Below are 57,671 nucleotides of genomic sequence, written 5' to 3'. Positions count from 1 at the left end.
CCGCGTCGCACCGTCAAGGCACTGCTGTCCGGCGACGTCGCGAAGGCGGCGCGCTCGGTGCGCCTGTTCGGGAAGGCTGCGCCGCCGATGATGTATGCCGGATCGAAGATCGCGGTCACCCGCTGGGTTCGCCGGCATGCGACGACGCCGGGGTGGGCCGGCGCGGGGATCCGGCTCAACGTCCTCGCCCCGGGCGCGATCATGACGCCACTGCTCGAGAAGCAGTTGTCGACACCGTCGGAGGCCAAGGTGGTCCGACGTTTCCCGGTGCCGGTCGGCGGTTTCGGTGACGCCGGTCAGCTCGGCGACTGGGTGGTGTTCATGCTGTCCGACGCGGCGAGTTTCCTGTGCGGGAGCGTCGTCTACGTCGACGGCGGCTCGGACGCGTACTTCCGCCCCGATGCCTGGCCGCGGCCCGTTCCGGTGTCCCGGCTCGTCCCCTATGCCTGGAAGTTCCTGCGGTACAGCGGAAACCGCTGATCTCGAACGGGCCTCGGCGACCGGCGGGCGAGGTCATCGTCTGCTGTTCGGGGAGGCAGGCGGTGGCGGACCCCCGCGTAGGACGCCGGTGCGGTCGGAGGCGTCGAAGGGGACGATGATCGCGACGGCGTGGGGGACATCGCTGATGGCTCTGGCGATGCGGTCGGCGGTGCGGTCGTGGAGAACTCGGCCGAGCACCGAACCGTAGATGCGGCGTGGCAGGAGGACGCTGATCTCGGTGCGGGGTGCGGCGCCGCGGGTGATCATCTGGAGGACGCCGTGGTTGAGGCGTCGATCGGGGCATTCGATGAGCTCGAGCGGCACCGTGAGGTCGCTGTTCTCCCATTCTCGGGCCAGGTGCGCGGCGTGCGTGCTGTCGAGGACGAAGTGCACGGCGCGCAGTTCGCTGGGCCGGAGGCTGCGCCCGTAGCGCAGCGCCTCGACGGTGGCGAGGTCGAGGGCGTCGACCAGCACGATGACGATGTGGTGCGAGTACACCGCTTCCGTGTCGGCCTCGGCGTCGCCGAGTTCGCGGAGTTCGGCGGCCTCGTTGCGGTATTCGCGGTTGAGTCGGATCAGCAGCAGCACCAGGATCGGGAACACGATCACCACGACCCACGCGCCCTCGGTGAACTTCGCGATCGCGAAGATCGCGACGACGATCGCCGAGGTGATTCCCGCGGTGAGGTTGATCGCGAACCCGAGCCGCCAGCGTCGGCCGCGGGCGTTCTGGTGGTGCCGGGCCATGCCGAGGCCGGCCATCGTGAATCCGGTGAACACGCCGATCGCGTAGAACGGGACGAGCGCGTTGACCTTGGCGTCGGTCGCGACCAGCAGGACGACTGCGATGGCGGTGAGCAAGATGATCGCGTTGGAGAAGACGAGACGGTGCCCGCGGCGGCGTAGCTGTCGCGGCAGGAAGGCGTCGTCGGCGACGAAGCTGGCCAGGAACGGGAAGCCGTTGAAGCTGGTGTTCGCGCCGGTGAACAGGATCAGTGCGGTCGCGGTCTGCACGACGACGAACAGGATGTCGCCGAGGGTGCCCGAGCCGAAGACGATCCGCGCCTCCTGGCTGATCACCGACGGATACCCGGCGGCGTACGGGGTGGCGTGCGTGAGATACGCGAGCAGTGACACGCCGGCGACGAGGAACGCCAGGACGGACGCCATGATCACCAGTGCGCGGCGGGCGTTGGGGCCCTCCGGTTGCTGGAAGGCGCTGACCCCGTTGCTGATCGCCTCCAGCCCGGTCAGCGAGGTGCCGCCGTTGGCGAAGGCCCGCAGGATCACCAGCACGGTCGCCCCCATCACCAGTCCGTCGCCGTGCGCGATGTCGACGGTGCCGTCGAGCGTGGTGGGGTCGATTCTGTCCAGGTTCCCGGTGAGGGCCTGGATCAGCCCGACGACGATGACGACGCCGATCGACACCGCGAAGAAGTACATCGGGAACGCGAACGCGCGCCCGGCCTCCTTGAGTCCGCGCAGGTTGCCGTACGCGAGCAGCAGCACCGCGGCGACGGTGATCTCGAGGCTGTACGGGCCCAGCGCCGGCACCGCCGACACCACCGCGACGGTGCCCGCCGCCGACTGCACCGCCACCGTCACCACGTAGTCGATGAGCAGCGCGACCGCGGCGATCTGCGCAGTCTTCGGCCCGAAGTTGTCCCGGGCGACGACGTACGAGCCGCCGGCGTGCGTGTAGAGCATCACCACCTGCCGATACGACAGCGTCAGCAGGATCAGGATGACGAGGACGACGCCGGTGATCGGCAGCAGCAGCGTGAACGCGGCGAGCGCCGCATACGGCAGCAGTTCGATGAGGACCTGCTCCGGGCCGTACGCGGACGACGAGATGCAGTCGGGGGAGAGCACACCCAGCGCGGTCGTCTTGGACAGTCGTTCCTGGTGCAGGCGTGCGCTCGTCAGCGGCGGCCCCAGAAGTCGGCACTTGATCCGGTAGCCGAGCCTCTCGGGCAGGACCGGTTCGGACGTTCCGCTCGCCCCGGCGTCCCGAGCGGCCGCACTGTCGGGAGGGTCCATGGGTTCTCCAGGTCCGTATCGGCCACGCTCCCCACCAGTTGTACTCGCGCCCCGGCAGCGGCGGCACCCGATTCACGTCGTCAGGCTCGGCTCCTCCGACGTCGAGAGGGTGAGTACGGCTTTCCGGACGGCCGGTGTCTCGGCCGTGAGCCGGTTCTCGAGGTCGCGCAGGGTGTGTGCGACGCGGGACTCTGCGTAGTCGCCGACCAGATCGACGCTCGCCACCAGGTACATCTGGTGCGGGCCGAGGAACTCCATGCGCAGGTAGGTCACCCGCTCGACCTCGTCGTAGGTGAGCAGTTTCGTGATTGCCTGCGTGCGCAGTTCGGGGGTGCCGGGTTCGCCGACGAGGAATCGGCGGTTGCGGTCGAGCAGGACGATCGCGATGACCCCGAGGAGGATGCCGACCGCGATGGACCCGATCGCGTCGGGGATCGGCGACCCGGTGATCTGGTGGGCGAGGACGCCGGCGAAGGCGATGACCAGGCCGATGAGGGCGGCCGCGTCCTCGGCGAACACCGCGCGCACTGTCGGATCGGACGTCAGCAGGGCATGTTCGAGCACCTCACGGTGCGCGTCGTGCGCTTCGCCGCGCAACTGTCTGAATGCCTGCCGGAACGAGATCGCCTCGAGTACGAACGCGATTCCCAGCACCGCGTAGGCGACCCCGAAGTCCGATGCGGGCGCGGGATGGACGAGTTCCTGGATGCCGTGGGTGATCGAAACCCCGGCACCGACCGCGAACAGACCGAGCGCGGCGAACAGCGACCAGATGTACGCCTCGCGGCCGAAGCCCAGCGGATGCGCGCGGTCGGGGTTCTTGCGGGCGCGACGGTCGGCGACCAGCAGCAGAATCTCGTTGCCGGTGTCGGCCCACGAGTGCGTCGCCTCGGCGACCATCGACGCCGAACCGGTGAGCACTGCTGCCACCGATTTGGCCACCGCGATCAGCGCATTCGCGACGAACGCCACGACAACGGTGAGAGTGCTCTCGCCGCCTGATGCCTCGGGGGACGTCGCCATCGCCTCAGGCTAGGCGCGGGAGGGGTGGCCTGCCCGACGAACGCGTCAGGCGCGGACCCGAGATGATCGGGTCCGCGCCTGACGGAGCAGCGACGCCTATCCGGTGTAGCCGGGGGGCATCAGGACGGACTTGAGCTCGCAGTACGCCTCGAGGCCTTCCGGTCCGCTCTCGCGGCCGATGCCCGAGTTCTTGTAGCCGCCGAACGGCGATCCGGGATCGAACGCGTACCAGTTGATGGCGTAGGTGCCGGTGCGGATCTGCTTGGCGATCTCGATGCCCTTGTCGATGTCGGTGGTGTACACCGAACCGGCCAGGCCGTAGTCCGAGTCGTTGGCGATCTTGATGGCCTCGTCGACGGTGTCGTAGGGGATCACCGCCAGGACGGGGCCGAAGATCTCCTCGCGGGCGATCGTCATCGAGTTGTCGACGTCGGCGAAGATGGTCGGCTCGACGAACCAGCCCTTGTCCAGGCCGGCCGGCTTGCCGCCGCCGAGGACGACGCGGGCGCCTTCCGCCTTGCCCTTCTCGATGTAGCCGAGGACCTTGTCGCGCTGCTTCTCGGTGATGATCGGGCCGAGCTGCGCGGCAGGGTCGTCGGGCATGCCGACGGGCATGAATCCGGCGAACTGCACCATGGCCTCGATGATCTCGTCGTAGCGCGAGCGCGGCGCGAGGATGCGGGTCTGCCCGACGCACGCCTGGCCGGTGTTCATCAGGCCCGACATCACCAGCATCGGCATGGTGGCCGCGACGTCCATGTCCTCGAGCAGGATCGCGGCCGACTTGCCGCCGAGTTCGAGCGAGCAGCGCTTGAGCTGCTCGGCTGCGATGGCGCCGATCTTGCGTCCGACGGCGGTGCTGCCGGTGAAGGTGACCTTGTCGACGTCGGGGTGCGTGACGAGGTACTCGCCGGTCTCGGCGCCGCCCGGCACGATCGACAGCACGCCCTCGGGCAGGCCGGCCTCGGTGAAGATGTCGGCGAGCATGTTCGCGTTGAGCGGGGTTTCCGGCGCCGGCTTGAGCACGACGGTGCAGCCTGCGAGCAGGGCCGGGGCCAGCTTGTTCACGGCGAGGAACAGCGGAACGTTCCACGCGATGACGGCGCCGACGACGCCGACCGGCTCGCGGTAGACCTTGGTCTGGCCGAACATGCCGGTGCGGGTCTCTTCCCACGCGAAGTCGTTCGCGAGGCCCGCGTAGTAGTTGAGGGTGGCCAGCGACATGATCTTCTGCATCGTCTCGACGCCGGACGCGGGGGCGCCCATCTCGCCGGAGATGGTGGAGACCAGCTCGGCGCTGCGCTCCTCGATGAGCTTGGCGACCTTGGCGAGGATCTCGCCGCGCTGTGCGGGGGTGGTCTCGGCCCACGCGCCGGACTCGAGGGCGGCCCGGGCGGCAGCGACGGCGGCGTCGATGTCGGCCGGTGCGGCGACGGGAACACTGCCGACGCGCTCCTCGGTCGCGGGGGAGAACACCTCCAACCGCTGGTCGGTCGCCGGCGCGACCCATCGTCCGCCGATGAAGAGTTTGTCGTAGTCGGTCATCTGTTCATCCTCGCTCTTGTGGAGTGCCCTGGGTCACACTAGAACACGTTACAGCGAGTTGGAACAGCGAGGCCCCGATCAGGCAGGTCGCAGGCCGTCGATCGCGAGCAATCCGGCGCCGGTGAGGGTGCCGAGGACGCCGAGGCCGGCGGGCACCGGTCGGAGGTCGCGAACGAACGACAACCGTGCGTGACGCGCGGCAGCCGCGATCATGGGATCCCACAGCGCGGGGCCCGCCTGCGCGAAACCGCCGCCGACGACGACGAGGCCGACGTCGAGCAGCGCCGCCGCCGACGCGAACGCCTGACCCAGCGCGGTGCCGGCGCGTTCGAGGGCGTCCGCCGCGGTCGGCTCCCCCAGTGCGGCGTCGACGGCCAGGTCGGCGCCCGTCGCGCCGACCCACCCGTTGGCCCGCGCCCACCGCAGCGCGGCCGGCCCGCTCGCGACCGTCTCGAGGCAGCCGACGGATCCGCACCCACATCGTTCGGTGCCGCCGGGCACCGCCATGTGTCCGATGTGGCCGGCATTGCCGGTCCGCCCACCCTCGATCCGCCCGCCGCGGATCACCCCGCCGCCCACGCCGGTCGAGACGACGACGCCCAGCAGGTCTGCGGTGCCGCGGCCCGCGCCCAGTCGGTGCTCGGCCAGTGCGGCGGCGGATCCGTCCAGGGCGAGGTACACGGCCGTCGACGGGAACAGGGCCCGGACGGCGTCGACGATCGGGAAACCGTCGCGCCACTCGGGCATGTTGACCGGCGCGACGGTGCCCGCTGTGGTGTCGACGGGGCCGGCGGACGCGATCCCGACCGATTTCACCGTCGTGCCGTGGGTGACCTTGCGGAGCAGCGCCGCACACGCGTCCCACACCCCGGACTCGGGTGTCGGGACGGTCGCCGCGTCGCGGGGCCGTCCGTCGGGGCCGACGAGCGCCGCGGCCATCTTGGTGCCGCCGACGTCGAGCGCGAGTGCGGTCATGGCTCCGAGATTAGTGGCCCACCCGCCGCTGTTCTCCCGCGTTTTGCGCACTTGTCGCGCGTCGGTGGCCCGGAAATCAGCGACAAGTGCGCAAAACGCGGGGGAGGGGAGTTCAGCGTTTGCGGACCACGAGGACGAGGTTGCTGACCAGGACCTCTCGCAGCACCGGGATCTTCACCATCCACCACGCCCAGCGCGGGTGGTAGCGCGGGAAGGCTGCCAGGACGTCGCCACCGGTCTGGGTGCGGGCCCAGCGCAGGCCGTCCTTCGCGCCGATGTCGAACAGGGAGACGCCGAACCGGTTCTTCGGTTCCTTGCCCTGCTTGCGCTGGTAGCGCCGTGCCGCATATTCGCCGCCGAGGTAGTGCCACGGTCCGGTCTCGTGGCCGCCGAACGGGCCCCACCACAGCGTGTACGACAGCACCATCAGTCCGCCCGGCCTGGTCACCCGCAGCATCTCCTCGGCCATCACCCACGGCTGCGCGACGTGCTCGGCGACGTTCGACGAGAAGCACACATCGACGGAATCGGTTCGGATCGGCAACGCCAGTCCCGACCCTCGGATCGAGTCGCCGACCGTGAGGCCGGCGGCGTGCATCTCGGACGGATCGGGCTCGACCGGGATGTAGCGGGCGCCGGCCCGACCGAACGCGTCGGCGAAGTAGCCGGGGCCGCCGCCGACGTCGAGCACCGTGATGCCGGTCAGGTCCGTCTCGGTGAGGCCGCGATGGAGGTCGCCGATCAGTTCGACGGAGTCGCGGGCGAGGGCGCCGTAGAACAGGTCCGGATCGGTCTGTTCGTAGCGGAAGTCGCTGAGCAGTCCGACCGAGCGTTTCAGCGTCGCGCGGCGGGCGAAGTGGCGGGTCACGCGCGGTGCGCGGTCGGAGATCACGGGAGGAACCTTAGCGATCGGACATACCGCGCTCCGGTTCGCCGGTTTCCGCTACTTGACGATAGGGCGAGCGGACTCGAGCCGATAAGGTGTGTCGCAGGCAACGGTCCGAGCCGATGAGGGGGCACGCACGTGCGAGAGGTTCTCCTGCTGTGCTGGCGCGACACGGGACATCCCCAGGGTGGTGGCAGTGAGCGGTACCTCGAGGAGGTCGGGGCCGGGCTCGCACGGCGCGGCATCAAGGTCACGTTGCGGACCGCGGGTTATCCGGGTGCGCCGCGGGAGGAACTCGTCGACGGTGTCCGGATCAGCCGTGGTGGCGGGCGGCTGACGGTGTATCCGCGGGCGCTCGGCGCGATCGTCGCCGGACGTCTCGGTTTCGGGCCCCTCGCGGGCCTGCGCCCCGACGCGGTGCTCGACACCCAGAACGGCATCCCCTTCTTCTCGACGACGGTGTCCGGTGCGCCGGTGACGGTGCTGGTGCACCACTGCCACCGTGAGCAGTGGCCGGTCGCGGGCCGGCTGATGGGCCGGGTCGGCTGGTGGATCGAGTCGAGGCTGTCGCCGCGGGTGCACCGGGACAGTCAGTACCTGACGGTGTCGCTGCCGTCGGCCGACGAACTCACCGACCTCGGCGTCGCACGGGATCGAATTGCCGTGGTACGCAACGGTGCCGATGCGATCCCGGCGGGCATCGCGCCCGGCGCCGACGACACTCGCACCGCGCACCCGAGTGTCTGCGTGCTGTCGCGGCTGGTGCCGCACAAGCAGATCGAGGACGCCCTCGCCGCCGTCGCGACCCTGCGCCGAACCATCCCTACGCTGCACCTCGACGTCATCGGCGGCGGCTGGTGGGAGCGCAACCTGCGCGAGCGCGCCCACGAACTCGGCATCGCCGACGCCGTCACCTTCCACGGGCACGTCCCCGAGGACCGCAAGCACGAACTGCTCGCCCGGTCCTGGGTGCACGTGATGCCGTCCCGCAAGGAGGGCTGGGGGCTCGCGGTGATCGAGGCCGCGCAGCACGGCGTCCCCACCGTCGGCTACCGCAGCTCCAAGGGACTCACCGACTCGATCATCGACGGGGTCACCGGACTGCTCGTCGGCAGCGACTCCGACGACGCCGCCGCGGATCGGGTGGCTGCGGTGCCGGCGCTGGCGTCGGCCGTCGAATCGCTGCTGCTCGACGCCGAACTCCGCGCCGACCTCGGTCGCAAGGCGCGGCTGCGGGCCAACGAATTCTCGTGGGAACAGACCGCGGCGGGCGTGCACGCGGTGCTGGCGGCGTCAGCCTCGGGACGGCACGTGTCGGGGCTCATCGCCGGCGTCGAAACCGTGACGGCCGCGTCGGTGGGCCTGCAGGACGCCTAGCCCGCCGGTCACCAGCAGCGCCGCCCAGAGCAGGTGCGCGGCCAGTGCCTCGCCCCGACCTTCCCTGAGGTCCGGGGGGATGCTGCCCGGCACCCGGTAGAGCGCGAGGTCGTCGTCCGCGAACACCGGCTCGAGCTGATCGAGGGTGCGCTGCGAATCCCCGAGCGGACCGGGCGTGGTGCGTTCGACGAGCACCCACCGGACGTTCTCGTCGACGAGCGCCTGCGGCCCGGCGCCGGCGAGCAGCAGGTTCTCGACGCGTGTGGCCCGCGCGCCCTCCCCGTCGACGGCCGACGCCTGGCCCACCAGCAGCTGTCCGGTCTGCAGCACGTCCGCGGGCAGCATCCGCGGCGCCGGGTCGAGGACGGGCGCGTCACCGCTGTACGGGAACTTGCGGAACATCCCGGCGGGCAGCACGGCCACGTCCCCGGCATCCTCCGCGGCCTCCAGATGTCGGACGACCTGCTGCCACGACGCCGGATACTGCACCGGCTTCAGCGCACCGCCGACACCCCACACCAGGTCGGGCAGGGCCAGGACGACGGCGGCAATCGCGGCGACCGGGACCGCGCCCGGCAGCGGCACCCGTGACGACAGTGCGCGCACCCCCGCGGCCGCGGCCAGCGCGTACAACGGTGCGGCGAGGGCCACCCACTTCTGGGTGTCGCGCAGCAGACCGGCGCCCGGCACCTGCACGACGGCCCACTCGCCGACCGCCAGACCCCACCCGGTCGCACCCAGCGCGGGCAGCAGCACCGCGAACCCGGCGACGACCGCGAGCGCGACGATCACCGGGTGGCGGCGCCGACGCCACAGCGCGGGCACCCCGCACGCGACGACCGTCAGCAGCAGCAGCGTCCCCGCCAGCGCCCACAGCGACGTCCGCGACCCGGGGACGGCGGCCGAATTCCAGATCCCGCCGAGCCCGGCGAGACTGCCGATCGTGCCGAGACCGGGCTCGGCGCGGGCTGCGAACGCCGCCACCCCGGCCGGATCGGATGTCCCCCCGCCGCCGGACAGCACCGTCGCCACCAGCCACGGCGCCGACGTGACGAGGAACAGGGCCACGAGGCGGCACACTGCCCGCGCGCCTCTCCGGTAGCCCCCGTCACCAGGAAGGCGCACGAGCAGCGCAGCTGCCACGACGGCCGCCAGGATCGCGCCGGTCGGCGTCAGCCCCGCCGCCGCGAGGCACAGCGCCAACGCCCACCACCCGCCCTGGCGTCCGCGTCGGATCGCGACGGCCGCGTACACCACCCACAGCAACGCGGCGTATCCGGTGAGCAGGCTCCAATGTCCTTGCAGCAGACGCTCGGCGACGTACGGGTTCCACACTGTCACCGTCGACGCCACCAGTTGCGGGCCCAGCCCGACGCCGGGCAGCAGCACCGCGACCATCCGGGCCGCACCCCACCCGGCGAGCCACAGCGCCGCGAACAGGATCGCCTTCACGACGACACCGCCGTCGACGACGGAACTCAGCACCGCGATCAGCCAGTCCTGCGGAACGGCGCGGGCCGCGGCATCGGTGAGCCCCAGCGCGGAGTCGGTGACGTAGGAGCGCGGCGTGCTCACCGCGTCACGCAGCAGCAGGTAGCCGGGACCCAGCAGCGGGCCCAGGATCAGTCCGGCCAGCGTCAGGCTGTACAGCGACGGCACGGCGCGCACGAGAATCCGGTGCCGTGACGTCATGAGCGGCACTGTACGTGGTGCATCATGATCGAATGCCCCGCCAATCGCTGACCGGCTCCACTGTCGCCGGGATGACGATGGTGACGGCCGGTTCGATGACCGCGAACGTCGCGGCCTACGTGCTCCAGTTGCTCGCCCTGCGGTGGCTGGGCCCGGCGTCGTACGGCGAGTTCGCGAGCCTGCTCGCCGCCCAACTGGTGTTGGCGGTGCCCGCCCTGGCGTTGCAGAGCGTGGTGGCGCGGGAATTGGTGCACGGCAAGGGGCACACCGAACTGCGGGCCCTCGGATACCGGTGCGCGGCCATCGTCGCGGTGATCGCACTGCTCCTCGTCCCGGGGATCTCGTGGGCGCTCGACACCAGCCTGACCGCCACGCTGTGGGCTCTCGTCGCGGCCCCACTGCTGGTGCTGCTGGCGACAGAACAGGGTCTGCTGCAGGGCGCCGGTCGCTTCGCCGACCTCAGTGTGGTGCTGGCCGGCGCCGGTGTCGCGAAGGTGGTGCCCGCGGTCGCGGTACTCGCGATCGGTGGGGGACCGGGTCCGATGCTGCTCGCCGGAGCGGTCGGCACCGCCGCGATGGTCGTCGTCGCGCGGCTACTTGAGCGGCGTCGCCGCCCGCACGCCGGCGACGCCGTCGGCATCGGGGTCGGCACGGTGCTGCGCGCGTCGCAGGTGCAGCTCGCGATGATCGCGCTGTCGTCGGTGGACCTCCTGATCGCACGCGTCGTGCTCCCCGAGGCCGACGCCGGCATCTACGCCGCCGGTGCCGTCGCGACCAAGGCCGCGTTCTGGCTGCCGCAGGCCATCGGCGTGGTGCTGTATCCGAGGATGGCGAATCCGGTGCACTCGGCCGCCGCGGTGCGGTCGGCGCTCGCCGTGCTCGCCGGGCTCGGGGCGATCCTGGTGATCGGGGCGGTCGTCGTCGCACCCGTCGCGACGATGCTGTTCGGCGACGACTACGCGTCGGTGCAGGGCATCCTGTGGATGTTCGCGCTGAACGGCGCGGCGCTCGCGGTACTGCAGGGCGCGCTGTTGTCGGCGATCGCGGGGGAACGCACATATCTGGCGATCGTCGCCTGGGTGGGGCTGGCGGTCGAGGCGGTGCTGTTCTTCACCGTCGCCGACACCGTCCGCGAGTTCGTCACCATCGCGGCATCCGTGGCGCTGCTGACCGCCTGCACGGCGGCCGTGTTGGCGTTGCGCAGTGCCGGACCGGCCGCTGCCCCACGCTAAGTGCGCAAAACGCGATTCTGAGGACCCGACTCCCGCGCTAAGTGCGCAAAACGCGTGCGCTGGGCGTGGAATCCCGCGCTAAGTGCGCAAAACGCGGGGGCGGCGGGGCGGGGACACCGCACGAGGCTGAGGAACCCCCGCAGACGACGGAACCCCCGCACGCGTGCGGGGGTTCCGTCGTCTGTCAGTGTGCGTCGGTCACTGCTGGCGGGGCGGTTCGGTGAAACCACCCTTGCCTAGATTGACCGTGGGGAATTCTTCGGTCTTGTCCGACGTCCAGTCGTGGTTGCCGTTGGGGGCCTGACCGGATCCGGTGGGGTTCGCGGGACCATCGGCGGTGGCGCCCTTGCTTCCGCGGCCGCCGCGCAGGCCGAGCACGATGCCGGCGATCAGCGAGATGGCGCCGAGGATTCCGGCGACGATCGGCAGGGTGCGACCGAACAGCGACAGCTTGTCCTGGCCGTCACGGGCCTGGCCGAGCTGGTACTCGATGGTCTCCTCGTCGAAGGGGAGCGTCACCTTCAGCACCGTGACCTCGGGGTTGTTCTTGTCGCGGGCGTAGTACTGGTACAGCTGCTCCTGGCCCTTGACGACGACGCCGGTGATCGGGTCGACCCAGACGTCGCGCTCGTTCTGGTACCAGCGGACCATGGTGACCGGCTGCTGGTCGCCGGGGACACCCCAGGTGGCGGCGGGCAGCGTCAGCTTGTTGGTGGGTGCCGGCACGACCTTGGACAGGTCGACGGGGTCGATCTTCTGGTTGTAGTGGTACACCTTCATTCCGTTGATCTCGGTTTCCTCAACGAAATTGATGTCCTGCGTGCTCCGCGAGTTGAGATCGAAGTACGGGTAGCTCTTCTTCTCGGCATCGAACGGCCACTTGTACTGCAGACCGGTGTGCGACACCTCGTCGGCCGGCTCGTTCGGTGCGGTCTGGATGGTGCCGACGGGCGGCTCGACGGGCATCGAGCTGACGCGGTCGGCCGTGAGGCGGTCGACGGTCGCGCTCAGCAGTCCGGTGTCGCCCTGCTTGTCGGTGCGGATCAGCGTCTGACCGGCCTGGAGCGAGATGACCTCGGCGTCGGACGGTTGCTCGGTGATGACGTAGCGCTGCGCCACGATCGGCACATTGGTGTTCACCTCGGCTTTGCCGGCGAGCAGTGCCTGCGAGTTGAGGACATCGCCGTTGCCGGTGGCGATGGTGGTCACCTCGAGGTCCAGCGGCGTCTTCTTCAGCTTGTCGACGGTGTACGCGGGAATGAGGATCGCCACGGCCAGCAGGAAGGTCCCGAGGCCTACCAGAATGCACGCAAGTATCCGGCTCGGGCCTGAACGCTCGGCCATGCTGTCTCCTAACTCAATGTTCACGTATTGAGATACCCCCACCGGCAGCGTGCCCGCTGCACGGGTCGCACGGTGTCCACGAACGCTGACACCACGTGAGCCCAGACACTAACAGTCCTGTTGTCCCATTTGCGTCAGCGCACCGATTTCGGTCGCGTTCTCGTCTCTGCCGGTGTGCTCTTTCGGATTCACGGGCGGTCCGGGCACACTGAACGACGATGAACACCTCTCACCTCGACGTCCCGGCCCCGGTGGGAAATCCGCGGGCGTTCCTTCCCGCGCTCGAGGGAATGCGCGGCGCCGCGGCGCTGGGCGTGCTGGTGACGCACGTGGCGTTCCAGACCGGTGCGGTCGGCGATCCGGTCGTGGGCAGGATCTGGGGGCGGTTCGATCTGGCGGTCGCGGTGTTCTTCGCGCTGTCGGGTTTCCTGCTGTGGCGTCCGCATGCCGCCGCGGCCCGCGGACTCGGCACTCCGTCGACCATCGTCAAGTACTGGATCTCCCGCGCGACACGCATCCTGCCCGCGTACTGGGTGCTGGTGTGCCTGGTCCTGCTGTTCCTGCCGGCGGCCGGCGGCGGCTGGAAGGTGTGGGTCGCGAATCTGGCGCTGATCCAGGTGTTCGTGCCGCTCACCCTGACCGAGGGCATGACCCAGCTGTGGAGCCTGTCGGTGGAGGTGGCGTTCTACCTGATCCTGCCGATCATCGCGCTCGCCCTGGTACGCCTGCGCGGCCCGGCGGCCCGTTTCCGGGTGCCGATCCTGCTGGCGACGTCGGCGGTGAGCCTGGTGTGGGCGTTTCTGCCGGTACCGGCCCCGGACGGCATCCACCACGACAACTGGCTGCCCGGCTACATGCCGTGGTTCGCAGCGGGGATGCTGCTGGCCGAGCTCGCCATGGTGAGCGGGACGTGGGTGCACCGGCTGTCGCAGCGCCGAGGGTGGATGGCGGCGATCGCGGTGGTCGCGTTCGGGCTGTCGACGACATGGTTGGCCGGGCCCGAGGGCCTGGTGCGGCCGGAACCGTGGCAGTACGCCACCAAGATCGTCCTGGGTGCGGTGATGAGTTTCGCGCTGCTGGCCCCGCTGGTCCTGGGCGAGCATCGGCATCGGATCCTGGCGAGCCCGGTGGCACTGGCGGTGGGACGCTGGTCGTACGGCCTGTTCATCTGGCATCTCGCGGTGCTGTCGATCGTGTTCCCGATGTTCGGCATCGCACCGTTCAACGGCAACTTCTGGTTCGTCCTCGTCGTCACCACGATCCTGAGCATCGCGGTCGCGTCGGCCAGCTACGCGCTGGTGGAGGAGCCGTCCCGGCGGGCGGTCCAGCGCTGGGAGAAGCGGCGCCACATCGGCGAACGCGACAGCGGCAACGCCGAGACACCCACACAGACCACCCCGATCAGCGCGAACAGCTGAATCAGGAACGAGTGCCCGACATATCCGTCGGCTGCCCGCCACGGTCCGGTGGAGAGCAGGACCGCGGCCAGCGCCGACGACACCCCCGCGACGCCGACGAGCACCCTTGCCGCGAAGGCGGGCCCCCGCCACCGTGACAGTCCGAGCGCGCCGGCCGCGACACCCACGGTGACCAGCGTGCCGACGGGCCCGGCGACGACGGTCGCGACGGCCACCACTCCGACGGCCGCGGCGACGACACTCCGCCACGGTCGCGGCGGCGTCACCTGTGGTGCGGATCCTCGATCCGCGCGCCGACGTGGGACCAGGGCCAGGAGCACGAGCGGGATCAGCAGTGCGAGGCCGAACGCGATTCCGGCGCGGTACCAGCGGTCGGTCGCGAACTCGAGGGTCACGACGCCGTCGGTGCCGGCGGGCACGATCCATCCCTGCTGCCACCCGCTCACGATCACCGGTTGCAGTTCGGTGCCGTCGGGTGCGGTGGCGACCCAGCCGACGTTGGTGCTCTCGGGCACCACCAGCAGTTGGTCGGTGTCGGCGGCGGCGACGTCGAGTTCGCGCAGGTTCTCGGTCCACCGGCCGACGGCCGGCGACGTGGGCGTGGTGGCGGGCGCGGGTGGGGCGGCGTCGAGGCGCAGGCTGTCGACGGTGAACGCCGGGCCGGGTGCGACCACGACGTCCTGACGGCCCGCGGGCAGCGCAGTCGGGGCGGTCGGCGGGCACGGGGTCGCGGTCACCGGTTGTCCGGACGTCAACTGGTCGGCGGTCGCGGTGATCGAGGTCCGCACGAGGGCGCCGCCGATCGAGACGGTCGGTCCGACGTCGCAGCCGACGGTGACGGTGCGGTCGGCTGCGGCCGCCGTCGCGGTTCCGGGGACGGGGCGGCCGTCCGCGCCGAGCGCGACCACCTCGGACAGCCCGGCCGGCTGCAGTTGCAGGAAGCCGAGGGCGGTCCGGTCGAGCACCTCGTGCCAGCGCACGAGGGTCAGTACGACGGTGTCGGTGACGTGCGGTTCCAGCGAGATCGTGTGAGGCGACCCAGCTGAGTCCCCCGAGTCTCCTTCGTCGTCGAGGTCGCGGGTCTGCGGCCCGTTGCCCAGGTTGACGGCGACCCGGCTGGGGGAGGCGGGCAGGTTGCCGGGGCTGGGAGTGATCGTCAGCCCGGTGACGAGGGTCGGCTGCGGCAGCCGGATCGTCAGGGTCGGCAGCCCGCCCTTGCCCTTGGCTCTGGCGGCAGTGTCCAGGGGTGCAGTCCACGACGTCGCGACGTCGCCGTCCACTGCGGCGCCGGCGGTGCCGCGCAGTTCGACGCCGTCGGACGGGCCGGTCGCCGACACCGCCGCCGGGTCGGCGACGAGCGCCTCGAGTGCGGCGCCGGGACGCGGGCGGAGCGTCAGTTCGGGTGTGACGGTGGTGTTCTCGGGCACCGACAGGGTCCGGGTGAACACGCCCGGTTCCTCCGGGGGCAGGACGAGGGAGCCGCTGCAGTGCACCCGGTCCGGGCCGTCGGCGCAGCCCGACCGTCCGGGCAGTTCCTGCCCCAGATCCCAGCCGCGCACCCGGACGTCGTCGGGTGTCGGGGGCAGCACCGTGCGGTGCACGATCGGGACGGGCACGGGTGCGCCGCTCGAGTAGTCCTCGACGGTGAGGTCGCTGATGCCGAACTGGAAGCCGGGCGAGCCGTCGTCGGTGTGGGTGGCCATGATCCGCAGCCACGGCGTCGTGCCGGACGGCAGCGACACGTTGATGGGCTCGCCGGGCTTGTCCACCTTCACCGAGGTGGTGCCGTTCGGGGTCTCGATCCGTAGCCACCGGACGGGCGGCCCGAACGCCGCCGGGCTGGTCGTCAGGCTCAGCATGCCGCGGGTGATCGGGGTGTCGAAGTCCAGCCGCAGCCACTGACCGCGGGCGGTCTCGAGCCCGTTGCTGAGCCAGGCGGTGGCCGGATCGCCGTCGACGGTGGCGGCGGGACCGCTGCCGGGGGCGGTGCCGCCCAACTGGGTCGCGTCGGAGGCCGCGCTCGACACGGTGATCGTGGCACCGGACCATTCGCCCTGCACGAGCGGCGCGTCCGGGACCGGGTAGTCCGGGACGGCGTTGTAGGTGCGCCGTGGGTCGTCGGGGCTGCGGAGGGCGGAACTGTGGTTGTCGACCTGCCCGAAGTCGGTCTCGCGGTCGGTGGGGGTGTCGGTGACGGTGACCTCTCCGACGTCGATCCCGGCGCGGGCGGCGTCGGTGGCGAGCAGTGCCGGTCCGGTGACGGTGCCGTTCTCGGCGAGCCGCAGCAGCGATTCGGGGCCGCCCTGGACGACGGGAACCTCGTTCAGGGGCACGGCGATCGGCCCGGCGGGCGGTGTCGCGGCGCCGGGCGCGGTGACCCGGTAGATCTCGATCGCCGGGTAGGCGGGACGCAGGTCGCTGTCGACGACCACGTCCTCGGCGGCGTCGGGGGCGATGTCGTCGCCGAACTCGGCGACCTTCTCGAGCCCGGGCGAGCCGTCGACCGTCTGGTGCACCAGCAGTGGGCGGGCGGAGCGGGACGTCTCGGGGTCGAGGTCGTTGCGGACCACGACGTAGCGGATCCCCTGCGCGAGCAGGGTGTCGGCGAGTCCGTCGGAGGGGCGGCCGTCGGAGATGAGGCGTTGCACCGAGTCGAGGGCGCGGATCGCGCCGGGCGGGACGAGCGGGACGGCGTCGCGCACCGCCCACGGCGTCGACGCGAGCGGTTGCAGCGGTTCGTCGCGGGTCAGGCCCCACACCTGGGAGCCGAACGGGGCGCCGGGCACCACCAGGGCCCGTTCGGCGTCGGCGCCGGAGCCGGATCCCGCGGCGTGGTCCTCGAGCCACCGCGCCGCGTCGTGCCAGTACGACGGCACCTCGTCGTAGGCGCCGCTCGGGGCGAGCCGGCCCGACCACGCCAGCGACGTCGTCAGGGTGAGCGCGACCAGCAGCAGGCTGGTCAGGGCCACCATCGGTTCACGTTCGGGGTGCGCGAAGGCGCTGCGCCAGCGTCGCAGCGGCACCGATCCCGGCAGCGGGACCTTCGCCAGCAGGTGGGCGAGACCGAGGACGAGCGGCAGCCGGACCAGCGGCTCGAGCTTGTGCACGTTGCGCAGCGGCGCGCCGGTGCCGTCGAGGAAGGCGCGGACCTGCTCGGCGATCGGGGAGCCGAGGTCGCCGACGTAACCGGCGCCGAGGCCGGCGATGCCGACCAGCAGGATCAGCGTCAGCCGGCCCTTCGCGGGCATCGACCGCATGCACAGCCCCGCCAAGCCGGCGGCCGCGATGAGACCGGTGGCGACGACGGCGACGGGCTGGGTGACCAGGACGGTGCCGGCGACGCGTTCGGGGGAGACGAACGGGGTCCAGCTGTCGGTGCCGCGCAGCACCTCGGTGAGCGAGGTCCACTGCGTCGTGACGCCCGACGACTCGATGTAGTCGAGGAACGGCGGGCTCACCCGGCCGAGCAGCAGCAGCGGGACGATCCACCACAGTGTGGCCATCAGCAGGCACGGGATCCACCACGCGGTGAACACCCACCAGCGGCGGTTGGGCCGGTGCGCGATCCACCACAGCCCGGCGATCAGGCACGCGGCCGCGGTGGCGACGGCGTTGACGGCGCCCATCAGCGCCACCGCGAGCGCCGACGAGGCGGCGAGCGCCCGTGCGCTCTTCTGGTAGCTCCTCCCACCGGAGAGGCGCCCGGGTGACGAAGTCGCCAGGATCACCGGCAGCAGCACCCACGGGGCCAGCATCATCGGCAGTGATTCCGATGAGATCGATCCGATTGTCGTCAGCACGCGCGGCGACAGCGCGAACGCGACGGCCGCGATGATGCGGGAACTGCGGCTGCCGATGCCGAGGGCCTCGGCGACCCGGATGATGCCCCAGAAGCCGGCGACGATCAGCAGCGCCCACCAGAAACGCTGGGTGATCCACGGCGGAATGTGCAGCAGTTCCCCGAGCGCGAAGAATGCGCCGTGGGGGAAGAAGTAGCCGTAGGCCTGGTTCTGCACCTGCCCGAGCGGCGCCTGGCTGTTCCATTGGTGGGCGGCGCGGGTGAGGAACCCGATCGGGTTCTCGGTGAGGTCGTACTTGGTGTCGGCGACGGTCAGGCCGGGCGACTGCAGCAGGCACATGACCAACGCGACCAGCCCGGCGCCGATCAGCCAGCGCCGGGACAGGGGTTCAGTCGAGGGTTCGACGGAAAGCCCCCCGTCGGCGGGACCGCCGGACGAGGGGGAGGTGCGGGAACGCGCGATGCCAGCGGGTTCAGCGGCTGCCGTACTCAACCTGGTTCAGCAGAGACGAGTCGGCGTTACCGGTGCGGTCGATGTCGGGGAGCGTGTTGTCCTGGACGGCCGCGGTGATACCGAGGATGGCGCCGGCGCCGACGACAGCACCGATCACAGCGCTGGCAATGCCGGGGACAAGGAACTTCGCCATCTTCGATCTCCCATGATCAAGCCGCCGGGTACGCGGGGTCCTACCGGTGCGTACGTGATGTCCGGGTCAAGGTATCACCCGCACCGTCGTGCACGGCCCCATTCCCGGCCCGTGGCGGATCCGGTTCCGCTGTCGGTCCAGCTCACGCGGGTTCGTGGGCGTCGACGCCCAGCGCGCCGAGCAGCGTGCCGAGCTTGGTGGTGGTCTCGTCGAGTTCGGTCTCGGGGTCGGAGGCCGCGACGATGCCCCCGCCCGCCCAGGCGAGGGCGCCGGTGCCGTCGGCGTCGATCTCGGCGCACCGGATCGCCACCACCCAGTCGCCGTCGCCGGCCGCGTCGCACCAGCCGACGGCACCGCCGTAGAAGCGGCGGTCCCCCTCGAGTTCGAGGATCGCGTCGAGTGCGCGGGCGGTGGGTGTGCCGCACAGCGCCGGTGTCGGGTGCAGCAGGGTCGCGAGTTCGAGTGAGCTGACGGACTCACGCAGTACGCCGCGGATAGGACTGGCGAGGTGCCACAGTTCACCGGTCCGGGTGAGTTCGGGTGCGGCGGGCACGTCCAGGTTCTCGCACAGCGGTGTCAGGATGTCGCGGATCCAGTCGACGACGAACGCGTGCTCGGCCAGATTCTTCGACGACGCCAGCAGTGCCGCGCCCTCCGCGCGATCGGCGTCCGGGTCGGCACGGCGCGGGGCCGACCCCGCCAGCGGGCGGCACGTGACGGTGCGGCCGCGTCGGCTCAGCAGGATCTCGGGGCTCGCACCGACCAGCGTGTGCCCGACGTAGCCGTCCCCCGCGGCGGTGAGGTCGACGGCGAAGCCGTTGGCTGCCGCGTGCCGGGTGACCAGGCGTGCGGCCAGCGTCTCCGGCGAGATCGGCTCGTCGGCGGCCAACTGCACCGCCCGGGCTGCCACCACCTTGTCGAGTTCACCGCGGCGCAGACGTTCGATCAGCCCGCGGACGCGGTCGACATGCACAGCCGTGCTGGGTATTTCGCGCTCGACCCGAACCGACGGCAGGGGCGGGGTGGTCTTCGGCTGCCACGGACCGGGCGTCCACGACACCGTCTCGGGGACGGTGAGGGCGGCGCGTGCGGCCGGATCGAACGGCAGGGCGCCGACGACCAGTTCGGTGCCGGCGGCGTCGAGCGCGGCCGCAGCCGTGTCGGTGTCGTCGAATCGTTCCCGTGTCCCGGTGGTGCGGAGAGTGCGGTCGGGGCGCGAGAGGAGAAAGCCGTCCATGGTGAAGCCGACGATAGTCGGGCCGCCACGCCCGGCGCCGTCTAGGTTCGTGCCCTCACTTGCCGGGCGGGACGATCAGCACGGGCCGGTGACTGTGCCGCAGCACGTGGTCGGCGACGCTGCTCTGGAGCAGCGAGCGCAGGCCCGTGGTGCCGCGGGTGCCGGTGACGATGATGTCGGCGTCCAGTTCGTCGGCGCACTCGACGATGGTGGCCCAGATGGCGGTCGCGGACTCGCAGCACCGTCCCTCGGCGTTGAGGCCGGCCGCGAGCGCCATGTCGAGGCCCTCCTCGTTGGTGGCCTTGGCGTCGGTGAGGGCGACGTCCTCGGAGGCCTCGTCGGGCACCCACTCGGGTTGCATCACCCCGGACAGTCCGGACATCCGGGCGGCCTGGCGGACCATCGGCTCCCAGGCGGTGACGACGACGGCACGGTTCGCGGCGAGGAAGCGGCCGGCGTGCTCGATTGCCCGCTTGGCGTTGTCGGAGCCGTCGTATGCGATGAGCATGAGATCTGCAGGCACTGTGACCTCCCGAAATCGTGGTCGGCCGCGGTGGGCGGCCTCCGGCTACCGTTCTTGAAGATTACCTTGCCATTACTCCGCGTGGCTCGGCTCGGAAACCGGCTCGAACGGATGTGGACTACCGTCGGATCCATGCGAATCCGACACGCCCTGGCCCTCGCTCTGTGCGCCGGACTGGCCGTCGGCTGTTCGTCGGGAGGCGGCGGCGACACGTCCACCACCACGACGCAATCCGCGCAGTCCTCGTCCACCACGACCTCGGCGCAGACCGAGCAGTCGCGTCCGCCGCTGCCCGGGTTCGGGGGATCGGCGGTGTGCGGTCCCGCTTTCCTGAATGCGCTGACACAGCGGGAGAAGCTCGCGCAGTTGCTCACCGTCGGGGTCACCGGCACCGCGGACGCGCTCGACATCGTGGAGTCGGAGGGGATCGGCGGCATCTTCATCGGCAGCTGGACGGACGAGTCGATGCTCGCGAACGGTGAGATCCCGCAGGTCACGGAGGCCAGCGCGATCCCGCTGATGGTGACGATCGACGAGGAAGGCGGCCGGGTGTCCCGCGTGGACGAGCTGTTCGGGCCGGACCCGTCGGCGCGTGAGGTCGCGCGGACCATGACGCCGGACCAGACGTATCAGATGGCGCTCGATCGGGGGCGTGAGCTGCGGGGGCTCGGCATCACGGTGAACTTCGCGCCGGACGTCGACGTCAGCAGTCAGCCGGACGGCGCGGTGATCGGGGACCGGTCGTTCTCCGACGACCCGGACGTGGTGACGGAGTACGCGGAGGCGTATGCGCGGGGCATGCGCGAGGCCGGAATCCTGCCGGTGCTCAAGCACTTTCCGGGGCACGGTTCGGCGTCGGGTGATTCGCACACCGGTGCGGTGACCACGCCGCCGTTGGACCAGTTGCAGACGTCCGATCTGGTGCCGTACCGCAATCTGGTGGACACCGAGGTCGGGGTCATGCTCGGACATCTGAGTGTGCCGGGGCTGACGACCGATGGACTTCCCGCGAGCCTGAGCCCGGAGGCGGTGTCGCTGCTGCGGGAGGGCGCCGGATACGACGCCCCGCCGTTCACCGGACCGATCTTCACCGACGACCTGAGCGGTATGAAGGCCATCACCGACCGCTACGACATCGCGCAGGCGGTGGAGCAGGCGCTGAAGTCGGGTGTGACGGTCGCGCTGTGGCTCACGACCGACGACGTCCCGCGGGTGCTGGACCATCTGGAGCAGGCGGTGTCGTCCGGGCGACTGCCGATTGCGCAGGTCGACTCCTCGGTGCTCACGCTGGCGCGTGCGAAGGGCGCGGTCACCTGCTGAGGCCGGCAGGGTCACAATGGAAGGTCCTGTAGTAACCGTTGATCTTCTTACCATCGAGTAAGATGGCACTTCTTACCCGTGGTTGGAGGAATTATGGCTGGTGGCACCAAGAGGCTGCCCAGGGCCGTCCGTGAGCAGCAGATGCTCGACGCCGCAGTCGAGGTGTTCTCCGACAACGGGTTCCACGACGCATCGATGGACTCGATCGCGGCCAGGGCGAACATCTCCAAGCCGATGCTGTACCTCTACTACGGGTCCAAGGACGAGTTGTTCGCGGCGTGCATCCACCGTGAGGGGCTGCGGTTCGTCGAGGCCATCTCCCCGGCGGGCGATCCCAATCTGCCGCCGCGTGAGCAGTTGCGTGCCGCGCTCACCGGGTTTCTCGGTTTCGTCGACGAGAACCGCAGGTCCTGGATGGTGCTGTATCGGCAGGCGATCGGTCAGCAGGCGTTCGCGTCGCAGGTCGGCACCAGTCGGGACCGGCTGATCGAGCTGACCGCCAAGCTGCTCGAGTCCAGCACCAAGGATCCGGAACCGGCAACCGATTTCTCGATCATGGCGGTCGCGTTGGTCGGCGCGGGCGAGGCGGTCGCGGACCGTGTCGCCGGCGGGGAGATCAAGGTTGCCGCGGCCGTCGAGTTGCTCGAGAATCTCGCGTGGCGTGGCCTGGCCGGCAGGAAGAAGTAGTCGGCGAAGAAGTAGTCACCGAATCCGAGACGGGCCCCGGGCGGAGTTTCCGCTCGGGGCCCGTCTTCGAGTGTCGGGTGTCAGTAGGTGTCAGTACCAGTGTTTGCGTCCGCCGACGGCGCGACCTGCCGCGCCGAGGATGAGCAGTACGGCCCCGACGACGAGTGCAATGACGCCGAGTGTCGACAGGATCGGGATCTTGATCAGCAGGCCGAGGACGAGCAGGATGATTCCGAGAGTGATCATGTTCCGCCCCTTTCTGTTTCGATCGAAGTGCTGCGGTGGTAGGCGGTGAAGTGTCTGGGGTCAGGCGGCGCCGCGTTGCGGTGCGCGGCGTTCGCGGACGAGGATCGCGCGCTCGGATTCGCCGACGCCGCCCCACACTCCGAAGGGTTCCGGCACTGCGAGGGAATGCTCGAGGCACTTCTTCATGACCGGGCAGGACGCGCAGACCGCCTTGGCGCGACGCTCACGCATCATGCGGGCATTGCCGCGTTCGCCGGTCGGCGGGAAGAAGATCGATTCGTTCATGCCCTGGCAGCTGCCGTTCTGCTGCCATTCCCAGGTGTCGGCCAGGGGTGCGAGGTTCGGGCGGATTCCGGTCATCGAATGCTCCTCGTGAAATTCTCGTCGGCTGCCGATCACGTCTGTGCGCGTCTCGGGGCCTCGTGATGGCGCGCGCCGTCGAGGCGCTGCGCGGGTGTGCGACGGTGTCAGGCGGCGCTGAGTCTGTCGTCGGCGGACGGTGTGACCGGGTCGCCGCCGTACATCTGCTCCAAGCGGCGCTTGATCTCTTCGGTGCTGAGCGACCATGTCGCTGAACTGCGGCCCGCAAAGGTCGGGCGATGCGCACTCACGTGTGGTCATCCTTTCTTCTCTGATACGGCCCACCCGTAGCTGCTGAACCTGTCGGTTCGCCGCTCGAGCTCGGAAGACCGGTGGGGTGGAGTGCGCCTGCCTGCCTGGTTGGGCGTGGACTGACTGCTCCGTCTCACTCTTCTTCGCTTGCATCTGGAAGCTTTGACTTCCTCACCGTACAACAAAATCTATGTCTGCCAAACTAGATATGTTGAATCTTCCGACAAATTGGATCTCCAATGCAGGTGAGAGGGAATTTTTCGGATTGCGGGAGGCAGAGGGTCGGGCGTGTGATGACCCCTGTGGGGCGCGCAAGGGAATCTGATGCCGCTGCCGCACATTCGATGTGGCCTCGGTGATACCGTAGGCCTGAGCAACCGCTAGCAGAGGCCGTTCGGGAGTCGGTACAAAGTACCTGCGAGCGTGAGTTCCGACGCGACCAACTTCGACGCGATATTAAGGCCACGATGACGCAACAGTCTCCGCCCCGCTCGACCCGCGGAGTCTACGGAATTTCGGTGACTTCGGAGTTGACCGGAATCGGTCCGCAGACGCTGCGACTGTACGAGCGCCGTGGGCTCATCATGCCGACTCGTACCGGCGGCGGCACACGTCGCTACAGCGAAGAGGACATCTACCGCCTCGCGCGGGTGTCCGAGCTGGTCGATGCCGGCGTCAATCTGACCGGGATCCGGCAGATCCTCGAGCTGGAGACTGCCAACGACGCACTCGTCGCCGAGAATGCCCGTCTACGAGGCGAATTGGACGGCCGACCGTCCTGACGCCCGGCGCACGCGAACGCCCGGGAGCATTCGAGGTATCGCGAGTGCTCCCGGGCGTTCTGTGTACCGGTCCTACCGCAGGGTCGCGGTCAGGTGCGGGTAGCCCTTCTTCGGGTTCTTCAGTGCCAGGTCCCAGCCGTCGGGTGTCCGGTCGGCATACAGGTTCACCGTGGCCGGCAGCACGATCGGCTTGCCGAACCGGACGCTGTACGTCACGCGATCGGGGAGGCGGCCCTCGAGTGGTTGCAGCGCCGCCGCGGCGCTCCACATGCCGTGCGCGATCGTGCCGGGGAAGCCGAATGCCTTGGCGCCCAGCGAGGAAACGTGGATCGGATTGCGGTCACCCGACACCGCCGCGTACCGGCTGATGATCTTCTGGTCCACTCGCAGCGTGCGGGTGGGCGGCGGCGGAACCTCTGCCTCGTGTTCGGCCTTGGGTTCCTTCGGTGCGTCGGTGGGGTGCATCTTGAGGAACGTGCTGACCTGACGCCACACCAGTTCGCGGCCCACCGAGATCTCGCTGACCAGATCCACCTGGCTGCCCTTGGGGTGCGGGCGCAGATTCTCGGCACGGACCGACAGATCCAGCGGCTCGCTCACCGAGATCGGGCGCAGTTGCTCGATCACGTTGTCGGTATGCACGGAACCGATTGCAGGGAAGGGGAATTCGCGCGAAGTGAGCAGTCGCATCACGCTCGGGAACACGAGCGTGAACGGGTACGTGATCGGCAGTGTGTCACCGAACCGCAGCCCGCACACCCGGGCGTATGCGGCAAGGTTCGCGCTGTCCACGCGAAGGCCCTGCAGGGCAAGGGTTTCCTTCGGCAGGCTGCGTCGTCCCGAGGGTTTGACGAACGGCAGAGCGCCGAGTGCGGCGCGGGCGTAGTTGTCGAGGGTTCCGGGCTGCTCGCGCAACTGCACGCGGGTGCCCTTGCCGCCCGTCATCACGCGCCCAGCAGGGACTGGCCGCACACGCGCACGACCTGGCCGGTGACGGCGCCCGACGCGGGGCTGGCGAAGTACGACACCAGTTCCGCGACGTCGACGGTCTGACCGCCCTGCAGCAGCGAGCTGCCGCGGCGGCCGACCTCGCGGGTCGCGAACGGGATGGCGGCGGTCATCGCGGTCTCGATGAAGCCGGGCGCGACGGCGTTGATGGTGATCTTCTTCTCGGCGAGCACCGGTGCGGTGGCCTGGACCAGGCCGATGACGCCGGCCTTGGAGGTGCCGTAGTTGGTCTGGCCGCGGTTGCCGGCGATGCCCGCGATGGACGACACATCGATCACCCGGCCGCCCTCACGCAGCACGCCCTTGGCGACCAGGGCGTCGGTGATCTTCTGCGGGGCAAGGAGGTTGACGCCGAGGACGCTGTTCCAGCGGGACTCGTCCATGTTCGCGAGCGTCTTGTCGCGGGTGATGCCGGCGTTGTGGACGATGATGTCGACGCCGCCGTGCCGCTCCATGAGATGTTCGGCGAGCTTGTCGGCCGCGTCGGCCGCCGTGACGTCGAGGGCCAGCGACGTGCCGCCCACCTTGTTGGCGGTCTCCGACAGCGCCTGTCCGGCGGCCGGGATGTCGGCGCACACGACCTGCGCTCCGTCACGGGAGAGGACCTCGGCGATGGTGGCGCCGATGCCGCGCGCGGCGCCGGTGACGACGGCGACCTTGCCCTCGAGCGGGCGGTCCCAGCTGGCGGGGGCGACCGCGTCCTCGGCGCCGACCCGGATCACCTGGCCGTCGACGAACGCCGACTTGGCCGACAGCAGGAAGCGGAGGGTGGACTCGAGGCCGGACAGTCCGGTGGCGGCGTCCGGGGAGACGTAGACCAGCTGGGCGGTGGCGCCGCGCTTGATCTCCTTGGCGACGCTGCGGGTGAAGCCCTCGAGCGCGCGCTGGGCGATCTGTTCGTCGACGCTCGACGCGAGCTCGGGTGTGGTGCCGAGGACGACGACGCGTGCCGACGGCGCGAGGTTGCGGATGACGGGCTGGAAGAACTCGAACAGCTGGACCAGCTCGGTGACCTGGCCGATGCCGGTGGCGTCGAACACCAGGGCGCCGTAGCGGTCGTCGTGGGGCTGGGCGGCGGGGTAGTCCGACAGCAGTTCCCGGATCGGCTCGACGAGGCGGCCCTTGCCGCCGATGAGGATCGGACCGGCCAGGGCGGGCTCGCCGGCCTTGTAGCGACGCAGCTTCTCCGGCTGCGGCAACCCGGTCTGCTTGGCGATGAATGCGCCCGGCGCGGACGAGAGGAACTGTGAGTAGAGGTCGGGAGCGCCCTTGCTGGCTGCCACGGTCCACCTTCTTTGTCGCAATCGGGCACCCGGACATCCGGGTGCGGTGTCGACATTGAACTTACTCTGGAGTAAGTTCAATGTCGAGTGCAGAATCCACCGCCGAGGCGGATCGACCATGCGGATCTCGAGCAGATTTCCAGCGGGATCCCCCCACCTACATGGAGACCGACGTGACCAGCAGAGCCCGTAATCGCAGCGCCAAGCCGGCATCCGCACCGCAGGCCGGTGGTCGGCAGCAACGCCGCGTCGCCATCGTCGGCGGCAACCGCATTCCCTTCGCGCGCTCGGACCGGGCGTACGCGCACGCGTCCAACCAGGACATGTTCACCGCGACGCTGGACGGGCTGGTCAGCCGCTTCGGGCTGCAGGGCGAGCAGCTGGGCATGGTCGTCGGTGGCGCGGTGCTCAAGCACAGCCGCGACTTCAACCTCATGCGCGAATGCGTGCTCGGCAGCGCCCTGAGCCCCTACACCCCGGCGTACGACCTGCAGCAGGCGTGCGGCACCGGACTGCAGTCGATCATCGCGGTCGGCGACGCCATCGCGGCCGGCCGGATCGATGCGGGCGTCGGCGGCGGTGTGGACACGACGTCGGACGCGCCGATCGGCGTGAACAACGAACTGCGCGAGTTCCTGCTGTCGATGAACCGTGCCCGGACGGCGGCGGACCGCGTCAAGCTGCTGGGGCAGGTGCGTCCGTCGATGCTCGGCATCGAGATCCCGCGCAACGGCGAGCCGCGCACCGGGTTGTCGATGGGTGATCACGCCGCGATCACCGCGAAGGAGTTCGGTGTCCGTCGCGAGGATCAGGACGAGCTCGCGGTGGCCAGCCATCGGAACATGGCCGCGGCGTACGACCGGGGCTTCTTCGACGACCTGGTCACTCCGTTCCTCGGACTGACCCGCGACGACAACCTGCGCCCCGACTCGAACGTCGACAAGCTGGCGACGCTCAAGCCGGTGTTCGGCACCAAGCTGGGCGACGCGACCATGACGGCCGGCAACTCCACGCCGCTCACCGACGGCGCGTCCGCGGTGCTGCTGTCCACCGACGAGTGGGCGGCCGAGCGGAACCTGCCGGTCCTCGCGCACCTCGTGGACTCGGAGACCGCCGCGGTCGACTACATCCACGGCGGCGACGGGCTGCTCATGGCGCCCACGTACGCCATCCCGCGGCTGCTGGCCCGCAACGGCCTCACCCTCCAGGATTTCGACTTCTACGAGTTCCACGAGGCCTTCGCGTCGGTGGTCCTGGCGACGCTGCAGGCGTTCGAATCCGACGAGTACTGCAAGCAGCGTCTGGGCCTGGACGGGGCGCTGGGGTCCATCGACCGGTCCAAGCTCAATGTCAACGGATCGTCGCTCGCGGCCGGTCACCCCTTCGCGGCCACGGGTGGCCGCATCGTGGCCTCGCTCGCGAAGATGCTGGCAGAGAAGGGATCGGGTCGCGGCCTGATCTCGATTTGCGCGGCCGGCGGCCAGGGCGTCACCGCCATCGTCGAGGTGTGATCGCGCGGTCGGGCGGCCGAAATCCGACCGACCCGAAACCCCGGATGTAACGCGCCCCGGCGGGGAGCGATAATCCAGTCGGCCCCGTGTTATTGCCTGACCCCCGACCTGGCAATCACACGGGGCCGCTCTTCTTCTCCGCCTGTCGTCGGCGCGCAATGATGCCAGTGGTGGTCGCCGACCGGGATTCCCGGGCGGTCACCCGGAGTCCCGAGGACTAGGCTGCACGGATAGAAACACGTAACGCGACGGCCCGGCACGGTGTCGATTCGGCAGGAGGGCCCATTCATGAGTGACGAGCGCGACGGCAACAGCGGTTCCGGAAACCATCTGGACGGTTCGGAGCCGGACGACAATCCCACCGAGATCATGCCCGCCGTGCAGCCGGAATCCGACCAGCCGAAGCAGCAGGATGCTGCGGCGGAGCCGGACGGCTCGGACGTGCCGTCCGAGCCGACGCCGGATGCTGTGGATGAGTCGGACACCTCGGACGTGCCGTCCGAGCCGACGCCGGATGCCGCGTCGGAGGCTCCCACCGAGGTTTTCGCCGCAGTGCCCGCTGTGCCCGCTGACCCCGAGCCGGCCGATGCAGGGTCGGAGCCGACACCCGAGCCGACACCGGAGCCGACACCCGTGCCGACGCCGGAGCCGGCACCCGAGCCGACGCCCGAGCCCGCGTCGTCGGGGAGGCCGGGCTGGGTGAAGTACGCGGCGATCGCCGGTGGCGTGGCGGCCGTGGCGGTCCTCGCGTACACGGTGGACTGGGTCGTCTCCGCCGACCGGGTGCCGCGTGGCGTCACCGTCGCCGGTGTGGAGATCGGTGGCGAGAGTTTGTCGTCGGCCGAGGCGACTCTGCGCGCGCAGCTCGGACCGCGGGTGGACAGCCCGGTGCCGGTGCTCGCCGGGACCACCGAGAGCGCGATCGTGCCGGCGCAGGCCGGTGTCGGTGTCGACTGGACCGCGACCCTCGACCGGGTGGGGAACCAGCCGGTCAACCCGTTCACCCGGGTGGCGTCGCTGTTCACCAACCGTGAGGTCGGGCTCGTCTCGACGGTCGACGAGAATGCTCTCGACGGTGCCATTGCCGGCGTGCAGAAGGAATCGGACAGGGCGCCCCGCGAGGGCAACGTCGTGTTCGAGGGTGCGACGCCGGTCCCGGTCGCACCGTTGCCGGGGCAGAGCCTGCGGACCGACGATGCCGCGGACACGTTCGTCGCGGACTGGGCGTTCGGCACCACCGTCGATCTGCCGGTCGACGTCGTCGATGTGACGGTGACGCAGGCCGGGGTCGATGCCGCGTTGCGTGACGTGGCGACTCCCGCGGTCGCGTCGAACGTCGTGGTCACCGGGCGTGACGGTGCGGTCGCGACGCTGCCACGGGACCAGGTCGGCGAGGTGCTGTCGTTCGTCCCGGACGGCGGCGGCGGTCTGTCCCCGCAGTACGACGTCGAGGCGGCCACCGCGATCCTCGCGCCGCAGCTCGCGAGCACCGACATCAAGCCCAAGGACGCGCAGATCAGCCTCGCGAGCGGTTCGCCGCAGGTGATCCCGTCGGTGACCGGCGACATGGTGCAGTGGCCCAAGACACTCGAGCCGTTGCCGGCGCTGCTGGTCGCTCCCGGTGAGCGCACCACCCCCGCGATCTACGAGGCCGTGGAACCGGCGCTCACGACCGAGGGCGCGAAGGATCTCGGCATCCGCGAGGTGATCGGCGAGTACACCACCGGTGGCTTCGAGTACGCGTCCGGCGTCAACATCCGGCTCGCGGCCGACAAGATCAACGGTGTGCTCGTCAAGCCGGGCGAGATCTTCTCGTTCGACGCCGAGACCGGCCCCCGGGGCGCGGCCCAGGGATACGTCGACTCGGGCATCATCAACAACGGCCGCCCGGACAAGGCCGTCGGCGGCGGAATCAGCCAGCTCGCGACCACCCTCTACAACGCCACGTACTTCGCCGGCATGGAAGACATCGAGCACACCGAGCACAGCTACTACATCTCTCGCTACCCGGCGGCTCGCGAGGCGACCGTGTTCGAGGGCGCGATCGACCTGAAGTTCCGGAACCCGTCGAAGACGGGCGTGATGATCCAGACCATCGGCACCAACTCGAACATCACGGTGCGGATCTGGGGCACCAAGACCGTCGACGTCGAATCCGTCACGGGCGGCCGCACCAACCAGACGTCGCCCAACACGATCACGCTGCCCGCCGGTCCGCACTGTGTACCGTCCGGCGGCGCACCGGGATTCACGACCAGTGACACCCGGATCATCACCGACGCCAAGACCGGTGCCGAGATCTCCCGCAACACCCGGACGGTCCGGTACGACCCGGTCCCGATCGTGAAGTGCGTGTCCAACGAGCCGGCCCCGAAGCCGACGGAGGAAGGTACGACGCCGCCGCCTCCCACGCCCGGCGGCTAGTCCTCTCACACCTCGATCGGCGGGTGCAGTCGCATCAGGGTCCACGCGCGGTCCCGGCGCACCGCGAGGGCGCTTGCCGTCAGGGACGCGAGCATCAGGCCGAGGAGCACCGCGATGGACACCCACAGCCGGGAGTCGATGCCACCGACGGTGAGTTGGCGTAAGCCGTTGACGGCGTAGGTCATCGGGTCGAACGGGTGCAGGATCTGGAACGGTTTCGCGGTGGTCTCCACGGGGTAGATGCCGCCCGACGACACCAGTTGCAGCATCAGGAACGCGAGTGTCACGACGCGGCCGACGGCGGGCCCGAAGATCGCGTTGAACGCCTGGATCAGGGCCATGTAGGTGAGGCCGACCAGTCCGAGGAACGCGATGGTGCCGAATACGTACACCGGCACCAGTCCGACGCCGAAGTGCACCACGACGTACATGACCAGCACCTGCGCGATCGCGATGAGTGCGGCGGGCCAGTACGACGCCAGCACCACCCGCATCGCACCCAGTCCCGTCGAGATCGGCCGGGTCTGGACCGGCCGCAACAGCATCCACGTGATGATGCCGCCGACGAACAGTGCCAGGGGCAGGAAGAACGGTGCGAAGCCGGTACCGAACGTCTTGGCCTTGTTGTCGTGGTGCTGGTCCAGGGCGACCGGTGCCGACAGCGTCTGCGCGACGACGGTGCGCTGCTGCGGATCCCAGGCGGGGACCTGCTCGCTGCCCTCCTTCAACTGGGACGCGAGTTCCCCGGATCCGTCCTTCAGCTGAGTCGTACCGGCGGCGAGCTGTCCGGCACCCTGCGCGAGAGTCTCGCCGCCGCTCGACAACTGGGCCAGACCGTCGTCGAGGGTGCGGGCGCCCGTCGCGACCTGCTGCCCGCCGGTCTGCAGTTGCGTCAGGCCGTCCCGCAACTGTCCGGCACCGCCGACGGCCTGGGACATGCCCGACCGGTAGGGGCTCGACGGGTCGCCGAGCTGGAAGGCGAGTTGCCGCGCCCCGTCCTCGAGTTGGGCGAGCTGTCCCCGCATCGCCGGGTCCAGCGCCGGCCCGAGGGCGCCGGTGACCTGCCCGACCAGCTGGGTCACTCCCGCACTGAGCGCTCCGGCCCCGTTCCCGAGTTGGACTGTGGCGCCCGACAACTGGTCCAGGCCCCCGGACAGCGCGGACGCCCCACCGGCTGCGGTGTCGATGCCCGCGGAGAGCTGCGCCGTGCCGTCGGCGAGGGCGCTCGAGCCGGAGTGGGCGGTGACCAGGCCGTCGGCGAGCGTGCGGGCACCGCCCGCGAGTTGTTGCGCGCCACCGTCGGCGGCCTGCGCGCCGGCCGCGAGCTGTCCGGCGCCGTCGGCGGCCTTGCGGAGTCCGTCGCCCGCCGCGCTCAGGCCGACGAGCGCCTGGTCCACGGACTGCTCACCGATCTGTGCGCCGACGACGTTCAGGATCTGTTGCGCGGCGTTCTGCCCGATGATGGTGCCGAGGTAGTTGTTGGCGTCGTTGTAGGTGAAGATCAGGCGGGCCTTCTGCGGATCCGGGCCGGTGGGGGAGGCCACGGACTTGCTGAAGTCGCGGGGCAGGGTCACCGAGAAGTAGTAGCGTCCGTCCGCGACGCCGGTGGACGCGTCGTACGCGCTCACCTCGTGGAAGTCGAGGTCACCGGAGTCCATCAGGCCCTGCGCCACCTGGTCTCCGGCGTTGAGGGGTTTGCCGTCCACGACGGTGCCGTGATCGCTGTTGACGAGTGCCACCGGGATCTTGCCGGTCTGGCTGAACGGGTCCCAGAACGCCCACAGGTACAGCGCGCCGTACAGCAGGGGCATCAGGACGATCGTCACGAGGGCGACCCGCGGCATCAGCCCGCGCGAGAACCGCTTGAGTTCGGTGCCGAGCGACATCCCTGCCAGCATGGCTACTCCTCGCTTCCGGGGTTCGAGCCGTTCACGGTGGCCGCGGTGTCGGCCAGCGGGTGGAACTCGTGGGCGGGCGAACCCGGTGGCAGTGGGTTGACGGCGGATGCGATCACCGTCTGGCGGGCGCCCAGTGCCGCGAGGCGGTCGACCAGCGCGGCGCGGTCGTACTCGTCCCGGACCTGTTCGAGGTCGTCGACCAGCAACACCGGGGGAACCTGGGTGTCGGCGACGGCGATCCGCAGCAGCATTGCGTCGAGTTCGTCGAGATCGCTGACGTAGTCGTTGAGCCGCGGCAGCGGCCGATCTCCGAACACCGGCGCGCACACTTGCTCGAGTTCGCGCGGGCCCGCCCGGCGGATCAGCCGATACCACGGTGCGTCCCAGCGGATCTGCTCGGTGATGAGGTCGCGGACCGTCACCGATTCGGAGATGGTGTCGATGCCGGCGAATCCGGCGATCGCGGACACCGCACGGATCCGGGCGGGCCCGGTGCGTCCGATCACGGTGAGACGCCCGCCCGACGGCTTCATCCGCCCGGCGAGGGTGAGCAGCAGGGAGGTGCGGCCCGAACCCGCGAACCCCTGGATCACGGCCAGTCCGCCGAACGGAATCCGCAGGTTCACCGGACCGAACACCGGCCCCAGGGTGCCGTGCCGGGTCAGGCCCTCGGCGAGCACGGCCGGCGGCGCAGCGGGCGGCGAGTACGGGTCGTCATTGCTGGTCACTGCTGGTCACCAACCTCGGGTCCGGTGGCAGGGCGTCAACAAGAACAGCCAAACACACCGGCGCCGTCCGCGCGTGGGCACCGAACGAAAGAACCCCCGCGCACGCGATGTGCACGGGGGTTCTCGTCGTTCAGAGAATCAGAACGCGGCCTCGTCGAGCTCCATGATGTCGTTGTCGAGGTGCGACAGGATGGTGCGGGTCGCGGTCAGTTCGGGCAGCACGTTCTTCGCGAAGAAGGACGCGGTCGCGACCTTGCCCTCGTAGAACGGCTTGTCCTTGTCGGACGCGCCCTCGTCGAGCGCCTTGATGGCGATCTCGGACTGACGCAGCAGCTGCCAGCCGACCAACAGGTCGCCGACGGCCATCAGGAACCGCACCGAGCCGAGACCCACCTTGTACAGCTCGGTGGGCTGCTCCTGCGCACCCATGAGGTGGCCGGTGAGGACCGCGGCCATGCCCTGCACGTCCTCGAGGGCGGTCGAGAGCAGCGCCCGCTCGGTCTTGAGCCGGCCGTTGCCCGCCTCGCTGTCGATGAACTTCTTGATCTCGCCGGCCACGTGGGCCAGGGCGACGCCCCGGTCGCGAGCGATCTTGCGGAAGAAGAAGTCCTGCGCCTGGATGGCGGTGGTGCCCTCGTACAGCGAGTCGATCTTCGAGTCGCGGATGTACTGCTCGATCGGGTAGTCCTGCAGGAAGCCGGAACCGCCGAGGGTCTGCAGGCTCTCGGTCAGGTACTGGTAGGCCCGCTCGGAGCCGACGCCCTTGACGATCGGCAGCAGCAGATCGTTGACGCGGAACGCGGTCTCCTTGTCGGCGCCGGAGACCAGCGCGGCGACCTCGTCGTCCTGGTGCGCCGCGGTGTACAGGTACACCGCGCGCAGGCCCTCGGCGTACGCCTTCTGCATCGCGAGGCTGCGGCGCACGTCCGGGTGGTGCGTGATGGTGACGCGCGGGGCGGACTTGTCGGTCATCTGCGTCAGGTCGGAGCCCTGGACGCGCTCCTTGGCGTAGTCGCGCGCATTGAGGAATCCGGTGGACAGTGTGGAGATGGCCTTGGTGCCCACCATCATTCGAGCGTGCTCGATGACGTCGAACATCTGGGCGATGCCGTTGTGGACCTCGCCGACGAGCCAACCCTGGGCCGGGACGCCGTGGCCACCGAACGTGAGCTCACACGTCGTGGACGCCTTGAGGCCCATCTTGTGCTCGACGTTCGTGACGAAGACGCCGTTGCGGTCGCCGAGCTCGTTCTTCTCGAAGTCGAAGTGGAACTTCGGGACGAAGAACAGGCTCAGGCCCTTGGTGCCGGGTCCGGCGCCCTCAGGGCGGGCCAGGACCAGGTGGAAGATGTTCTCGAACAGGTCGTCCGACGTGGCGGACGTGATGAACCGCTTGACGCCCTCGATGTGCCAGGAGCCGTCGTCCTGCTTGATGGCCTTGGTGCGACCGGCGCCCACATCGGAACCGGCGTCCGGCTCGGTCAGGACCATCGTGGCGCCCCAGCCGCGCTCGACGCAGGTGGCCGCCCACTGCTTCTGCTCGTCGGTGCCGTTGTGGAACAGGACGTCCGCGAACGACGGGCCGGCCTGGTACATGAACGCAGCGGGCTGGGCGCCCAGCATCATCTCGGAGATGGCCCACACGAGTGCACGGGGAACCGGAACGCCACCGATCTCCTCGCTCAGGCCCATGCGGTACCACTCGGCGTCCCACATCGCCTTGAACGACTTCTTGAAGGACTCCGGCAGGGTCGCCTCGTGCTTCTCCGGATCGAACACCGGCGGGTTGCGGTCGGCGTCCGCGAACGCCTCGGCCAGCGGGCCCTCGGCGAGCCGCGCGACCTCGGACAGCATGTCCTTGACGGTGTCGGCGTCCAGATCGCCCCAGGCGCCCTCACCCAGTAGCTTGTCCAGACCCAGTACCTCGAAGAGGTTGAACTCGAGGTCGCGGACGTTGCTCTTGTAGTGGCCCATGTTTTCTCCCTGAAGTGGCACTGCGTCGGTGCGGTCTTGCTTTTCCGTCTAGTACCGCCCAAGTAGCTACTCGTCGGTAACTTAGCCGATGTTACCCGCGATTAAGTTGGCTGCCAAGGGTGGGCTTGCGCGCGACCAGGAGTGCGTCGATCGCCGTCCCGCCCTCGACGTCGCGGAAGCGTCGTTCGGCCACCGTGACGTCGAGGCGCCCGTTCAGATCATCCTTCAGATCTTCAGGGGTGTAAAGGATTTCGGGATCGGGCGGGCCGCCGACGCCTTGCGTGTGGTTGAGCGCGTCGTGGCCGAGAATCATGAGGATTCCGTCAGGTTTCAGCGAGTCGATGACGCGACTCACAAGTGCGCGCCGTTGTGGCGGCGCCAGGTGGGCGAAGATCATGAGGACCAGGTCGTAGTCCGAGACGTCGGTCGACGTGATGTCGTCGACGACGTACGTGAGGCGTTCGCGCACCCGTCGCGGAGCCTGGGTGGCGATCTCGCGGGCCTTCTCGATCGCGACCCTCGAGTAGTCGACGCCCGTCGTCTCCCAGCCCCGCGTCGCGAGCCACAGTGCGTGCCGCCCCTCGCCGCACGCGAGGTCGAGGGCCCGGCCGGCGGGCAGCGACGTCACGAACTCGACGACCACCGGGTTCGGCGGGGTGCCCCACACCATGTCGGCCTGTGAATAGCGTTCGTCCCAGTCCTCAGCGTTCATGGCTACGACCGTATCCCCGCCCCCGTATCCCCGCCCCTCTCGCGTTTTGCGCACTTGTCGCGCTCCAGGGACCCGGAAACTCGCGACAAGTGCGCAAAACGCGGGGAGATCAGCCGACGGTGATGCGGCGGTGGGCGAGTTTCCAGCGGCCGTCCTCGAACCGATGGGTGTCGTCGTAGCGGCCCACCCCGGCCAGGCGCGGTTCGGTCGTGGTGTCGCGGAAGAACAGCCAGTACGCCGTCGACGACGCCGCGACGTCCGAGTCGAGCGAGACCGCGACGGTGGTGATGACGTGCCGGCTGGACGTGCCCGGCCCCTGGACGCTGCCGGCCCGGCGTTCGCGCACGCCCTCCTCGATCGACGCGACACCCTCGCGGAGTTGCGCGGCCATGCCGGTCACCGGGTTGGGCTGTGACTCCCAGACCGCGTCGGCGGTGAAGTTCTCGAGGTACTCCTCGACGGTGCCGTCGTCGGCGAGCTGCGCGATGCGGGCCAGGAGGTCCTGGATCTCACCGCGTGGATCGGTGCTCTGCTGCTGCTGCTCCATGTCGTCTCCTCGCAATACAAACCAAGTGTTTGCTCGGGACGGTAGCAGCGGTTCGTGACGAGCGCGCCGACGTTTCTCACCGCTGCAGCGTCGTGCGCATCAGCAGGACGTTGTAGTTGGAGTGCACGGTGGTGAGGAAGTAGAGGTCCGGCCCGGACGACCACGGGTGGATGTACGCCCCGTACATCGACGGCAGTTCGTTGCCGTCCACGAGAACCTCGGCGGCGCCCCACGGTCCGGTGGGGGCGGGTGCGCGGCGCATCACGACGGAGTTCCGGTGGTCCGTGGTGAGCAGGACGTACTGCCCGAGGAACGAGTTGTACTGCACCGAGATCTCGCCGACGCCGCCGAAGACGATGGGCGTGGCCAGGTCGGGGTTCTTGGGCTCCCACTTGCCGCCGTCCCAGTACTCGTAGGCGTCGAGATCGCGGATGTGCTTCTCGGGGACCCTGGCGAGGTAGACCAGACCGCCCCGGCCGGCGGGCGTGCCGTACTGGTAGACGAAGCCGCCGTCCCGGACCAACGCTCCCATCTGGAAGTTGGCGTTTCCGCCGACGGGCGGACGCCGGGTCTCGGGCGCCTCCACCCAGTTCTCGCCGTTGTCGGTCGAGAACGCGAGTTCGGAGTAGTTGGTCTTCCACTTGCCCGGCTCGTCCCACTGCTTCACCGACATGAGGCTCATGTACTGCACGGAGTCGACCGCGACCCCGGCGGTCGGGATGCGGCTGATCTCGACGAACGGGATCTTCGGACTCGGCACCAGTTCCTTGGATTGGCCGAGGATGTCGCGTGGGGAGTTGTCGAAGGTCATTCCGTCGGAGAGCTCGCGGTCGGTGCTGCGGACGAGGATGTTGCTGCGCCAGGACCACAGGCTGCCCGCGAGCAGATTCGGGAGGCCGAGGCCGGCCGTGTCGCCGAAGGCGGTCAGCACCTGTCCGTCGCCGTTGTCCCACATGATCCCGAGGTCGGTGCCGAGCACGTTGTAGTCCTGGGTGCGGTTGGCGCTGAGCAGGCCGGTGGCCTGCGCGACGGCCTGGCTGCGCCCGTGGAGTATCGGCAGTCCGGTCGTTCCGTTCAACACCGGAATGGGATTCACCGTATTGGGGTCGGCGCCGGCGGGGCCGGGGAATGCGGCGAGAAGCGCGGTCGAGCACAGTGCGCACACGATGACGGATCGAAATCGGGTTCGTCTCACGGGTGTTCCCATCCTCGGTGGAAATCGGCCCCTGCCAGGTGTTACGAAACTACGCCGGTCGCTCGGGCGCTCCGGCGGGCGGATAAAAGGCTAACAGGAATGCCCATTCTCCGAATGGTCATTCCGGAATTGCAATAAGGGCCGTGGCACCCATCTCGAAATTGCCGGAATGGGAAGAGATGTCACGGATCGCGAGTCTTGTCCGGGTCTTGTCCGACCCTTGTTCCCCTCTTGTCCCCGTCTCGTTCGACGGGGTTCCGGAGTGCCGCCGTCGTCGTCGCGCCTGCCCAGGGGGTCGGCCGGTCGCCGGCCGGCGTGTGTCGACCGCCGACGCGCCGCATTCAAATACAGGGACCCGAGTAACACAGCCTGCAGGTGGGGCGAAGTACCGTGTCGGGGGGAACGTCGCCGCGTGGGCGTCGTCGTGAGAGTACGCAGTAGAGGAGACCAAACATGGGTGCGCAGATCTCGAACTCAACCGAGGTCCGGCAGTCCGCCATCCTCGGTCTGGGTGTTTACCGCCCGCAGCGGGTCGTGAGCAACGACGAGATCTGCGAACTGATCGACTCCACCGACGAGTGGATCCAGTCGCGCTCCGGGATCAAGAACCGACGATTCGCTAACGACGAGGAGAGCGTCCTCGCGATGGCGATCTCGTCCGGTCGCAAGGCACTCGAGGCGAGCGGCCTCACCGGCGAGCAGATCGGCGCGGTCATCGTCGCGACCTCCACCTACCCGTCGCAGACGCCGCAGTGCGCCGCGATCGTCGCCGACACCCTCGGAACGGGGGGCGCTGCGGCGTTCGACGTCACCGCCGGGTGTGCAGGCTTCTGCTACGCGCTGTCGGTCGCGTCCGACATGGTCCGGATCGGCACCTCGCAGTACGTCCTCGTGATCGGCGTCGAGCGGATGTCCGACAGCACCGAGCCCACCGATCGTTCGGTGCGGTTCATCTTCGGTGACGGTGCGGGTGCGGTCGTGGTGGGCCCGAGCGACGTCGCGGGCATCGGCCCCGTCGTCTGGGGTTCCGACGGCTCGCAGTCGCAGGCCATCCGCCAGGAGCCGGACTGGCTCTCGTTCGCCAACGACCCGTCGCAGCGTCCGTGGATCAAGATGGAGGGCACCGCGGTGTTCCGCTGGGCCGCCTTCGAGATGGGCAAGGTCGCGACGCAGGCGCTCGAGCGGGCCGGTGTCGCGATGGAGGATCTGGGCGCGTTCATCCCGCACCAGGCGAACGGCCGCATCAACGAGGTCATCGCGCGCAGCATCAAGCTGCCCGAGTCGGTGCCCGTGTCCGACGACATCGCCGATACCGGCAACACGTCCGCGGCGTCGATCCCGCTGGCGATGGAGGAAGTGATCCGCACGGGCAAGGCGAAGCCGGGCGAGCTGGCGCTGCTGGTCGGCTTCGGTGCCGGCCTGTCGTACGCGGGTCAGGTCGTCACCCTGCCGCCGCTCGCGCAGGACTAGACGCTCTCGACTGTCCCGGTGGGCCCGCTCGATCGAATCGAGCGGGCCCACCGCGTTTTCGGGACCGGGACCGTGCCGGGTCAGTGCTGTGCGAGGAACCCGTCGATGAGGGCCAGTTCGTCCTCGTCGAGCGGGCGACGCAGGTGCGAGGTGTTCCGGATGACCTGGTCGGGGGTGGAGCAACCGATCAGCACGGACGCGACCTGGGGCTTGGCGTCCAGCCACGCGACGGCGATCTCGGACAGCTTGCGGTCGAGTTTGCTCGCGAGCGTGAGGAGTTCCTCGACGCGCGTCAGTGCCGCCTCGGTCGCGGTGGCGGCGAAGTACTCCGACTTGTCGAAGCGTGAGCCCGCCGGGAACTCGATGTTCCGGCGGTACTTGCCCGTGAGCAGTCCGGCGGCCAGCGGGTAGTACGGGATCACGGCGAGGTCGAGTTCGGTGCAGGTCGGCACGATGTCGTTCTCGACCTTGCGCTCGAGCAGATTCCACTCGATCTGGGCTGCGACGAAGCGGGGGAGTCCACGTTCACGGGAGGTGGCGACTGCCTCGGCGATGCCCTTCGCGGACGTGTTGGAACACGCCACGTGGCGGACCTTGCCGGCCTGGACCAGTTCGTCGAGCGCGCCCAGGGTGTCCTCGATCGGCACGGTCGGGTCGGGCATGTGCTGGTAGTAGAGGTCGATGTGGTCGACACCGAGTCGGCGCAGGCTGGCGTCGCAGGCGCGTCGGACGTAGTCGGGGGAGGAACCCTTGTCCTCCTCGTTCATCGGTCCGCCGAACTTGGTAGCGATCACGGCCTGGTCGCGACGGCTGCCGAGCGCGGCTCCGAGGAACTTCTCGGACTCGCCCGCGGAGTAGATGTCGGCGGTGTCGAAGAGCGTGATGCCCTGCTCCAAAGCCGCATCGACGACGGCCTGGGACCCGGCCGCATCGGTTCGGAAACCGAAGTTGTTGCAGCCCAACGACACCGTCGAGACGACGAGATCGGTTCCGGGGAGGGTCACGTACTGCATGTTTGTGGACATCGAACTCCTGACACTGGCACTCGAGCGGGCGGTGAGCTGCCCGGTCCGGACACTACGCCCGGTTCGGGTCAGCGCGCGAGGGCGAATTCCGGTGTGTGGTAACAGGTCAGGTGGTCGCTCCATTTTCCGTGCCGTCTAGGATCTTCCCTGCGAACATATGTACGAGAGAAGAGGATCCGGTCGCCCGTGAGTGCAGTGAGAATCGACGAGTCATGGCCGGCCGCATCCGCCGCCCCCGAACAATCCTCCGCGACGGCTGAACTGACGGTGCCCGCGCGGGTTTCCGGTGCGGCTATCGGTGGCGCGTCTCGGGGAGCGACCGCATGAAGCGGGCGCTGTCCCGGGCATCGAGTTCGGTGCGCCGCATGCTCGCGGTGGGTGCGTCGATCTGCTTCGCGGTGATCCTGGCCGTCGGCTATGTGCTGGTCGAGGAGTGGTTGAGCGTCGATGGTCCCGGGGCGGGTTCCCCGCAGGACACGGTCGCCGTCGGCGAGCTCGCCGAACTGCTGGCGCAGGTGACCGTCGCTCCCGAGTTGCCGATGACCGGCTACAGCCGCGAGCAGTTTCCGCACTGGGACGCGAACCGGCCCGAGCACGGGTTCGGCCCCGAGTTCGAGCAGTACAGCCGGTGCACGACCCGCGAGGTGATGCTGCTGCGCGACGCGGAAGGGCCGGTGCGGCTCGATCCGAAGAGCTGCGACCTGTCGATCGGTTCCGGCGGTGGGTGGCGAGACGAGTACGGATTCCTCGACCGCAAGACCGGTGAACTCAAGCCGTACAAGTGGATGACCGAGTCGTCGGCCGTCGATGCGGAACACATCGTCGCGTTGGCGGAGGCGTGGCGGTCGGGCGCGGCGAATCTCGACGAGGACACCCGTCGCCGCATCGCGAACGACGCGGTCAATCTGGCGGCCTCCGATCCGTCGGCCAACCGTTCGAAGGGCGATCAGGACGCGGCGACCTATCTGCCGCCGGGGAAGTTCCGGTGCGCGTACGTCGATCGATACCTGCAGGTCAAGGTAAAGTACGGGCTGGCCGTCGACACCGCCGAGCAGGCGGCACTGCGCACCGCCGTCGACGACTGTGTCAGCCAGGGAGGGTCCGCATAAGCGACATCGTCGAGATCGCCGTGAGCGCCGCCGTCATGACCGAGGAGGAAGGGACGGTGTCGGGCGCTCTCGACGTCATGCTCGACGGGCAGGGCCGAGGCCTCGTCCGCTATCGCGACACCGAAACATGGCTCACGATCGGCAATCTCGACGACGACCCGCCGGCCACGTGGCAGTCGGTCGGCGATCTCGCGACAGCGATCGTGGCCGGTGCCGGGGCGCGTGACGCCGCGGGCAATGTGATCCCGTTCGAGGCGTGAGGCGTCCGCGCCGACGGTGTCAGATGCCGACGGCGGCCTCGAGCGCGGCCAGTTCGTGGTCGAGGTGCGCGAGGATCGGTTCGAGGTGCGGTACCGCGCGGCGGCACCCGGTGAGGCCGAAGGCGATCGACTCCTCGGTGCTGGTGCAGGTGATGTTGAGCGCCTGGCCGTCGAGCGGAATCGACAGGGGGTACAGCGCGTCGAGTCGGGCGCCGTTCCAGTACAGCGGCGCGTTGGGGCCAGGCACGTTGGAGATGACGATGTTGTAGGGCGGTCGGAGGGGGCCGTGGTGGCCCAGCAGCAGGTCCAGGGCCAGCGGTGCGGAGCCGAGCGCACTCATCGCCACGATCTGGGTGGCGCTCATCCCGCGCAGCGCGGCCTTGCCCTCCGCCATCGACCGGTGCACGCGTGCCAGACGGCTGCCGGCATCCGCGAGGTCGGTGCCGAGGTTGCACATGAGGGTGCCGATCTCGTTGCCACTCTTGTCGTTCGGATCGGCGATCGACGCGGGGCGTTCTCGCGGGTCCCGCAGCGACACCGGAACCATCGCGATCAGCGAGGAGTCGGGAAGCAGGCCCCGGTCCGTCAGGTGGCCGCGTAGCGCGCCGGAGCACATTGCCAGCACCACGTCGTTGATCGTGGCGTCGGCGTACTTCGCGACCAGTCGGAGACGGTCGAGTGACCAACTGCGCGCGGCGAATTGGCGGGCACCGGTGATCGGCACGTTGAGGGCGGAGTGCGGCGCGGCGAACGACACCGGTCCGCCCTGGCGGCGCAGGGCACGGAGCACGGTTCCGGTCAGCGCGGGGACCAGGCCGGTGGCTTCCCCGAGGACGTCGACGGCGGTGCGGACAGCGGCGAGCGGGACGTCGAGGAGGCCGGTGTCGTGGGGGGTGTGTGCATGCGGTGCACGGGGTTCCCACGGGGCGGGCATGCCGCGCTTGTCGGCGTCGATGCTGAGCGCGCGGCGCAGCAGCCGCATCGCGCCGACACCGTCGGTGACGCTGTGGTGGATCTTGGTGTAGACGCCGTAACGGCCGTCGGCGAGGCCCTCGATCAGGTGCATCTCCCACAGCGGTCGGTTGCGGTCCAGCAGCGTCCCGTGCAGGCGTGCCGTCAACGCCGACAACTCGCGCATCCCGCCGGGGCACGCGAGTGCGTCGTGCCGGATGTGGTGTCCGATGTCGAACTGGGTGTCGGCTTCCCAACTCCACTGTCCCAGCGACGAAACGGACCTTCTGGCGCGCTTGCGCAGCATCGGGGCGACCTCGTTGCGGGCGATGGCCGTGTCGAGCATCTCCCGGACGTCGTGGGCCTCGGCGCCGTCCGGAGGCTGGAGCAGTACCAGGCCACCGACGTGCATGGGATGCTCCCTGGATTCACCGAGCAGGAAGACCGAGTCCGTCGGTGGCATGGGGAGCGGCATCGAGGGCACCCTTCGGTAGGTGGTGTGCCCGCGAAACCCGGGGCAGGCGTGCTGCAGATCGCGATCGTGTTGTCAGTTGTACGGGATCGTCGATGCCTGCGCTACCTGTGCGAATGTCCAGGTGAATGGGTGTTTTTCGGCTATTGTCCGGAACCGGAATCGAATTGTCGGATTGATCCGAGATTCGGTGTGGGGGTGTCAGTGCCGTGAATCGCGCGGATTCTCCGCGTCCTCGGCCTCGAGGTCGGCGAGGTTCCAGTCGAGCGTCGACCCGAGTTCTTCGCGGTCGGCACGACGGATCGACCGTCCCATCAGGACGGCCGCCGCGCAGGCGAGCACGATCCACGTGCCCAGTACGACCCACAGCCACAACATGCTTATTTTTCTAGCACCGGACTCTGTGAAAAAGCGAAGGTTGGGCTGAGAGTCAGCTCACGTCGGCGACAGGACCCCGGCCCCGGCTGCCGCCCGGAAGCGGGTGCGCGCGTCGTGGACGGTGAGGACGGGTACGTCCAGTGCTCGCACCTGGACCAGCAGCGCCGCCTGGGTCGCGGTGCAGATGCCGTCGAGGATGTCGTCGTCGACGACCGCGCAGTCGACGTCTCCGTCCACGGTGTCGGTCCCGCGGTGGCCGAGGACGGCGGCCAGCATGCGCGCGTCCTCGAGCGCGGCCGAACTCCCGATGAACACGACGTCACCCGTGGCGATCGCGGCGAATGCCGGATTCGCGAACTCGTTGTTCATGTGACTCCTTTGTGGCTTGTGGCTTGCGACGACGCTGCGGTGCCGCGCACCGGGTGAGGTGAGCGGCGGAGGCTGCCCTGCGGATCCGAGGATTCGTCGGCCTCGTGGTCCACGGGTCCGGAGGTGTTCCGGGCCAGGTCAGGGGTGCGTCGACGTGCTTCGATCGCGCTGACCCGCGGTTGGGCTCTCGCATCATATGGCGCGGGGCGGGCGGCCGCGTGGCGCGGAGACACTGCATCGGTCAAGGTCGGAAGGCCCAATTGCGGGTCGGCAGAGGGGTTCGGTGCAGCTCAGGCGCCGCTCGCGTGGACCTCGTAGTCGCCGGTGGCGCATCCGGTGAGCAGGGCGCCCCGGCCGAGCGGCGTCCACGTGACGTCGTCGATCCCGAGGGTGTCGACGACCGAGGCTCCGGTGTCGATCGAGCGGGGGAACCAGACCTCGAGGCGGCAGCTGCCGTCGCCGGCGCGACCGGTCAGCTCCAGCCGATCCCCGTCCGCCGCGAGGTGGGTGATCCGGCCGGGCGCGAGACGCGGGTAGGCGCGGGTCAGCTGATCCAGCAGTGCGGTGTTCCGGGGCGCGTCGGCGCCGGTGCTGCACAGGACCGGCATGAGCCCGTCGCCCAGTTCCTGGATGCCGTTCTGCGGGTCACCGCACGACTGCTTCCACACCCAGTAGGCGCCGCCCTGTACGTGCGCGTCCTGTTCCTTCGAGAAGCGGGTCGCCTTGTCGACGAGGCCGTCACCCCAGTAGCCGTACTCGCCGCTCCAGACGGGGACGCCGTACTTGTCCGCCACCCGCTCGGCGAGGGTGAAACCCCGTTCGATGCCGACGATCACCGGCAGCCCGAGCGAGGCGTCCATCGTGATCGACTCCGCGTACAGGTGCGGCGAGAAGACGATGTTCCGATCGTCGGTGAAGTCGGCCGGGGGGCCGCTGTCGAAGCCCAGGCCCGACCACAGGATGCTCGGCTCGAAGTAGACGATCTGCTCGGCGCCGGCCGCGCGGACGGCGTCGATGGCCCGGTCGTAGAAGCGGCCCAGCAGCAGCGACGACGTGAGCGGCGCGGACTCACCGAAGTTCGGCTCGTTCAACAGGTCGTACCCGGCCACGGCCGGCTCGTCCTTGAATTCGGTCGCTAGCATCGCCCACGCCTGGACCAGGTGCTCCTGCACGTCGTCGGTGTCGTAGTAGAAGTTGTTGAAGGCACGGCCTCCGGCCGGCGAGATGTCGCGGCCGGTGAACTGGCAGCGGGGCGCGCCGTCGGTGATCGTCGCCCACTCGGGGGCACCGTCGTAGCCCCACATGGGGGAGGTGCCGGGCCGGCAGTCGACGTCGTCCGGTGAGGGTGCCGCAGACCAGCCGTCCTGGTGCATGTCGAGCACGGTGTAGAGGCCGTGCGACTTCGCCTGCGCGACGGCCAGCCGGATCCGGTCGAGGTAGGCCTCGTCGTACCGTCCCCGCTCGGGTTCGAGGGCCGACCACGACAACGCCAGGCGGACCACGTTGAACCCGTGATCGGCGATGCCGGCGAAGTCCTCGTCGGTCAGCGGCAGGGTCGACGGGACCTCGGGCCGCGGCGCATAGAAGTCGACGAGCTGGTTGACGTTGACGCCGCGCAGGAGCACTTCGCGGCCGGCGGAGTCGGCGATCACGTCACCTGAGACCCGCAGGGGCAGAAGCTCTCCGGCGTCGGCAGCCTGGACGGCCGCGGGAGAGATGGGAGAGACGGGGGAGGTGGGGGCGGCATCGGGACGGGCGAGCAGCGGCACGGTGATCGCGACGGCGACCAGGGCCACCGAGCCGACCCGGACGGCGGTGCGGGGGATCGGCGCCGGAACATCCCTGCGGTGCGCCGCCCACAGCGCGGCGAGTCCGACGATCCACCCCGTGCAGGCGCCGTACGAGAGGCCGTCGGCGAACCGGATGTACCCGGACATCAACGGCCACAGATCGCCGGCGAAGCCGTCGTCGGAGAACAGGCCGACGATCGTGGCCACGAGCGCCAGTACGGCGCCGGCGCCCATCGCCGCGAACCATCCGGTGAGGACGGTTGCGGCGGCGCCACCGGAGATCCGGCGGGCGAGTACCCGATGGCAGACGATCGTGCCGAGCACCAGGACAGCGACGCCGCCGACGGTCGCGACCGGCCCGTTCATCGGATTCGGCGCCGGCATCACACGGTCGTAGGGCGCTCCCGACCACCACTGTCCGGCCAGGACGGGGGCCGCGGCCCCGAACACGAGCGCGCCGATCCAGACCGGCGGCGCGTCGGAGGGCATGTCGGGGATCGGGCGGTTGCGTCCGGCGACAGCGACGGCGCCGGCGACGATCAGTGCCGCCGGAAGTGCCTTGGCGGCGGCGAATCCGGCGCCCCACGCGGCGGTCCCGAGGTCGTGCACCGCCACGAGCGACATCGCGAACTTCGCCAGCATCACCGCGAGCACGACGCCCGATGTCGCGGCCGCGAACAGCCAGCGGGAACCGGCGGTCGAGCGCACCGTCCACCACGTGACCCCCAGCAGCACCGGGAGGTAGACGACGAACGGCGCGATCTGCCACGGCGCCCGGATCGGCCAGAGGTCGGCGCCCGTCCAGCCGACCAGGCTCAGCAGTCCGCTCGGGTCGGCGGCGGCCTGGACGACGACCAGCAGGCCCAAGGTCAGTGTGGCGAGCCATGCAAGTCGCTGTGGGGACACCGGTACTTCCGTTCAGTCGGGGACGACGGGAAACCCTAGACGCCGCCGGCCCCGCCCACTCCCGAAATTGGTCAATTGTCCAAGTGGTGGACTGGCCTCGACGAGGCCGCTCAGAACTTGCGGCAGCGGGTTCCGGTGCAGCACGCCGAGGCGTTGGGTGGCGCGGGTGAGGGCGACGTAGAGTTCGGCGGCGCCCCGGGGGCCGTCGGCGAGGATCCGTTCCGGCTCGACCACCAGGACGGCGTCGAATTCCAGGCCCTTGGTCTCCGACGCCGTCACCGCGCCGGGCACTCCCGGCGGGCCGATGACGATGCTCGTCCCGTCTCGGGCGGACTCGCTGCGCACGAATTCGTCGATGGCAGTGGTCAGTTGGTCCTCGGTCACCTGTCGGGACCACGGCGGGACGCCGCACGCACGGACGGACTCCGGTGGCTCGACGCCCGGCGCGAACTCGGCGAGCAGTGCCCCGGCGACGGCCATGATCTCCGCCGGGGTCCGGTAGTTCACCGACAGTGACCGGTAGACCCAGCGGCCGGGCACGTACGGTTCCAGCATCGCGTCCCACGTGGTCGCGCCGGCCGCCGACCGGCGCTGGGCGAGATCACCCACCACGGTGAAGGACCGGCTCGGGCAGCGCCGCATCAGCACCCGCCAGTCCATCTCAGACAGTTCCTGAGCCTCGTCGACCACGATGTGCCGATAGGTCCAGTCCCGGTCCGCGGCAGCACGTTCGACGAGTTCCCGGGTGTCGTGCTCGACGAACCGGTCGGCCAGGTCCTCGGCGTAGAGCAGGTCCGTGGCGAACAGGTGGTCGTCGTCGTCCATGTGGTCCTCGCGACCGACCATGAGGTCGAGCACGCCGGCCGCGTAGGCGGCCTCCGCGCCGGCCGCGGCCTGCCGTTCCCGGTCGGCGGCCTGCCGGGCGGACGGGTCCGTGCCGAGCAGGTCGACCAGTTCGTCGAGCAGTGGCACGTCCGACACCGTCCAGGCGTCACAGTCGGCCCGCCACAGCGCCGGTGCCGCACCGGCGGCACGCAGTCGATCGGGCGACGTGTACAGCTGTGCCAGTAACGTTTCCGGCGTCAGGATCGGCCAGAGATCGTCGAGTGCAGCGGTGAACGCATCGTTGCCGGCGAGCTCTGCGACCAGGTCGGCCCGCAACTCCTCCCACGCCTGCTCGTCCTTTCTGGTCAACCAGCCGCGGCCGATCCGGGCGATCGCGCGCTCGGTGAGCACGTAGGTCACGATCTCGGCGAACACCGCGCGGGCCTCGTTGTGCGGCCGTCCGCTCGCGCGCGCCTCCTCCCTGGCCCACTGTGCGGTGCCGGCATCGATCCGCACCACCACGTCGGACAGTTCGATGAGCAGCGGATCCTCGGGCAGTCGCTGCCGATCGGCGATCGCCGCGGCGAGCACGTCCACGATCTCGAGTGAGCCCTTGAGCCGGGCGGCCTCCGGGTCGTCCTCGGCGGTGACGCGCAGACCCGGGACGAAATCGCCCGTCGTCATGAAGACCACGTCGGACTCGCCCAGCGACGGCAGGACGCGGCCGATGTGGTCGAGGAACGCCGGGTTGGGCCCGACCACCAGCACGCCGTGGCGTTCGATCCGCTCCCGCTGGGTGTAGAGCAGGTAGGCGACGCGGTGCAGCGCCACCACCGTCTTCCCGGTGCCCGGGCCACCCTCGATCACCAGCACCCCGGGGTGGTCGAGGCGGATGATCCGGTCCTGCTCGGCCTGGATCGTCGCCACGATGTCGCGCATCCCGTCGCCGCGCGGCGCGTTGACCGCGGCGAGCAGAGCCGAGTCGCCCCGGTGCGGGCCGTCGGCCTGCTCGTCGCCGTCGGGGCGGCCGAGGGCCTCGTCGGTGAAGCCGGTCAGTCGACGCCCTCGCGTGCGGAACTGGCGGCGCCGGCGCACGCCCTCGGGGCTCGCGGCGGTGGCGACGTAGAACGCGCGCGCCGCCGGCGCCCGCCAGTCGAGCAGCAGCGGTTCGAACTCGTTCTCCTCGTCGAACAGCCCGATGCGGCCGATGTACGAACGATCGCCGGACACGGAGTCGATTCGGCCGAAACACAATCCGTTGTCGGCGACGTCCAGTCGCTGCACCTCGGTGGCCAGCGCCCGCACCTCGGCCTCCCGATCCACGAGCGCCCCGTCGTGTCCCCGCAACGCCGCTCGATACCTGCCCTTCACCCGCGCACGTTCGGCGTCCAGCCGTGCGTAGAGACCGTTCACGTAGCCCTGCTCGAGCTGCAGTTCGTCGTCGTACTCCTGAATCGACATGCGCACCCCGGTACTTCCCTTGCTGGTCCTGGCTTCGGCCAGCGATTCTGCGGCATCACCGGGGCCTTGCCGCAAGGCCCCCTGTGCGTTATAAGTTGAAAGTGGAAAGGAGCGGAATTCCGCCCTTCTCACCTCCGCCGTCCACGATCTGTGAGTCGGCACCGCTCGACAATGCCGCCATGGAGAGCTTCTTCTCCCCGCTGCACGGGAGCATCCGGTGTTGCGGAGAGCGAACCGACTGTGTCGGACATGGCTCCGGAGGAGACGCGACGCCGATCGCGCCTGTACCGCCGACGCTGCTACGCAGTGGGTCGTCGGCGATGCCGACTGGCGCCAGCGCATCTCCGGTTGTGGCTTGTCGTGCTCCTACTTTCCGATGCTCACCGTGACGAGCCAGTGGAGCGCACCGCAGCAACGATCGATGACGATGCGGACCTCTGTCGGCGCAACTATGGCTCGGGCCATGCGTGTGACAACGCTCATTCGAAGGCTCACTCTCCTTGTCGGATACCCATGGGGGGTATAACTTAGGTACATATACCCGGTAGGGGTATGGAGGAGGGTAACTGATGACTGCGAACGAGTATCAGGTGACGGGCATGACCTGCGGGCACTGCGAGTTGTCGATTCGTGAAGAGGTCGGCGAGATCGCCGGCGTTCAGGACATCCAGGTCAGTGCGCAGACGGGCAGGCTCGTCGTGACGGCCGACGACAAGGTCGAGGACGCAAAGGTTTTCGCGGCGGTCGAGAGTGCCGGCTACTCGGCGGTGCGCATCTGATGAAGGCCGGTACGAAACTCGCGCTCTACGGCGCCGGGCTCGTGGTGGCGTTCGGCGGCGCATTCGGCACCGCCGGAGCCGTCATCCCCGACAGCGTCGTAGCGGCGTGGACGGAAGGACGTGACATGAACACACACAACGAAGGACACGGCACCGACGAGCAGGAGGCCGTCGGCCACACGCTGAAGGGGCTCTCTCTCGATGCCGACGGTTTCGTGCTCTCGCCCGTCGAGGCCCCGAAGGCCGCAGGGGAGAAGGGTGAGCTCAGTTTCCAGATCCTTACCGAGGCCGGCGAGTCGGTGACCCGGTTCGCGGAGGCGCACGAGAAGGAACTGCACCTGATCGTGGTCCGCACGGACGGCGCACAGTTCCGGCATCTGCACCCGACACTCGATACGAGCACAGGTACCTGGTCCGCCCCGTGGGCGTGGGAGGAGGCAGGCACCTACCGGGTGTACGCCGACTTCACCCCCGCGGGTGACGGCACATCGGGCGTCACGCTGACGCGCGCTGTCGAGGTGGCGGGCGTGTTCACCCCGGTTGAGACCGCGGTGCGGCACACCGCTGAGGTCGACGGCTTCACCGTCACCCTCGACGGCGATCTCACGGCGGGCGCATCAAGCGACCTCACGATTTCGGTCGAGCGCGCCGGGCAACCGGTCACGGCGTTGGAGCCCTATCTGGGCGCATTCGGCCACCTGGTCGCGCTGCGGGAGGGCGACATGGCCTATCTGCACGTCCACGCCGAAGGAGAGGACCCTCAGGCCGGCGACACGGCCGGCCCCGAGATCGGCTTCATGGCGGAGGCGCCGACCGCGGGCCGCTACCTGCTGTATCTGGACTTCCAGGTCGACGGCGAGGTCCACACCGCTGAGTTCGTGCTCGATGCCGGGGATCGAGACGGCGCCCAGTCGGACAACGATTCGCACACTGGCGGTCACTGACCCGTACGGGAGGTGTCGTCGCAAAGAGAGCTGAGGGAGAAGGAAGAGGATGAGCACAGCAGCACCGCCTACGAGCGGACCGGGCATCGAGTTGGAGATCGGCGGGATGACCTGCGCCTCCTGCGCGAACCGGATCGAGAGGAAGCTGAACAAGCTCGAAGGCGTCTCGGCGACGGTCAACTACGCCACCGAGAAGGCCAAGGTCACGGTGCCGGAGGGCTACGACCCGGCACTTCTGGTCGCCGAGGTGGAGAAGACCGGCTACACCGCCGCGCTGCCCCAGCCGAAGGCCGCCAAGGCTGCCGCCGTGTCATCGAACGGCGACGTGGACGAGCCTGATCCCGAGCTCATCTCGCTGCGACAGCGACTGATCGGCTCGGTCGTACTGACCGTGCCGGTCATCGCGATGGCGATGATCCCGGCACTCCAGTTCGTCAACTGGCAGTGGGCGTCGCTCGCCCTCGCTGCCCCCGTCATCCTCTGGGCGGCGTGGCCGTTCCACAAGGCCGCGTGGACGAACCTCAAGCACGGCACGGCGACGATGGACACGCTCATCTCGGTGGGTACCTCGGTCGCATTCCTGTGGTCGATTTATGCGCTGTTCTTCGGCACCGCCGGCACCCCCGGCATGACGCACCCGTTCGAGTTCACGATTGCACCGTCTGACGGTGCGGCGAACATCTATCTCGAAGTCGGTGCGGGCGTGACGATGTTCATCCTCGCCGGCCGATATTTCGAGAAGCGTTCCAAGCGGCAGGCCGGGGCTGCTCTTCGTGCCCTGCTCGAGCTCGGCGCGAAGGAAGTCTCCGTGCTCCGCAACGGCGCGGAGGTCAAGATCCCGGTCGAGGACCTCCAGGTCGGCGATGAGTTCATCGTTCGCCCTGGTGAGAAGATCGCGACCGACGGTGTGGTCACCTCGGGCACCTCCGCAGTCGATGCGTCGATGCTCACCGGCGAATCAGTGCCCGTCGAGGTCGGCGAAGGCGACGCCGTCACCGGCGCCACCGTGAACGCGGGCGGCCGCCTGGTGGTGCGTGCGACACGAGTGGGCTCTGACACACAGCTCGCGCAGATGGCGAAGCTCGTCGAGGACGCCCAGACCGGCAAGGCCGAGGTACAGCGCCTCGCCGACCGCATCTCCGGTGTGTTCGTGCCGATCGTGATCGTGATCGCGTTCCTCACGCTCGGCGCGTGGCTCGGTGCGGGCTTCCCTGTCGCTGCTGCCTTCACCGCCGCAGTCGCGGTCCTCGTGATCGCCTGCCCCTGCGCCCTGGGACTTGCGACCCCCACCGCGCTGCTCGTCGGCACCGGCCGCGGCGCACAGATGGGCATCCTCATCAAGGGCCCCGAAGTGCTGGAATCGACCCGCAACGTCGACACCGTGGTCTTGGACAAGACCGGCACCGTCACGACCGGCAAGATGACCCTCGTCGACGTGATCACCGAGCCGGGCGTCGACCGGGCTGAGCTGCTGCGCTTCGCCGGCGCGCTCGAGGACGCCTCCGAGCACCCGATCGCGCAGGCCATCGCCAAGGGCGCCACTCAGGAAGTCGGCGCGTTGCCGACGCCTGAGGACTTCGCGAACGTCGAGGGCAAGGGCGTGCAGGGCATCGTCGAAGGCACCCCGGTGGTCGTCGGACGGGAGTCGTTGCTCGCGGACTGGTCGCAGCGGCTGTCCCGTGAGGTCGCCTCCGCGAAGGTGCGCGCCGAGGGTGAGGGCAAAACCGTCGTCGCCATCGGTTGGGACGGCCAGGCCCGCGGCATCCTCGTTGTTGCCGACACCGTCAAGCCCACCAGCGCCGAGGCGATCGCCCAACTCAAGGAAATCGGCCTCACCCCGGTCCTCCTCACCGGCGACAACGAAGCGGTTGCCCGCCAGATCGCCGCCGAGGTCGGCATCGAGCAGGTCATCGCCGAGGTGCTGCCGAAGGACAAGGTCGATGTGGTGGCTTCCCTCCAGCGGGAGGGAAAGATCGTCGCCATGGTCGGCGACGGCGTCAACGACGCCCCCGCTCTCGCGCAGGCCGACCTGGGCCTTGCGATGGGCACCGGCACCGACGTCGCCATCGAGGCATCCGACATCACCCTCGTGCGTGGTGACCTGCGCAGCGCGGTCGACGCGATCCGCCTCTCACGCAAGACGCTGTCGACGATCAAAACCAATCTGTTCTGGGCATTCGCCTACAACACCGCCGCGATTCCGGTCGCAGCACTCGGAATGCTCAACCCCATGCTCGCAGGCGCGGCGATGGCGTTCTCCAGCGTCTTCGTCGTCGGCAACAGCCTCCGCCTGCGCGGGTTCAAGAGCGTCGCCCAGCGGTGACGTCACGAACCACACCCGCCCCATCACTCCGATGAAAGGTATTCACCGACAATGACGAACGAACCCCAGGCCGCCTCCAGCTGCTGCAGTACCACCGTACCGAGCCCTGCCGCAGCTGACGCCGATGACATGACGACCTGCCCGGTCATGGTCGGAACCCCGGTGAGCAAGAAGGCCGCTGAGGCCGCCGGCCTGGTCCGTGACTTCGAAGGCCAGCGCTACTACCTCTGCTGCCCCGGCTGCGGCCCCGCGTTCGACTCGGACCCGGCCAGGTACGCCGCCAACATGGCGTAACCGCAGTGTTTTCCGGGGTGTCGTGGCCCGGCACGACCGGGCGACGACACCCCGACACCTGATCGGAGCGGCCCGATCCGACCACCCCGATGATTACGGACGCCGGCGGACAGTCCCGACGATTCCAACACCGGGGCCATTCAACTGAATTCTCTACGCGCGGCTTCGCGGTGCGCCTTTCCTGGATGGTGTTGCGGGCCTGCCTTCCTGATCACGGGTGGTGCACGCGAGCCACACCAGGTACCCGACTCCGATGGTCACGTATAGGGTGCCGAGCAGGTGCTGCCACAGCGCCCAGTCCAGTTCGCGGTCCGCTCCGATCGGCAGTAGGTGCTGCGGGCCGATCAGGAAGACGACGCCGATACCGATGGTGGCGATGATATTTCGCGCGGTGGGAGCACGCAGCGTTCCGAGTGCGAGGACCAGCAGTGCCGGTGCCGCCCACACCCAGTGGTGGGACCACGACACCGGCGAGGCGAGGAGGATGGCGGTCGCGTTGGCCAGCAGCGCCGACACGAGATCACCACGCTCGAGCGCCCGTCGGATGGCGATCACCGTGACCAGCAGCATGAGGGCGACTGCGACCAACCACAGCACCGATCCGATCTGTTCGGGCGGACCGAACCGAGCGATGACGGCCTTGAAGGATTCGTTGTTGGCGAAGTAGGCGGGACCGATCCGTCCGGTGTCCGGCAGGGTCTGCGACCAGTACTTCCACGAGGTGCCGGGCAGGACGACGAACGCCAGTGCGGTGAAACCCACGGCGGAGACGACGACGGTTCTGCTCGTTCGCCAGTCCTTCCTGATCAGGAACAGCAGGAGGAAACCGATGGGCGTCAACTTGATCGCCGCGGCGAAGCCGATCAGCAGACCCCGCGGCCAGCGCGGCTTATCGGTGAGCACGTCGGCCGCCACCAGCGCCATCAGAACCATGTTGATCTGCCCGAAGCTGATCGTTTCGCGGACCGGTTCGAGTTGCAGCGCGACCGCGACAGCAATGCCGGTGACGGTCCACGCGGCCCGCGGCTCCAGTTCGGGCCACACCCGACCGAGTGCCAGCCGAAGTGTCACCACCAGGGCGGCGATCGACACCAGGGCGAACAGCAGTTTGCCGATCCCGAGGGGAAGCCAGGCCAGCGGCACGAACAGCATCGCCGACAACGGGGGGTAGGTGAAGGGCAGTCCGAAGTCGCCGGTGACCGGAGGCAGCGCACCGTAGATGTCGTCGCCGTCGAGCAGCACCGTCGCGCCCATGCGGTACACCAGCAGGTCGATGTAGTCGTTCCCGGCGAGCAGGACGAGCGTCAGCGCGGCGGACGCGACCAAGGCAGCCGCCGCAACTGCGGTGCCGGCCCGACTGCCGAGGAAACGCTCGGACGACGTTCGCTCGGCTCGGTTTTGCCCTGGATGCCGCATTTGGTCACCCTAGTGGTCACGCGAACGGCTGGGTCCGGAACCGCGGACACGGAAGGCCTGTTGTATCGGCTCGGCGCGTGTCGGCAGATCTGCCACGGTATCCGGAAGGTTCTTCAGCTCGAAAAGAATTGACGCTGACGGTTCCTCGGAACCGTCGATTCACCAACCCTTGACCGCAGTCCCGTCCCACAGTGGATCGGACAACAGTTCCGGTGCCGGACCGACGAAGGCGCGCGCGGCATCGATGTCGTCGGTGAGGGTGAAGCGCAGCCATGCGGTGAGGTAGCCGCGGAATCCACCGCCGTCGGTGGGCCAGTTGTGCCCCACCCCCAGCAGGCGGCCGCGGGCGGCGGGCCCCGGGCTCACCGCGTGATACGCGGCCTGCGGTATGGCCGTCGAGACCGGATCCTCGGCGCCGGTCACGTAGAACACCGGACCTGTCAGCAGAGCCACGTCGATCACGTCGACGGGCCGAGTGGCCCACCACGGATCGGGCAGGTCGAGCACGGCGGTGGAGGTGATCAGTCCGTCGGAGTCGGTGCTGGCGTTGATCGATCCGCCGGCGCCCTGCGAATGCCCGACGGCGGCGACGTGCGCGACGTCGATGCGGTCGTGAAAGACGCTCTCCGGGTTGTCGTTCTGCGCCAGAACGTAGCGCGCTGCCGCCAGGATCTCGGTCCCGTCGCCGGTGACGCTGCTGTCGGCGACCACGACGACGAAGCCCCACGAGGCCAGGTGGCGGAGCAATTCCTCGTACTGCTCGTACGTTGCGTAGCTTCCGTTGCCGAAGGTGACCACCGGATGGCGGTCCGTGCTGGTGGCGATGTCGGCGGGGTGGAAGATCTGGTATCCGGGCACCGCAACCGATGTGACGGCGTGGAGGCCGGTGGCGGCGTAACGTTCGCTGACGGGTTGCCGTTCCGGTGCAGCGGGAGCCGCCGGCGTCGTGGGACCTGTCGCGGGAACCGATGCGAGTGCCGGCACCGAGAGTCCGGACGCCATCGGCATCGCGATCATTGCGGCGACGAGCAGTGTCCGGGTGCGTCGGATGGCGAGGGGCGGTCGTCGTAACGTCACGAACGGACCCTACTCAGTGTCGGCGCAGGAGAGGTCGTAGTCTCGTGGCTGCTGGGTGATTCGCCTGGTTCCGTCAGCTATCCGGAGGTGGCGCCGTGAGCGCGTTGTCCGACCCGAACACGCTCCCGCCCTATGCAATCCTGCCCGATCTGCCCCTCGACGAGGACGACCGCACCGAGCTCGGCCAGCAGATCTGGGCTCAGCTCGTCACCGGCCGAGACGACGTCGACGACTTCATCGACTTCTACAGCGAGGACTACGACCTCACCGAGGAGCAGCTCGAGGCGGCGTTCGGCGCGTTCCGCGCGGCCCGGCTGCGCCAGCAGGCGGAGATTGGGGCGTACACGTCCCGCACGATCGCCGCGTTCGAGGAACTCAATGCCAACGGCGTGGTCGCCCGTGTGGACTTCTCCTGCTGTGGCAGTTGCGCATCCGGTGAGATCTGGGGCGAGCGTGACGACAGCCGCCACTGGCAGGGCTATGTGTACTTCCACCAGCAGGACACCGACCGTCTCGTCGAGGACGGCCAGACCTACATCGGCTACGGCGCGTTTCCGCCCGAAACGCACGACGAGGCCGCCTATGACGCGCTCAGCGAAGAAGCGAAGGAAGCTCTCTACGCTGCCGATGTGAAGCGCCTACTCGACGACGTGGTGTTTCCCGTTCTACGGCGGCACGGCATCGAGCCGGAATGGAACGGCGACCTGGGTACGCGGGTGCTGCTCGGGAACGCCGACTGGTACGCGCCGATCGAGGCGTAGCCGGTTCGATTCCTCTCCGTCCGAGTCGACGGCGGCCCGAGCTTGGTCTGTGGCAGGGGTTCTGCGGCACGTCAGCATCTGGTGTGCGCCTCTCTGGAATTCGTAGTCGACTTCGACGACGTGGCCGGTGATGCCGCGGGTCCGCAGCTCGGCGAGTAGCTCGTCGAGTCGCGGGTAGGGCGCCGACGATCCCGCGGCCACCAGCGGAAAGATCCGCAGCTCGTCGCGGGCGACGCGCATCAGCTCACCGATCGCGTCGACGTGGAAGGTGTGATCGAGTCTGTCGGAATAGCTGAACAGTAGGTGCGAGCTGAGCACCAGATCGAAGCTGGCGTCTGCGAACGGCAACGAAGGCAACCGCCCGGCGACGTAGTGGTGCGGGTACTGGCGAATGTGGGCGGCGAACTGCCGGGCGGCTTGTTGCCGGGTGCGCTGGTGCTCGTCGGGATCGGCGAAGAACGTCCACTTGTACTGCTCTGTATGTGCGCGGACGTATCGATTTCCGCGATCCGTCTCGGTCGCTGCCATGCCGGCGAGGTCGTCGGCCGCTTGCGCGGAATATGCTACGTCGCAAGCGGTCACGTCGCCGCCGAGCCTGTTCACTTCACTGGTGAACCCAGCGGCACCGCCGGGGCAGTCCAGGATCCGCACGGCCAGGTCATCGTCGGTGAGGTTGAACATGGCGCGGTATTCGCCGAGCGAGCGGGAACTGATCAGCATCTCGCCGATGCCGGTGGTGCGAACAGGATCGTCGTCGACGGTCATGGGGTGGTCCTCTCGATGCGGGGCCACCCCACCGCGTCAACCGGGATGAATGCCGTCATACAGGCGAGGATCGTCGGCCGCGCGGGAGGCGGCCGGAAAACACAGTTCAAGGCCGCTGGGAAAGCGGCCACCAGAGCTGCGCGAAGGTCATCACAGGCACATTAGAGCACACATCGGTGAGATCGCCGGTTCTCGGCCAGGCGGTACGCCCGACGGTTCGTGACAGTGGTCCCCGTATGAGCGAACAGGAGTCGGCGTCGAAATCCACGGACCTCCGGATAGGGCGCCGGGTGGCTAGCTGTCGACCGAGCGGCGGTGCCATCTGGTCGGCTGCCGGAGGTACACCCGTCAGTCGGATTGCGCCCGTAGGGTGTTGGACGTGAGCAGCGCCGAGATCACTGTCGCGACCTGGAACACTGCATGGGCGCCGGCCGACGGCCCGCGGGGCTCAATGGTCCGCCGGCGGCTCGCCGCCACCGACGCGGACGTCTTCGTGGTCACCGAAGGACGGCGGGCACTCCTGCAGGATGGCGGGCACGCTGTCGACGCCGGCGACGACTGGGGGTACCCGCACAGGCCTGACCGCCGCAAGGTGGTGCTGTGGTCCCGCTGGCCGCTCACCGACGTCGGCCGGCTCACCACGGGCGGCGCGGCCGGGCGGGTGGTGACGGCGCTGACCGCGGCACCCGGTGGGCCGATTCGGATTGTCGCCGTGTGCATTCCGTGGACCCACGCGCATGTGAACGGTGGGCGAGGTGACGCCACGGCATGGTCGGAGCACCTGGACTGCCTCGACCAGCTCGACGACCTCGCCGCCCGCTTCGACCCGGCCGTCCCGACGGTGGTGGCCGGGGACTTCAACCAGCGCATCCCCAGGCGCCGGCAGCCGGTCCGGGTCGCCGCCCGACTCGCCGAGGTGATGGACCGGTGGACGATCCACACCGCCGGCGACGTCGAACACGGTCCGCTGATCGACCACATCGCCCCCGACCTGACGTGCACCGAACTGCGCACCTGGCCCGGGCATTCCGCCGAACTCCGGCTCAGCGACCACTCGGGGGTCATGTGCCGGCTGATGCCGGCGGAGCCGACGTCGTAATCCCCGATATCAGCCGGGCAACCCGGGCTAGATGTGATGCCCGGGCACGTTG

Annotated in this window: 48 protein-coding genes and 1 pseudogene (1 of these 49 running past the window's edge); 18 read left to right on the top strand and 31 right to left on the bottom strand. The window is 69.3% G+C overall.

Features of this window, described 5'->3' with window-relative positions; genetic code table 11:
- Positions 1-480, top strand: partial view of an SDR family oxidoreductase gene (locus IJ15_RS0100345; RefSeq protein ID WP_031936364.1) — the 3' portion only. Its footprint begins 375 nt before the window's first position; 480 of the gene's 855 nt are visible here — the last part of the coding sequence; its start codon lies off the left edge, out of view; it ends in the stop codon at positions 478-480.
- Between the two features lie 33 nt (positions 481-513).
- On the opposite strand, the gene IJ15_RS0100340 is transcribed toward IJ15_RS0100345, so the two are convergent.
- The 5 genes from IJ15_RS0100340 to IJ15_RS0100320 all read right to left on the bottom strand — a co-directional run bounded on the left by IJ15_RS0100340 (position 514) and on the right by IJ15_RS0100320 (position 6,931).
- Positions 514-2,520 carry an APC family permease gene (locus IJ15_RS0100340; protein ID WP_031936363.1) on the bottom strand — a complete coding sequence of 669 codons (2,007 nt, stop codon included), beginning with the start codon at positions 2,518-2,520 and terminating at the stop codon, positions 514-516.
- A gap of 72 nt (positions 2,521-2,592) precedes the next feature.
- Positions 2,593-3,543 (bottom strand): cation diffusion facilitator family transporter, encoded by a 951-nt coding sequence (locus tag IJ15_RS0100335; protein ID WP_031936362.1) that lies wholly within the window; start codon positions 3,541-3,543, stop codon positions 2,593-2,595.
- A gap of 96 nt (positions 3,544-3,639) precedes the next feature.
- A complete protein-coding gene (locus IJ15_RS0100330; RefSeq protein WP_031936361.1) occupies positions 3,640-5,088 on the bottom strand; it encodes an aldehyde dehydrogenase in 1,449 nt (482 codons plus the stop codon).
- Positions 5,089-5,166: 78 nt separating this feature from the next.
- Positions 5,167-6,063 carry an ROK family protein gene (locus IJ15_RS0100325; RefSeq protein ID WP_031936360.1) on the bottom strand — a complete coding sequence of 299 codons (897 nt, stop codon included), beginning with the start codon at positions 6,061-6,063 and terminating at the stop codon, positions 5,167-5,169.
- A gap of 112 nt (positions 6,064-6,175) precedes the next feature.
- Positions 6,176-6,931, bottom strand: coding sequence for a class I SAM-dependent methyltransferase (locus IJ15_RS0100320; RefSeq protein WP_031936359.1), 756 nt, complete (start codon positions 6,929-6,931; stop codon positions 6,176-6,178).
- A 156-nt stretch (positions 6,932-7,087) separates the two neighbouring features.
- Between IJ15_RS0100320 and IJ15_RS0100315 the strand changes: the two genes are divergently transcribed.
- Positions 7,088-8,326: a glycosyltransferase family 4 protein gene (locus IJ15_RS0100315; RefSeq protein WP_031936358.1), complete on the top strand. Its 1,239-nt coding sequence runs from the start codon at positions 7,088-7,090 to the stop codon at positions 8,324-8,326.
- On the opposite strand, the gene IJ15_RS0100310 is transcribed toward IJ15_RS0100315, so the two are convergent.
- Entirely contained in the window at positions 8,243-10,018 is a 1,776-nt protein-coding gene (locus IJ15_RS0100310; RefSeq protein WP_031936357.1) for a hypothetical protein, read from the bottom strand. The genes IJ15_RS0100315 and IJ15_RS0100310 overlap by 84 nt on opposite strands.
- Before the next feature lie 32 nt (positions 10,019-10,050).
- Here IJ15_RS0100310 and IJ15_RS0100305 point away from each other — a divergent pair, with 32 nt between their 5' ends.
- Positions 10,051-11,250 carry a polysaccharide biosynthesis protein gene (locus tag IJ15_RS0100305; protein WP_031936356.1) on the top strand — a complete coding sequence of 400 codons (1,200 nt, stop codon included), beginning with the start codon at positions 10,051-10,053 and terminating at the stop codon, positions 11,248-11,250.
- Between the two features lie 198 nt (positions 11,251-11,448).
- Here the strand turns inward: IJ15_RS0100305 and IJ15_RS0100300 are convergent, their stop codons facing one another.
- On the bottom strand, positions 11,449-12,594 hold the full coding sequence (locus tag IJ15_RS0100300; RefSeq protein ID WP_031936355.1) for a DUF3068 domain-containing protein: 1,146 nt from the start codon (positions 12,592-12,594) through the stop codon (positions 11,449-11,451).
- A 218-nt stretch (positions 12,595-12,812) separates the two neighbouring features.
- On the opposite strand from IJ15_RS0100300, the pseudogene IJ15_RS25415 reads away from it, so the two are divergent.
- Positions 12,813-13,862, top strand: a pseudogene (locus tag IJ15_RS25415) (acyltransferase family protein); the annotation flags it as partial.
- Positions 13,863-13,882: 20 nt separating this feature from the next.
- On the opposite strand, the gene IJ15_RS0100285 reads toward IJ15_RS25415, so the two are convergent.
- From IJ15_RS0100285 to IJ15_RS0100270, 4 genes are all read right to left on the bottom strand, one after another.
- Entirely contained in the window at positions 13,883-18,151 is a 4,269-nt protein-coding gene (locus tag IJ15_RS0100285; RefSeq protein ID WP_197059702.1) for an alpha-(1->3)-arabinofuranosyltransferase, read from the bottom strand.
- 133 nt (positions 18,152-18,284) lie between these two features.
- Positions 18,285-18,458 (bottom strand): DUF2613 domain-containing protein, encoded by a 174-nt coding sequence (locus tag IJ15_RS25410; RefSeq protein WP_081880508.1) that lies wholly within the window; start codon positions 18,456-18,458, stop codon positions 18,285-18,287.
- A gap of 142 nt (positions 18,459-18,600) precedes the next feature.
- Complete coding sequence (locus IJ15_RS0100275; protein WP_031936351.1) at positions 18,601-19,695, bottom strand: isochorismate synthase; 1,095 nt, start codon at positions 19,693-19,695, stop codon at positions 18,601-18,603.
- Positions 19,696-19,750: 55 nt separating this feature from the next.
- The gene (locus IJ15_RS0100270; RefSeq protein ID WP_031936350.1) at positions 19,751-20,218 is read right to left on the bottom strand and encodes a universal stress protein; all 468 of its coding nucleotides are present in this window, start codon (positions 20,216-20,218) and stop codon (positions 19,751-19,753) included.
- 111 nt (positions 20,219-20,329) lie between these two features.
- Here IJ15_RS0100270 and IJ15_RS0100265 point away from each other — a divergent pair, with 111 nt between their 5' ends.
- On the top strand, positions 20,330-21,538 hold the full coding sequence (locus tag IJ15_RS0100265; protein WP_081880507.1) for a glycoside hydrolase family 3 N-terminal domain-containing protein: 1,209 nt from the start codon (positions 20,330-20,332) through the stop codon (positions 21,536-21,538).
- Between the two features lie 93 nt (positions 21,539-21,631).
- The gene (locus IJ15_RS0100260; protein ID WP_031936348.1) at positions 21,632-22,225 is read left to right on the top strand and encodes a TetR/AcrR family transcriptional regulator; all 594 of its coding nucleotides are present in this window, start codon (positions 21,632-21,634) and stop codon (positions 22,223-22,225) included.
- 90 nt (positions 22,226-22,315) lie between these two features.
- Here IJ15_RS0100260 and IJ15_RS26325 read toward each other — a convergent pair whose 3' ends face one another.
- The 3 genes from IJ15_RS26325 to IJ15_RS26320 form a co-directional block, all read right to left on the bottom strand.
- Positions 22,316-22,471 carry a DUF6131 family protein gene (locus IJ15_RS26325; protein ID WP_197059701.1) on the bottom strand — a complete coding sequence of 52 codons (156 nt, stop codon included), beginning with the start codon at positions 22,469-22,471 and terminating at the stop codon, positions 22,316-22,318.
- Positions 22,472-22,531: 60 nt separating this feature from the next.
- Entirely contained in the window at positions 22,532-22,831 is a 300-nt protein-coding gene (locus IJ15_RS0100250; RefSeq protein ID WP_031936347.1) for a WhiB family transcriptional regulator, read from the bottom strand.
- A gap of 107 nt (positions 22,832-22,938) precedes the next feature.
- Positions 22,939-23,082 carry a hypothetical protein gene (locus IJ15_RS26320; protein WP_197059700.1) on the bottom strand — a complete coding sequence of 48 codons (144 nt, stop codon included), beginning with the start codon at positions 23,080-23,082 and terminating at the stop codon, positions 22,939-22,941.
- 468 nt (positions 23,083-23,550) lie between these two features.
- Between IJ15_RS26320 and IJ15_RS0100245 the strand changes: the two genes are divergently transcribed.
- Positions 23,551-23,865, top strand: a complete 315-nt coding sequence (locus IJ15_RS0100245; protein ID WP_031936346.1) for a MerR family transcriptional regulator — start codon at positions 23,551-23,553, stop codon at positions 23,863-23,865.
- A 72-nt stretch (positions 23,866-23,937) separates the two neighbouring features.
- Here IJ15_RS0100245 and IJ15_RS0100240 read toward each other — a convergent pair whose 3' ends face one another.
- The gene (locus IJ15_RS0100240; RefSeq protein ID WP_031936345.1) at positions 23,938-24,810 is read right to left on the bottom strand and encodes a MaoC/PaaZ C-terminal domain-containing protein; all 873 of its coding nucleotides are present in this window, start codon (positions 24,808-24,810) and stop codon (positions 23,938-23,940) included.
- Positions 24,810-26,156, bottom strand: a complete 1,347-nt coding sequence (locus IJ15_RS0100235) for a 3-oxoacyl-ACP reductase (RefSeq protein ID WP_031936344.1) — start codon at positions 26,154-26,156, stop codon at positions 24,810-24,812. The genes IJ15_RS0100240 and IJ15_RS0100235 overlap by 1 nt, the downstream gene beginning before the upstream one ends.
- Before the next feature lie 173 nt (positions 26,157-26,329).
- Here IJ15_RS0100235 and IJ15_RS0100230 point away from each other — a divergent pair, with 173 nt between their 5' ends.
- Together IJ15_RS0100230 and IJ15_RS0100225 are read left to right on the top strand one after the other, a co-directional pair.
- On the top strand, positions 26,330-27,667 hold the full coding sequence (locus IJ15_RS0100230) for an acetyl-CoA C-acetyltransferase (RefSeq protein WP_031936343.1): 1,338 nt from the start codon (positions 26,330-26,332) through the stop codon (positions 27,665-27,667).
- Positions 27,668-27,955: 288 nt separating this feature from the next.
- A complete protein-coding gene (locus IJ15_RS0100225) occupies positions 27,956-30,091 on the top strand; it encodes a VanW family protein (protein WP_051918415.1) in 2,136 nt (711 codons plus the stop codon).
- A 5-nt stretch (positions 30,092-30,096) separates the two neighbouring features.
- On the opposite strand, the gene IJ15_RS0100220 is transcribed toward IJ15_RS0100225, so the two are convergent.
- The 6 genes from IJ15_RS0100220 to IJ15_RS0100195 form a co-directional block, all read right to left on the bottom strand.
- Positions 30,097-31,989: a YhgE/Pip domain-containing protein gene (locus tag IJ15_RS0100220; RefSeq protein ID WP_031936341.1), complete on the bottom strand. Its 1,893-nt coding sequence runs from the start codon at positions 31,987-31,989 to the stop codon at positions 30,097-30,099.
- A gap of 2 nt (positions 31,990-31,991) precedes the next feature.
- Positions 31,992-32,717, bottom strand: a complete 726-nt coding sequence (locus tag IJ15_RS0100215) for a P-loop NTPase family protein (protein WP_031936340.1) — start codon at positions 32,715-32,717, stop codon at positions 31,992-31,994.
- Positions 32,718-32,855: 138 nt separating this feature from the next.
- Positions 32,856-34,691 (bottom strand): acyl-CoA dehydrogenase, encoded by a 1,836-nt coding sequence (locus tag IJ15_RS0100210; RefSeq protein WP_031936339.1) that lies wholly within the window; start codon positions 34,689-34,691, stop codon positions 32,856-32,858.
- A gap of 91 nt (positions 34,692-34,782) precedes the next feature.
- Positions 34,783-35,403 (bottom strand): class I SAM-dependent methyltransferase, encoded by a 621-nt coding sequence (locus IJ15_RS0100205; RefSeq protein WP_031936338.1) that lies wholly within the window; start codon positions 35,401-35,403, stop codon positions 34,783-34,785.
- A 109-nt stretch (positions 35,404-35,512) separates the two neighbouring features.
- Positions 35,513-35,950, bottom strand: a complete 438-nt coding sequence (locus IJ15_RS0100200) for a nuclear transport factor 2 family protein (protein WP_031936337.1) — start codon at positions 35,948-35,950, stop codon at positions 35,513-35,515.
- 76 nt (positions 35,951-36,026) lie between these two features.
- Complete coding sequence (locus IJ15_RS0100195) at positions 36,027-37,157, bottom strand: DUF4185 domain-containing protein (protein WP_031936336.1); 1,131 nt, start codon at positions 37,155-37,157, stop codon at positions 36,027-36,029.
- Positions 37,158-37,598: 441 nt separating this feature from the next.
- Here IJ15_RS0100195 and IJ15_RS0100190 point away from each other — a divergent pair, with 441 nt between their 5' ends.
- Positions 37,599-38,615: a beta-ketoacyl-ACP synthase III gene (locus tag IJ15_RS0100190; RefSeq protein ID WP_031936335.1), complete on the top strand. Its 1,017-nt coding sequence runs from the start codon at positions 37,599-37,601 to the stop codon at positions 38,613-38,615.
- 80 nt (positions 38,616-38,695) lie between these two features.
- Here the strand turns inward: IJ15_RS0100190 and IJ15_RS0100185 are convergent, their stop codons facing one another.
- Positions 38,696-39,640, bottom strand: coding sequence for an aldo/keto reductase (locus tag IJ15_RS0100185; RefSeq protein ID WP_031936334.1), 945 nt, complete (start codon positions 39,638-39,640; stop codon positions 38,696-38,698).
- 323 nt (positions 39,641-39,963) lie between these two features.
- Here IJ15_RS0100185 and IJ15_RS0100180 point away from each other — a divergent pair, with 323 nt between their 5' ends.
- Together IJ15_RS0100180 and IJ15_RS0100175 are read left to right on the top strand one after the other, a co-directional pair.
- Positions 39,964-40,749, top strand: coding sequence for an HNH endonuclease family protein (locus tag IJ15_RS0100180; RefSeq protein WP_031936333.1), 786 nt, complete (start codon positions 39,964-39,966; stop codon positions 40,747-40,749).
- 20 nt (positions 40,750-40,769) lie between these two features.
- Positions 40,770-41,009, top strand: a complete 240-nt coding sequence (locus IJ15_RS0100175; protein ID WP_231569372.1) for a hypothetical protein — start codon at positions 40,770-40,772, stop codon at positions 41,007-41,009.
- 19 nt (positions 41,010-41,028) lie between these two features.
- On the opposite strand, the gene IJ15_RS0100170 is transcribed toward IJ15_RS0100175, so the two are convergent.
- From IJ15_RS0100170 to helR, 5 genes are all read right to left on the bottom strand, one after another.
- Positions 41,029-42,435: a WS/DGAT/MGAT family O-acyltransferase gene (locus tag IJ15_RS0100170; protein WP_031936331.1), complete on the bottom strand. Its 1,407-nt coding sequence runs from the start codon at positions 42,433-42,435 to the stop codon at positions 41,029-41,031.
- Positions 42,436-42,633: 198 nt separating this feature from the next.
- A complete protein-coding gene (locus IJ15_RS26315; RefSeq protein ID WP_197059699.1) occupies positions 42,634-42,810 on the bottom strand; it encodes a hypothetical protein in 177 nt (58 codons plus the stop codon).
- 57 nt (positions 42,811-42,867) lie between these two features.
- The gene (locus IJ15_RS0100160; RefSeq protein WP_031936330.1) at positions 42,868-43,179 is read right to left on the bottom strand and encodes a hypothetical protein; all 312 of its coding nucleotides are present in this window, start codon (positions 43,177-43,179) and stop codon (positions 42,868-42,870) included.
- 290 nt (positions 43,180-43,469) lie between these two features.
- Positions 43,470-45,875, bottom strand: coding sequence for a glycoside hydrolase family 5 protein (locus tag IJ15_RS25205; RefSeq protein ID WP_156111976.1), 2,406 nt, complete (start codon positions 45,873-45,875; stop codon positions 43,470-43,472).
- A gap of 12 nt (positions 45,876-45,887) precedes the next feature.
- Entirely contained in the window at positions 45,888-48,161 is a 2,274-nt protein-coding gene (gene helR / locus IJ15_RS0100150; RefSeq protein ID WP_197059698.1) for an RNA polymerase recycling motor ATPase HelR, read from the bottom strand.
- 569 nt (positions 48,162-48,730) lie between these two features.
- Here helR and IJ15_RS0100140 point away from each other — a divergent pair.
- From IJ15_RS0100140 to IJ15_RS0100125, 4 genes are read left to right on the top strand one after another with little or no spacing between them, the layout of a single operon-like run.
- Positions 48,731-48,940 (top strand): heavy-metal-associated domain-containing protein, encoded by a 210-nt coding sequence (locus IJ15_RS0100140; RefSeq protein ID WP_031936327.1) that lies wholly within the window; start codon positions 48,731-48,733, stop codon positions 48,938-48,940.
- The gene (locus tag IJ15_RS0100135) at positions 48,940-49,884 is read left to right on the top strand and encodes a hypothetical protein (RefSeq protein WP_031936326.1); all 945 of its coding nucleotides are present in this window, start codon (positions 48,940-48,942) and stop codon (positions 49,882-49,884) included. The genes IJ15_RS0100140 and IJ15_RS0100135 overlap by 1 nt, the downstream gene beginning before the upstream one ends.
- A 49-nt stretch (positions 49,885-49,933) precedes the next feature.
- Positions 49,934-52,207: a heavy metal translocating P-type ATPase gene (locus tag IJ15_RS0100130; RefSeq protein WP_031936325.1), complete on the top strand. Its 2,274-nt coding sequence runs from the start codon at positions 49,934-49,936 to the stop codon at positions 52,205-52,207.
- 51 nt (positions 52,208-52,258) lie between these two features.
- On the top strand, positions 52,259-52,501 hold the full coding sequence (locus IJ15_RS0100125; RefSeq protein WP_031936324.1) for a hypothetical protein: 243 nt from the start codon (positions 52,259-52,261) through the stop codon (positions 52,499-52,501).
- A 153-nt stretch (positions 52,502-52,654) separates the two neighbouring features.
- Here the strand turns inward: IJ15_RS0100125 and IJ15_RS0100120 are convergent, their stop codons facing one another.
- On the bottom strand, positions 52,655-53,917 hold the full coding sequence (locus tag IJ15_RS0100120; protein WP_081880505.1) for a glycosyltransferase 87 family protein: 1,263 nt from the start codon (positions 53,915-53,917) through the stop codon (positions 52,655-52,657).
- 159 nt (positions 53,918-54,076) lie between these two features.
- Positions 54,077-54,994, bottom strand: coding sequence for a poly(ethylene terephthalate) hydrolase family protein (locus tag IJ15_RS0100115; RefSeq protein ID WP_231569371.1), 918 nt, complete (start codon positions 54,992-54,994; stop codon positions 54,077-54,079).
- A 95-nt stretch (positions 54,995-55,089) separates the two neighbouring features.
- Here IJ15_RS0100115 and IJ15_RS0100110 point away from each other — a divergent pair, with 95 nt between their 5' ends.
- A complete protein-coding gene (locus IJ15_RS0100110) occupies positions 55,090-55,755 on the top strand; it encodes a DUF6891 domain-containing protein (RefSeq protein WP_031936321.1) in 666 nt (221 codons plus the stop codon).
- On the opposite strand, the gene IJ15_RS0100105 is transcribed toward IJ15_RS0100110, so the two are convergent.
- Complete coding sequence (locus IJ15_RS0100105) at positions 55,660-56,520, bottom strand: methyltransferase domain-containing protein (protein ID WP_081880503.1); 861 nt, start codon at positions 56,518-56,520, stop codon at positions 55,660-55,662. The two genes, IJ15_RS0100110 and IJ15_RS0100105, sit on opposite strands and share 96 nt — an antisense overlap.
- 379 nt (positions 56,521-56,899) lie before the next feature.
- Between IJ15_RS0100105 and IJ15_RS0100100 the strand changes: the two genes are divergently transcribed.
- Positions 56,900-57,619, top strand: a complete 720-nt coding sequence (locus IJ15_RS0100100; protein ID WP_031936319.1) for an endonuclease/exonuclease/phosphatase family protein — start codon at positions 56,900-56,902, stop codon at positions 57,617-57,619.
- Positions 57,620-57,671: the final 52 nt, after the last annotated feature.

Source organism: Prescottella defluvii (assembly GCF_000738775.1).
GTDB lineage: Bacteria > Actinomycetota > Actinomycetes > Mycobacteriales > Mycobacteriaceae > Prescottella > Prescottella defluvii.
Note: the sequence above shows the minus strand (reverse complement) of the source record. Positions and strands in the feature narration are given on the sequence as shown.

Bases quoted from the DNA above. Each gene is read 5' to 3' on its own strand.
- IJ15_RS0100340 (WP_031936363.1), bottom strand. From the start codon at position 2,520: ATGGACCCTCCCGACAGTGCGGCCGCTCGGGACGCCGGGGCGAGCGGA.
- IJ15_RS0100335 (WP_031936362.1), bottom strand. From the start codon at position 3,543: ATGGCGACGTCCCCCGAGGCATCAGGCGGCGAGAGCACTCTCACCGTT.
- IJ15_RS0100330 (WP_031936361.1), bottom strand. From the start codon at position 5,088: ATGACCGACTACGACAAACTCTTCATCGGCGGACGATGGGTCGCGCCG.
- IJ15_RS0100325 (WP_031936360.1), bottom strand. From the start codon at position 6,063: ATGACCGCACTCGCGCTCGACGTCGGCGGCACCAAGATGGCCGCGGCG.
- IJ15_RS0100310 (WP_031936357.1), bottom strand. From the start codon at position 10,018: ATGACGTCACGGCACCGGATTCTCGTGCGCGCCGTGCCGTCGCTGTAC.
- IJ15_RS0100305 (WP_031936356.1), top strand. From the start codon at position 10,051: ATGCCCCGCCAATCGCTGACCGGCTCCACTGTCGCCGGGATGACGATG.
- IJ15_RS0100300 (WP_031936355.1), bottom strand. From the start codon at position 12,594: ATGGCCGAGCGTTCAGGCCCGAGCCGGATACTTGCGTGCATTCTGGTA.
- IJ15_RS0100285 (WP_197059702.1), bottom strand. From the start codon at position 18,151: ATGTGCCTGCTGCAGTCGCCCGGCCTGACCGTCGCCGACACCAAGTAC.
- IJ15_RS25410 (WP_081880508.1), bottom strand. From the start codon at position 18,458: ATGGCGAAGTTCCTTGTCCCCGGCATTGCCAGCGCTGTGATCGGTGCT.
- IJ15_RS0100275 (WP_031936351.1), bottom strand. From the start codon at position 19,695: ATGGACGGCTTTCTCCTCTCGCGCCCCGACCGCACTCTCCGCACCACC.
- IJ15_RS0100265 (WP_081880507.1), top strand. From the start codon at position 20,330: ATGTGGACTACCGTCGGATCCATGCGAATCCGACACGCCCTGGCCCTC.
- IJ15_RS0100260 (WP_031936348.1), top strand. From the start codon at position 21,632: ATGGCTGGTGGCACCAAGAGGCTGCCCAGGGCCGTCCGTGAGCAGCAG.
- IJ15_RS26325 (WP_197059701.1), bottom strand. From the start codon at position 22,471: ATGATCACTCTCGGAATCATCCTGCTCGTCCTCGGCCTGCTGATCAAG.
- IJ15_RS0100250 (WP_031936347.1), bottom strand. From the start codon at position 22,831: ATGACCGGAATCCGCCCGAACCTCGCACCCCTGGCCGACACCTGGGAA.
- IJ15_RS0100245 (WP_031936346.1), top strand. From the start codon at position 23,551: ATGACGCAACAGTCTCCGCCCCGCTCGACCCGCGGAGTCTACGGAATT.
- IJ15_RS0100240 (WP_031936345.1), bottom strand. From the start codon at position 24,810: ATGACGGGCGGCAAGGGCACCCGCGTGCAGTTGCGCGAGCAGCCCGGA.
- IJ15_RS0100225 (WP_051918415.1), top strand. From the start codon at position 27,956: ATGAGTGACGAGCGCGACGGCAACAGCGGTTCCGGAAACCATCTGGAC.
- IJ15_RS0100220 (WP_031936341.1), bottom strand. From the start codon at position 31,989: ATGCTGGCAGGGATGTCGCTCGGCACCGAACTCAAGCGGTTCTCGCGC.
- IJ15_RS0100210 (WP_031936339.1), bottom strand. From the start codon at position 34,691: ATGGGCCACTACAAGAGCAACGTCCGCGACCTCGAGTTCAACCTCTTC.
- IJ15_RS0100205 (WP_031936338.1), bottom strand. From the start codon at position 35,403: ATGAACGCTGAGGACTGGGACGAACGCTATTCACAGGCCGACATGGTG.
- IJ15_RS0100200 (WP_031936337.1), bottom strand. From the start codon at position 35,950: ATGGAGCAGCAGCAGCAGAGCACCGATCCACGCGGTGAGATCCAGGAC.
- IJ15_RS0100195 (WP_031936336.1), bottom strand. From the start codon at position 37,157: ATGGGAACACCCGTGAGACGAACCCGATTTCGATCCGTCATCGTGTGC.
- IJ15_RS0100190 (WP_031936335.1), top strand. From the start codon at position 37,599: ATGGGTGCGCAGATCTCGAACTCAACCGAGGTCCGGCAGTCCGCCATC.
- IJ15_RS0100185 (WP_031936334.1), bottom strand. From the start codon at position 39,640: ATGTCCACAAACATGCAGTACGTGACCCTCCCCGGAACCGATCTCGTC.
- IJ15_RS0100180 (WP_031936333.1), top strand. From the start codon at position 39,964: ATGAAGCGGGCGCTGTCCCGGGCATCGAGTTCGGTGCGCCGCATGCTC.
- IJ15_RS0100170 (WP_031936331.1), bottom strand. From the start codon at position 42,435: ATGCCGCTCCCCATGCCACCGACGGACTCGGTCTTCCTGCTCGGTGAA.
- IJ15_RS26315 (WP_197059699.1), bottom strand. From the start codon at position 42,810: ATGTTGTGGCTGTGGGTCGTACTGGGCACGTGGATCGTGCTCGCCTGC.
- IJ15_RS0100160 (WP_031936330.1), bottom strand. From the start codon at position 43,179: ATGAACAACGAGTTCGCGAATCCGGCATTCGCCGCGATCGCCACGGGT.
- helR (WP_197059698.1), bottom strand. From the start codon at position 48,161: ATGTCGATTCAGGAGTACGACGACGAACTGCAGCTCGAGCAGGGCTAC.
- IJ15_RS0100140 (WP_031936327.1), top strand. From the start codon at position 48,731: ATGACTGCGAACGAGTATCAGGTGACGGGCATGACCTGCGGGCACTGC.
- IJ15_RS0100135 (WP_031936326.1), top strand. From the start codon at position 48,940: ATGAAGGCCGGTACGAAACTCGCGCTCTACGGCGCCGGGCTCGTGGTG.
- IJ15_RS0100130 (WP_031936325.1), top strand. From the start codon at position 49,934: ATGAGCACAGCAGCACCGCCTACGAGCGGACCGGGCATCGAGTTGGAG.
- IJ15_RS0100125 (WP_031936324.1), top strand. From the start codon at position 52,259: ATGACGAACGAACCCCAGGCCGCCTCCAGCTGCTGCAGTACCACCGTA.
- IJ15_RS0100120 (WP_081880505.1), bottom strand. From the start codon at position 53,917: ATGCGGCATCCAGGGCAAAACCGAGCCGAGCGAACGTCGTCCGAGCGT.
- IJ15_RS0100105 (WP_081880503.1), bottom strand. From the start codon at position 56,520: ATGACCGTCGACGACGATCCTGTTCGCACCACCGGCATCGGCGAGATG.